General features: G+C 39.5%; 52 protein-coding genes and 1 riboswitch (1 of these 53 running past the window's edge). Of the genes, 30 read left to right on the plus strand and 22 right to left on the minus strand.

The window, feature by feature from the left end; all coding sequences use genetic code 11:
* The 12 genes from QL995_RS02635 to QL995_RS02690 form a co-directional block, all read left to right on the plus strand.
* The coding region (locus tag QL995_RS02635) for an N-acetylneuraminate synthase family protein (protein WP_290292477.1) at positions 1-454 on the plus strand (454 nt) is incomplete at its 5' end.
* Between the two features lies 1 nt (position 455).
* Positions 456-1,652 (plus strand): hypothetical protein, encoded by a 1,197-nt coding sequence (locus QL995_RS02640; RefSeq protein ID WP_101162800.1) that lies wholly within the window; start codon positions 456-458, stop codon positions 1,650-1,652.
* A gap of 369 nt (positions 1,653-2,021) precedes the next feature.
* On the plus strand, positions 2,022-3,722 hold the full coding sequence (locus QL995_RS02645; protein WP_290292485.1) for a hypothetical protein: 1,701 nt from the start codon (positions 2,022-2,024) through the stop codon (positions 3,720-3,722).
* On the plus strand, positions 3,712-4,839 hold the full coding sequence (locus QL995_RS02650) for a hypothetical protein (RefSeq protein ID WP_290292487.1): 1,128 nt from the start codon (positions 3,712-3,714) through the stop codon (positions 4,837-4,839). Before QL995_RS02645 ends, QL995_RS02650 begins: the two co-directional genes overlap by 11 nt.
* Positions 4,840-4,933: 94 nt before the next feature.
* Positions 4,934-6,649 (plus strand): alginate lyase family protein, encoded by a 1,716-nt coding sequence (locus tag QL995_RS02655; RefSeq protein WP_290292489.1) that lies wholly within the window; start codon positions 4,934-4,936, stop codon positions 6,647-6,649.
* 2 nt (positions 6,650-6,651) lie between these two features.
* Positions 6,652-7,869, plus strand: a complete 1,218-nt coding sequence (locus QL995_RS02660; RefSeq protein ID WP_290292491.1) for a glycosyltransferase family 4 protein — start codon at positions 6,652-6,654, stop codon at positions 7,867-7,869.
* Positions 7,866-8,462, plus strand: coding sequence for a sugar transferase (locus tag QL995_RS02665; RefSeq protein ID WP_290292494.1), 597 nt, complete (start codon positions 7,866-7,868; stop codon positions 8,460-8,462). Before QL995_RS02660 ends, QL995_RS02665 begins: the two co-directional genes overlap by 4 nt.
* Complete coding sequence (locus tag QL995_RS02670) at positions 8,455-9,084, plus strand: acetyltransferase (RefSeq protein WP_290292496.1); 630 nt, start codon at positions 8,455-8,457, stop codon at positions 9,082-9,084. Before QL995_RS02665 ends, QL995_RS02670 begins: the two co-directional genes overlap by 8 nt.
* A gap of 33 nt (positions 9,085-9,117) precedes the next feature.
* The gene (locus QL995_RS02675; protein ID WP_290292497.1) at positions 9,118-10,296 is read left to right on the plus strand and encodes a DegT/DnrJ/EryC1/StrS aminotransferase family protein; all 1,179 of its coding nucleotides are present in this window, start codon (positions 9,118-9,120) and stop codon (positions 10,294-10,296) included.
* Between the two features lie 488 nt (positions 10,297-10,784).
* Entirely contained in the window at positions 10,785-12,731 is a 1,947-nt protein-coding gene (locus QL995_RS02680) for a nucleoside-diphosphate sugar epimerase/dehydratase (RefSeq protein ID WP_290292500.1), read from the plus strand.
* Positions 12,732-12,911: 180 nt separating this feature from the next.
* Positions 12,912-14,267, plus strand: a complete 1,356-nt coding sequence (gene glmM, locus QL995_RS02685; protein WP_290292503.1) for a phosphoglucosamine mutase — start codon at positions 12,912-12,914, stop codon at positions 14,265-14,267.
* A gap of 61 nt (positions 14,268-14,328) precedes the next feature.
* On the plus strand, positions 14,329-14,745 hold the full coding sequence (locus tag QL995_RS02690) for a hypothetical protein (protein ID WP_290292505.1): 417 nt from the start codon (positions 14,329-14,331) through the stop codon (positions 14,743-14,745).
* A 341-nt stretch (positions 14,746-15,086) separates the two neighbouring features.
* On the opposite strand, the gene QL995_RS02695 is transcribed toward QL995_RS02690, so the two are convergent.
* The 8 genes from QL995_RS02695 to lptD all read right to left on the minus strand — a co-directional run bounded on the left by QL995_RS02695 (position 15,087) and on the right by lptD (position 25,990).
* On the minus strand, positions 15,087-16,529 hold the full coding sequence (locus QL995_RS02695; protein ID WP_290292507.1) for a capsule assembly Wzi family protein: 1,443 nt from the start codon (positions 16,527-16,529) through the stop codon (positions 15,087-15,089).
* Positions 16,530-17,252: 723 nt separating this feature from the next.
* Positions 17,253-19,268 carry a methyl-accepting chemotaxis protein gene (locus QL995_RS02700; RefSeq protein WP_290292511.1) on the minus strand — a complete coding sequence of 672 codons (2,016 nt, stop codon included), beginning with the start codon at positions 19,266-19,268 and terminating at the stop codon, positions 17,253-17,255.
* A gap of 136 nt (positions 19,269-19,404) precedes the next feature.
* Positions 19,405-20,223, minus strand: coding sequence for a symmetrical bis(5'-nucleosyl)-tetraphosphatase (locus QL995_RS02705; RefSeq protein ID WP_290292513.1), 819 nt, complete (start codon positions 20,221-20,223; stop codon positions 19,405-19,407).
* Between the two features lie 8 nt (positions 20,224-20,231).
* The gene (gene apaG, locus QL995_RS02710; protein ID WP_002960839.1) at positions 20,232-20,621 is read right to left on the minus strand and encodes a Co2+/Mg2+ efflux protein ApaG; all 390 of its coding nucleotides are present in this window, start codon (positions 20,619-20,621) and stop codon (positions 20,232-20,234) included.
* On the minus strand, positions 20,605-21,411 hold the full coding sequence (rsmA, locus tag QL995_RS02715; protein ID WP_002960838.1) for a 16S rRNA (adenine(1518)-N(6)/adenine(1519)-N(6))-dimethyltransferase RsmA: 807 nt from the start codon (positions 21,409-21,411) through the stop codon (positions 20,605-20,607). The genes apaG and rsmA overlap by 17 nt, the downstream gene beginning before the upstream one ends.
* Entirely contained in the window at positions 21,408-22,400 is a 993-nt protein-coding gene (gene pdxA / locus QL995_RS02720; protein WP_290292517.1) for a 4-hydroxythreonine-4-phosphate dehydrogenase PdxA, read from the minus strand. Before pdxA ends, rsmA begins: the two co-directional genes overlap by 4 nt.
* 2 nt (positions 22,401-22,402) lie before the next feature.
* Entirely contained in the window at positions 22,403-23,698 is a 1,296-nt protein-coding gene (gene surA, locus QL995_RS02725) for a peptidylprolyl isomerase SurA (RefSeq protein WP_290292519.1), read from the minus strand.
* A gap of 39 nt (positions 23,699-23,737) precedes the next feature.
* Complete coding sequence (lptD, locus tag QL995_RS02730; protein ID WP_101163646.1) at positions 23,738-25,990, minus strand: LPS assembly protein LptD; 2,253 nt, start codon at positions 25,988-25,990, stop codon at positions 23,738-23,740.
* A 111-nt stretch (positions 25,991-26,101) separates the two neighbouring features.
* On the opposite strand from lptD, the gene QL995_RS02735 reads away from it, so the two are divergent.
* Genes QL995_RS02735 through djlA form a run of 3 tightly spaced genes read left to right on the plus strand, consistent with a single transcriptional unit; the run spans position 26,102 to position 28,654 of the window.
* Complete coding sequence (locus QL995_RS02735; protein WP_290292524.1) at positions 26,102-27,103, plus strand: phosphotransferase; 1,002 nt, start codon at positions 26,102-26,104, stop codon at positions 27,101-27,103.
* Entirely contained in the window at positions 27,100-27,756 is a 657-nt protein-coding gene (gene murU, locus QL995_RS02740) for an N-acetylmuramate alpha-1-phosphate uridylyltransferase MurU (protein WP_290292527.1), read from the plus strand. The genes QL995_RS02735 and murU overlap by 4 nt, the downstream gene beginning before the upstream one ends.
* Positions 27,757-27,787: 31 nt before the next feature.
* Complete coding sequence (gene djlA, locus QL995_RS02745) at positions 27,788-28,654, plus strand: co-chaperone DjlA (RefSeq protein ID WP_169044123.1); 867 nt, start codon at positions 27,788-27,790, stop codon at positions 28,652-28,654.
* On the opposite strand, the gene QL995_RS02750 is transcribed toward djlA, so the two are convergent.
* From QL995_RS02750 to rsuA, 3 genes are all read right to left on the minus strand, one after another.
* Positions 28,637-29,587: a DUF3530 family protein gene (locus tag QL995_RS02750; RefSeq protein WP_290292531.1), complete on the minus strand. Its 951-nt coding sequence runs from the start codon at positions 29,585-29,587 to the stop codon at positions 28,637-28,639. The genes djlA and QL995_RS02750 overlap by 18 nt on opposite strands.
* An 81-nt stretch (positions 29,588-29,668) precedes the next feature.
* On the minus strand, positions 29,669-30,322 hold the full coding sequence (rluA, locus tag QL995_RS02755; protein WP_290292534.1) for a bifunctional tRNA pseudouridine(32) synthase/23S rRNA pseudouridine(746) synthase RluA: 654 nt from the start codon (positions 30,320-30,322) through the stop codon (positions 29,669-29,671).
* A 387-nt stretch (positions 30,323-30,709) separates the two neighbouring features.
* Entirely contained in the window at positions 30,710-31,408 is a 699-nt protein-coding gene (gene rsuA / locus QL995_RS02760) for a 16S rRNA pseudouridine(516) synthase RsuA (protein WP_290292536.1), read from the minus strand.
* A 59-nt stretch (positions 31,409-31,467) separates the two neighbouring features.
* Between rsuA and zapE the strand changes: the two genes are divergently transcribed.
* A complete protein-coding gene (zapE, locus tag QL995_RS02765; RefSeq protein WP_290292540.1) occupies positions 31,468-32,577 on the plus strand; it encodes a cell division protein ZapE in 1,110 nt (369 codons plus the stop codon).
* A 320-nt stretch (positions 32,578-32,897) separates the two neighbouring features.
* Here zapE and QL995_RS02770 read toward each other — a convergent pair whose 3' ends face one another.
* From QL995_RS02770 to QL995_RS02795, 6 genes are read right to left on the minus strand one after another with little or no spacing between them, the layout of a single operon-like run.
* Positions 32,898-34,325 carry a tetratricopeptide repeat protein gene (locus tag QL995_RS02770; protein ID WP_290293412.1) on the minus strand — a complete coding sequence of 476 codons (1,428 nt, stop codon included), beginning with the start codon at positions 34,323-34,325 and terminating at the stop codon, positions 32,898-32,900.
* Positions 34,326-34,344: 19 nt separating this feature from the next.
* On the minus strand, positions 34,345-35,001 hold the full coding sequence (locus QL995_RS02775) for an energy transducer TonB (RefSeq protein ID WP_290292541.1): 657 nt from the start codon (positions 34,999-35,001) through the stop codon (positions 34,345-34,347).
* Position 35,002: 1 nt separating this feature from the next.
* Positions 35,003-35,407, minus strand: coding sequence for a biopolymer transporter ExbD (locus QL995_RS02780; RefSeq protein ID WP_010555259.1), 405 nt, complete (start codon positions 35,405-35,407; stop codon positions 35,003-35,005).
* Between the two features lie 4 nt (positions 35,408-35,411).
* On the minus strand, positions 35,412-35,792 hold the full coding sequence (locus QL995_RS02785) for a MotA/TolQ/ExbB proton channel family protein (RefSeq protein WP_002960812.1): 381 nt from the start codon (positions 35,790-35,792) through the stop codon (positions 35,412-35,414).
* Entirely contained in the window at positions 35,785-37,110 is a 1,326-nt protein-coding gene (locus tag QL995_RS02790) for a MotA/TolQ/ExbB proton channel family protein (RefSeq protein WP_290292544.1), read from the minus strand. Before QL995_RS02790 ends, QL995_RS02785 begins: the two co-directional genes overlap by 8 nt.
* Entirely contained in the window at positions 37,110-37,883 is a 774-nt protein-coding gene (locus QL995_RS02795) for a DUF3450 family protein (RefSeq protein ID WP_290292547.1), read from the minus strand. Before QL995_RS02795 ends, QL995_RS02790 begins: the two co-directional genes overlap by 1 nt.
* Before the next feature lie 217 nt (positions 37,884-38,100).
* Here QL995_RS02795 and QL995_RS02800 point away from each other — a divergent pair, with 217 nt between their 5' ends.
* Both QL995_RS02800 and QL995_RS02805 read left to right on the plus strand, forming a co-directional pair.
* Positions 38,101-40,281 (plus strand): TonB-dependent siderophore receptor, encoded by a 2,181-nt coding sequence (locus tag QL995_RS02800; protein ID WP_290292550.1) that lies wholly within the window; start codon positions 38,101-38,103, stop codon positions 40,279-40,281.
* Positions 40,282-40,358: 77 nt separating this feature from the next.
* Positions 40,359-41,039: a Fe2+-dependent dioxygenase gene (locus QL995_RS02805; protein ID WP_170071664.1), complete on the plus strand. Its 681-nt coding sequence runs from the start codon at positions 40,359-40,361 to the stop codon at positions 41,037-41,039.
* A 182-nt stretch (positions 41,040-41,221) separates the two neighbouring features.
* Here QL995_RS02805 and galE read toward each other — a convergent pair whose 3' ends face one another.
* Positions 41,222-42,238 (minus strand): UDP-glucose 4-epimerase GalE, encoded by a 1,017-nt coding sequence (gene galE, locus QL995_RS02810; RefSeq protein ID WP_024600327.1) that lies wholly within the window; start codon positions 42,236-42,238, stop codon positions 41,222-41,224.
* 281 nt (positions 42,239-42,519) lie between these two features.
* On the opposite strand from galE, the gene QL995_RS02815 reads away from it, so the two are divergent.
* Positions 42,520-43,011 (plus strand): DUF3016 domain-containing protein, encoded by a 492-nt coding sequence (locus tag QL995_RS02815; protein ID WP_290292553.1) that lies wholly within the window; start codon positions 42,520-42,522, stop codon positions 43,009-43,011.
* Positions 43,012-43,064: 53 nt separating this feature from the next.
* Here the strand turns inward: QL995_RS02815 and QL995_RS02820 are convergent, their stop codons facing one another.
* Complete coding sequence (locus tag QL995_RS02820) at positions 43,065-43,355, minus strand: prephenate dehydrogenase (RefSeq protein WP_290292556.1); 291 nt, start codon at positions 43,353-43,355, stop codon at positions 43,065-43,067.
* Between the two features lie 82 nt (positions 43,356-43,437).
* Between QL995_RS02820 and QL995_RS02825 the strand changes: the two genes are divergently transcribed.
* Positions 43,438-43,647, plus strand: a complete 210-nt coding sequence (locus QL995_RS02825; protein ID WP_024600329.1) for a hypothetical protein — start codon at positions 43,438-43,440, stop codon at positions 43,645-43,647.
* Positions 43,648-43,655: 8 nt separating this feature from the next.
* Here the strand turns inward: QL995_RS02825 and epmB are convergent, their stop codons facing one another.
* Entirely contained in the window at positions 43,656-44,669 is a 1,014-nt protein-coding gene (epmB, locus tag QL995_RS02830) for an EF-P beta-lysylation protein EpmB (RefSeq protein ID WP_290293415.1), read from the minus strand.
* Between the two features lie 41 nt (positions 44,670-44,710).
* Here epmB and efp point away from each other — a divergent pair, with 41 nt between their 5' ends.
* A complete protein-coding gene (gene efp, locus QL995_RS02835) occupies positions 44,711-45,277 on the plus strand; it encodes an elongation factor P (protein WP_010555265.1) in 567 nt (188 codons plus the stop codon).
* 56 nt (positions 45,278-45,333) lie between these two features.
* Positions 45,334-46,308, plus strand: a complete 975-nt coding sequence (gene epmA, locus QL995_RS02840; protein ID WP_290292562.1) for an elongation factor P--(R)-beta-lysine ligase — start codon at positions 45,334-45,336, stop codon at positions 46,306-46,308.
* 501 nt (positions 46,309-46,809) lie between these two features.
* On the opposite strand, the gene QL995_RS02845 is transcribed toward epmA, so the two are convergent.
* Positions 46,810-48,927, minus strand: coding sequence for a TonB-dependent receptor (locus tag QL995_RS02845; RefSeq protein ID WP_290292565.1), 2,118 nt, complete (start codon positions 48,925-48,927; stop codon positions 46,810-46,812).
* An 84-nt stretch (positions 48,928-49,011) separates the two neighbouring features.
* On the opposite strand from QL995_RS02845, the gene QL995_RS02850 reads away from it, so the two are divergent.
* From QL995_RS02850 to QL995_RS02885, 8 genes are all read left to right on the plus strand, one after another.
* Entirely contained in the window at positions 49,012-49,410 is a 399-nt protein-coding gene (locus QL995_RS02850; protein ID WP_290292567.1) for an acyl-CoA thioesterase, read from the plus strand.
* 126 nt (positions 49,411-49,536) lie between these two features.
* Positions 49,537-49,935, plus strand: coding sequence for an META domain-containing protein (locus QL995_RS02855; RefSeq protein ID WP_010555269.1), 399 nt, complete (start codon positions 49,537-49,539; stop codon positions 49,933-49,935).
* A 107-nt stretch (positions 49,936-50,042) separates the two neighbouring features.
* Positions 50,043-50,157, plus strand: a riboswitch (TPP riboswitch).
* 143 nt (positions 50,158-50,300) lie between these two features.
* Positions 50,301-52,253, plus strand: coding sequence for a phosphomethylpyrimidine synthase ThiC (thiC, locus tag QL995_RS02860; protein WP_290292570.1), 1,953 nt, complete (start codon positions 50,301-50,303; stop codon positions 52,251-52,253).
* 118 nt (positions 52,254-52,371) lie between these two features.
* The gene (locus QL995_RS02865) at positions 52,372-53,382 is read left to right on the plus strand and encodes an FAD-dependent oxidoreductase (protein WP_197187837.1); all 1,011 of its coding nucleotides are present in this window, start codon (positions 52,372-52,374) and stop codon (positions 53,380-53,382) included.
* 7 nt (positions 53,383-53,389) lie between these two features.
* Positions 53,390-53,584 carry a sulfur carrier protein ThiS gene (thiS, locus tag QL995_RS02870; protein WP_002960781.1) on the plus strand — a complete coding sequence of 65 codons (195 nt, stop codon included), beginning with the start codon at positions 53,390-53,392 and terminating at the stop codon, positions 53,582-53,584.
* A gap of 5 nt (positions 53,585-53,589) precedes the next feature.
* Positions 53,590-54,381: a thiazole synthase gene (locus QL995_RS02875; protein ID WP_197112149.1), complete on the plus strand. Its 792-nt coding sequence runs from the start codon at positions 53,590-53,592 to the stop codon at positions 54,379-54,381.
* Positions 54,382-54,391: 10 nt separating this feature from the next.
* Positions 54,392-55,927 carry a thiamine phosphate synthase gene (thiE, locus tag QL995_RS02880; protein ID WP_282114519.1) on the plus strand — a complete coding sequence of 512 codons (1,536 nt, stop codon included), beginning with the start codon at positions 54,392-54,394 and terminating at the stop codon, positions 55,925-55,927.
* 35 nt (positions 55,928-55,962) lie between these two features.
* A complete protein-coding gene (locus QL995_RS02885) occupies positions 55,963-56,712 on the plus strand; it encodes a HesA/MoeB/ThiF family protein (RefSeq protein WP_290292590.1) in 750 nt (249 codons plus the stop codon).
* Between the two features lie 393 nt (positions 56,713-57,105).
* On the opposite strand, the gene asd is transcribed toward QL995_RS02885, so the two are convergent.
* A protein-coding gene (asd, locus tag QL995_RS02890) for an archaetidylserine decarboxylase (protein ID WP_010554252.1) crosses the window boundary here: on the minus strand, positions 57,106-57,671 show its 3' portion. 301 nt of this gene lie beyond the right edge of the window; only the last 566 of its 867 coding nucleotides appear in the window; its start codon lies beyond the right edge, outside the window; its stop codon occupies positions 57,106-57,108.

Raw genomic sequence — 57,671 nt, forward strand, 5'->3', positions numbered from 1 at the left:
TGCAGATATGGCCACACGTTTTGATGTATTAACGGGTCTATCAGACCATACTATTGATAATACGACGGCTATTACATCAGTGGCGTTAGGCGCATGCTTAATAGAAAAGCATGTAACGCTTAATAGAAATGGTGGTGGGCCGGATGATAGTTTCTCACTAGAAAAGCCAGAGTTATTACAGTTATGTAGAGACTCTAAAATAGCATGGGAAGCGGTTGGTAAAGTAAATTACGAGCGAAAAGAGAGTGAGAAAGGAAATGCTATATTCAGACGCTCACTCTATGTGGTAAAAGATGTTGCTGAAGGCGAGTTATTTACACATGAAAATGTAAAAAGTATTAGACCTGGTTATGGTTTAGCTCCCAAGTACTTACATGAGGTACTTGGTAGTGTTGCTGCAGAAAGCATAAAAGCAGGAACGGCTATAAAGAATACTTTAATAAAAAAGGATTAACTTGAAAGCTGTAATATATTCTTTATTTAAATATTTAGAGATTGGCAGCTTAGCTTTGGTTAACTTGATCCTAGCTGAGAAGGTCGGCCCTACTCAGCTAGGATTGTTAATGCCTATATTAATTTTTATTACATACTCAAATTATAGTACTTTTGGAGCACCACAACTCATACTCAAGTACTTGCCAAGAAAGTATACTCTGACTTCTAAAGAGTTGTTAATTGATTCATCAAGTAAATTATTGAGTATAGGTTTTTTAATAACACTTATAGCGGGATTTATTTTCCTGGAGCTTAAGCATGTTGGTTTAGTTTTTTATATATGCGCTGCAACTTTTACTTCAAGTTTTATTGCTTCGAAACTGCGAGTTGATGTCCGCTTTCTTCCAATAAATATCGCTAATTTTCTTTCCTCTGTAGGGTTATTAGTACTAACATTTTATTATGTTCAGGATGTTTATAGTTATCTGAGTGCATTAGTCTTTGCTAAGTCTTGTATGTTGTTGGTTTATGTTCTGGCTGATTTTAAGTTTTTCTCGAATAGTTTTAAATCTCTTTTGCGTAGGATAAAACTTAAAGTTTTTTATTTTTATGGACGTGCGGCCTTATCGATGGCATTAAGCGGTATCGCCTTTACTATCTTAATGTCCATCGATAGGCTTATTATACAAAGCTGGCAATTAGATTCTGTCTTATTAGGCGTCTATCAGCTCGCTGATACAATCGGTATGGCATTTTATTTAGGTGTTACAACATTTTTATTTTATTTTTACCCTGTTTTTTTAAAAAAAATAAATGAAGATAAAGTGTTTAGAAATAACTATTTAAGGATTTTATTGGGTATAAGTTTAGTCCCATTTATTATGTATTACCCAGCAAAAATGACTTTTGAACTATTTGAAGGAGTCTTGTTTGAAAGTTACCCTGGCGTTTGGAGTATTGTTCCTAAAATTATTTTTTTGAAAATGGCTTTAGTAATATACTCATCATTATTGACTTACTATATATCGAGGTCTAAAGATATGATAGGGGTGTGTATAACTGTAGCTCTTACTTTTAGTATAGTGCTAATAAACTTTTTATTTATTTCTCCTGATCAAAATGGTTTATTATTGCTACCGATAGCGTGCTCGTTAGCTATTTTTATCTTTATTTTTGGAATCGTTTTTAGTGAATATAAAAATAATAAAGTCTATTAATTAACTTACATCTTAATATAAAAATAGGAAATATTACCTCTTGCTATGATGAAATGGATATTACGCGCAACATCGTAAGCCATCGGGGGCGGATGTTTTATTTCGACAAAGGTAAGTGCTAAAAGTTACCAATAAATGTTATTGCGCTAAGGTATAAAGAAGTAGGCCTCCTTATCAGGTATCGCAACTACAAAAAGCTGAAAATGATATTAGCAATTACTTGATGAATAATTATAGTTGGCACAGTTAGTGCCGTTACAATCATATGGCAGCTCTAGTTGTGGCAGAGTAAAAACTTAATTTACTGTCCAGAATTAACTGGTTTCAAACACATCTATTATATTTGTATCTTTTAGGAAATTACTGATTATGACTATTAGAGGTAGTGAAGTTTTATATTTGGATTTTACTGGTAAATATCGGAAATCCACAAATTTTGTTGTTTCTGACTATGACCGCATTAACTCTATAAATATTCATTCTAAAAAAATAGAAGAGATAAATATATTTGATTATGAAGAAGGGTTAGCTGCTTTGATAGATGATTTATCAATTAACGATAGATTTACTTTAAAAGCGGCGCAGGCGCATTTTTTTAGAAATGTAATTGAAGTATTACTTCAATGGCAGGTTGGGATAGAAGAAGGAATAAAAAAAAATCATCCTGATCAAGTTGACTTCGGAGATATGTATAGTACTACTACTATTTTTACGTATGAAGCAGAGGGTGAGGTTAATAATAAATGGCTATATATTAGTAATTATTTTATACCGCATTTACTTCTATCTTACTTCAAAGAAAAATACCCAAGTATTAAGTTCATTTATAAAAAAAGAATGAACTATAAAGTGTTATTTCATTTTTATCTTAGGAATGTAATCTACCTTAATATGACTTTTTTAGTTGCTTTTACAAGGTGGTTATGCAGCTTTTTTTATGCTAAGCCTAAAATTAATACCTCAGGTAAAATCGGTTTGTTAGTGAGAAACTCTATTCAAAGTGATTTCGCTCTTAAATTATATGATTCAATGCCTGAAAGTTTTTATTTAATATCATATGAGCAAGTATTTAGTGTCAATAAAAATAGCAGTTATTTGAAGAGTAAAGGTACTGTTTTTTTTGATGCATCTAAAAATTTGAATTTTCATCAGCTAATAAGGGCTTATATTGGAGGTTGGAAAAATGTATTTAGAAAGAGGAAAGTAAAAGAGTTGCTGCTCGTTCACTCGAAGTTGAGAATTCCGATGGAATATGCATTGAAGGATCTTACTGTGAGAGGAGTTGATTTTTATAATTATTATCAAACATTGATTGCCTTTAGAAATAAGAAAGTTATTAGCTTTGATATGTTTACGCCACACTCTCACTATGCTGGTAAAGCTGTAGGGGAGGGGAATATAACTCAGGTACAAACTACGCTAATCTCACCAAAGTATGCAACCTCCTTTATTGCAGGGGATTTTTTTATTTTTACCGACTCTATTTCATATAACGGCTTTACTAATATAAATATTAGATTTAAAAATAAACTTTTGTTAATAGATAATCCCAAATTTATAAGCACAAAACAAAAAAGTGCAAAGACTGGTACTATTAAAAATATTATTTATTTTTCACAGCCGTACGAGCTAGAAAGTGAAAAAAATATATTGACTAAACTTAAGATGATTTTAGACAAAGAAAATATCGCGCTATCATTAAAATGCCATCCAAGGCAAAATGGCTCATCTTATTCTTTTTTAATGGGTGTGGAAATAATATCCGACGTAACAGATTTTGATTATTATGATCTTGCTATTACTCGCTCATCTTCGATTGGTATGGATTGTTGGGCTGAAAATTTACCTATAGTTTTTATTAGAGATACTATTAGAACAAAAAGTATCTCAGCGTCATATATACCAGATGAGTATAATGGTGATTTGTCTTGTATTGATGACATCAATAAAATACTAGCAGATTATCCTGCTTTTGTTAGATACTTTCATACTGCTCGAAGAAATGGTGGATTTGAGTCTGATATTAATCATACACTTGAAACCATAAAAGGTAGTCTTGATGAAAGATAAGTATGTTAATTTCTATTTATATATGGTTCCTCTTATGTCTTGTATGGGAATCTTATTAAGTGCTTTCAGAATTTCCGATGGTATTTCCTTTATTTTAGTGTATTTACTTTTTTCATTAGTATTAGACCTTATTTTGGTAATGTTTTATGCTAAATCCTTTTGGAATAAAGATGTTGCCATTTGTTTGTTTTTGCTGATTCCGCCTCTATTAGTTGGTTTGGTTAATAATGAATTTTCTCGGCGTCATTTGACAGACCTATTAGTGCCTATACTTTTTTTTATCAAGGTTTCTTTTTTTTCAAAATATTGGCTAAATAAAGATATCTCTGAATATATTAAAATTTATTCAAAAATAACACTGCTATTAAGTTTCTTTTTGTTGATTATTGTTTACTCTCTATTTTCATCATCTGGTGCAACAAGGCTTTCAATATTTCCACCTCTAGAGCTAAGTGCTTCATATTATTTATTCTCTAACCCTATCCTATTTGTACTATCTTTTTTTCTTATAATAGCGTACGGGAAAAGGGCTCAATTAATTTCAGCAATAATTGTATTTTGTGTTTCGTACAGGTTTGTCAATTATAAAATGAAGCTTGTTTTTATAATGATAGCTTGTTTTATTATTGCTGGCGTAACTTTTTTTATAAGTAATGATCCAAATAATATATCGGTTAGGCGCTTCGTGTATTCAATTGGACTATTATTTAATGGTGACTTTGAGTCAATTAATAAGTTAAGTGCAGGTCGGTTCGATGAAGTATTTGCGATTTTTTCTGAAATGGAAATTAGTGATTTTTTATTTGGTATGGGTAATGGTTATACATATGAACTAATGCTTAGCTCTGGGGAGATGAAAGATGTTACAAATGCCCACTTCACTCCTGTAGGTTTATTATCTAAATACGGAATATTTTATACATTATTTGTATATTACTTTTTTTTAAAACTACTATTTACTTCTAAGATTAAAGGCAGAGCTGATACTGACAAGGTGGTTTACCTTGCTGTGTTATTTCTTTTTTTAGAATCTTTTTTTTCTTATTCATTATTTGTTGTGTCGATAACTCCAATTTTAATTGGCTCGTTACTATCTTTCAAAGACATTAAGGAATAATAATTTGTTAATTGCTACATTATTTAAATTAGGTTTAACGAACCTCGCTCGACTTTTTATATATAAACTTAGTATAAAAATAGGCCTTAATAAATTGCAAAGGGTCACTAGTGAAATTAAGCAGGGTGACTTATTTACTCAGTATACAGGTTCTATATCATATACCCCGCTTAATGCTCAGTGGAACGGTAAACATGCTTACTGTGGAGTTGAAAAAGAAGATTTAGCGATTCCTAACTGGCATCAAAGCTGTTTAAATAGTGAATTAGCACCTTCTGATAAGCCTTGGTACTTAATTGGTGATTTTAATGACCAATTAGGTGACATCAAAGGAGTTTGGGAAGCATCGCGCTTTGATTGGGCTATCTGTTTCGCTCAGCAAGTAGAAACTGGTGATGAAAGCGCGTTAAAAAAAATAAACGCATGGTTAGTTGATTGGATTGAAAGTAACCCTACTTATTATGGGGTTAATTGGAAGTGTGGACAAGAGGCGTCAATAAGAGTGATGCATTTGGCTTTGGCTTCGCTGTTGCTTAAACAAACTAAAAACACGACCCCTGCATTATTGAGTTTAGTTAAAGCACATTTAAAACGCATTTCACCAACTATCATGTATGCAATTGCTCAAGACAACAACCATGGGACTTCTGAAGCAGCAGCACTTTATATTGGTGGTTCGTGGCTTGTATTAAATGGTGATAATGACGGTGTTAAATGGCAAAAACAAGGTTTAAAGTGGCTTGAAAACAGAGCTAATAAACTAATTGAAACAGACGGAAGTTTTAGTCAGTACTCAGTAAATTACCATAGAGTGATGCTCGATACTTATAGCTTGGCAGAAGCGTGGCGTCTAAAACACAACTTGACTCATTTTTCGAAGCTTTTATATGTAAAATTAGAAGCTGCTACCAAATGGTTATTTTATTTTACAGACTCTAAAACGGGAGACACTCCAAATCTTGGTGCTAACGATGGGGCGCGCTTAATTCCGTTAACAAATACTGATTATAGAGACTTTAGGCCGAGTGTTCAGCTTGCCAGCACATTGTTTGCTAATAAACTAACGTATAATTTTAGCGGTGATTTTAATGCTCCACTTGAATGGCTAGAATTAAAAATACCTAGTCAATGTGTAGCAAGCAAAGTTGCAAAAGACTTTACGCATGGTGGCTATGCTTATTTAAATACGACTAATGCCGCACTTTACTTTAACTATCCTATGTTTAAGTTTAGACCCAGCCAGTGTGACGCATTGCACATTGATTTTTGGTTGAATGGCCAAAATGTATTTCGAGATGGTGGTACATTTAGCTACAATGCTGGGCAAAAATACATTGATTATTATGGTGGAGTAAAAAGCCACAATACAATTGAATTTGATTCGCACGATCAAATGCCACGCTTGAGCCGCTTTTTATTAGGTAATTGGTTAAAAACCACTCTTAAAAAGGAGCTCGCAGTTTCAGGTAGTGAGCAGCAGATTAGTGCAGGCTATGAGGATAGATTTGATTGCAAACATACACGTGCAATTATCTTAAAGCCAAATTTGCTTATTATAGAAGATATTGTAAGTGGGTTTAAGCAAAAGGCAGTACTGCGTTTTAGGCTTATCCCAGTTGGTTGGAAGTTAGTTGGAAGTAGCCTTGTTAGTGAGTTTTGCACAATTAATATTTCAGCAAATATTAGTATAATGCGCATTGAACTAACGACCGGTTTTGAATCCCGTTATTACCACCAAGAATCTGAAATACCAGTACTCGAAATAGAAGTTGCCGAGCCTGGAATACTGACTACGGAAGTAAAATTTTAATTATGAATGCTTTATATTTTCACCAACACTTTTCTACACCTAGCGGCTCTACAGGTATTCGTTCATATGAAATGGCGCAGCGATTATTAAAACATGGACACCAAGTGACTATGGTTTGCGGCAGCTATGGAGGGGGAGAAACAGGCTTAACCCCAAATTTTATAAAAGGTCGCAGAGAAGGCGTGGTAGATGGAATTCATATAATTGAATTTGATTTAGCTTATTCTAATACAGATGGCTTAATGAAACGTGCCTGTACATTTTTAAAGTTTGCAGTTAAGAGTATCGGTATTGCGCTAACGTATAAATATGACGTGCTTTTTGCAACTACAACCCCTTTAACTGCTGGAATACCTGGCATATTTGCGCGCTGGTTACGAGGCAAACCTTTCGTATTTGAGGTTCGGGACTTGTGGCCTGAATTACCAAAAGAGATGGGCGTAATAAAAAACCCTTTAGTATTAGCTGCAATGTCTATGCTTGAGTGGTGTTCGTATCGATCTGCTCATCGCTGTATAGGATTGTCTCCTGGTATTGTTGAAGGTATTAAAAAACGCGGTGTGAAAGCAAGTAAAATTGAAATTGTCCCAAATGGATGTGATTTAACTATATTTGCTGATGATGTTACTCCTTGGCGGCCTGAAGGAGTAGAGGATAAAGATTTAATGGCTGTATTTACTGGCACCCATGGGCAGGCTAATGGCTTAGACGCAGCATTAGATGCAGCAGCTGAACTAAAAAAACGTGATCGTAATGATATTAAATTAGTTTTTGTTGGCCAAGGCAAGTTGAAAGAGAGCCTACAGGCTAGGGCTAAGCTAGAGGGTTTGGATAACGTTATATTTCACCCTCCTGTTAATAAAAGCAAACTGGCCGAGCTAATGAAAGGAGCTGATATAGGCTTACAGTTATTAGCGAATATCCCTGCTTTTTATTACGGGACATCGCCAAACAAGTTTTTTGATTATATTTCAGCGGGCTTACCTGTCCTTAATAATTACCCAGGTTGGTTAGCCGGTATGATTAAAGATAATAATTGCGGTTATGTAATTGAACCAGATAACGCAATAGCATTTGCTGACGCGTTAGAAAATGCAGCAAATAATAAAGAATTATTACCTGAAATGGGTGAAAGAGCTCAAGCTTTGGCTAAGCGTGATTTTAATCGTCATAACTTAGCCGATAAATGGATAACTTGGGTTACTGGGGTTAAAAAATGAAACGCTTTTTTGATTTTATAGTGGCTATGGGCGCATTACTTACTTTGTTACCAGTAATAATTGTAGTTGCTGTATTAATTCGTTTTAAATTAGGTTCGCCTATTTTATTTACTCAAGACCGCCCAGGCTTAAACGGCAAAGTATTTAAAATGATGAAGTTTAGAACCATGCTCGATGGCAAAGATAAACACGGTAACTTGTTGCCTGATAATGAGCGTATGACTAAGTTTGGTGCTTTTTTACGCTCTACCAGTTTGGATGAACTACCTGGTTTATTTAATGTATTAAAAGGCGATATGAGCTTAGTTGGGCCAAGGCCACTACTTGTGCAATATTTGCCTCTTTATAGCAGCGATCAAGCACGCCGACATAATGTGCGCCCAGGTATTACTGGTTGGGCACAGGTGAACGGACGTAACGCTATTAGTTGGGAGCAAAAGTTTAAATTTGATGTGTGGTATGTCGATAATCAAAGCTTTTTTCTCGACTTAAAAATTTTATTACTTACCGTAAAAAAAGTATTTGTACGCGAAGGCATAAGCGCTGACGGGCACGTGACTATTGAGCCATTTAAAGGTTCTAATAATGAGTAATAAGCTGACTATAGTTGGCGCCAGTGGGCATGGTAAAGTAATTGCCGATATTGCCGAACAGCTTGGTTTTATTGTTAACTTTTATGATGATGCCTACCCAAGTAAAACCTACATTGAACATTGGCCTATACATGGTACTTGTGCCGACTTGATAGCGTTAAACAATACAAGCACAACCTCTAGTGACGTTGTTGTTGCTATCGGTAATAACAATATTCGCCAGCAAAAAATACAGTTGTTACAACAAAATAATTTTAATTTAATAACATTAATTCACCCCACGGCTGTTATAAGCCAATACGCTACAATAGGGCAGGGAAGTGTCATTTTTGCTGGTGCTATTATTAATGCGTTTGCCAATATAGGCATTGGCTGCATAGTTAACACCTCAGCTATTATTGAGCACGACTGTGCTATTGGTGACTTTACCCATATTTGCCCTAATACTGCTTTGGCGGGCGGGGTTATTATTGGTAGTAAAAGTTGGGTTGGTATTGGTAGCCAAATTAAACAATTAATAGTAATTGGTGACAATTGTATGATTGGTGCGGGTAGTACCGTTATAAAAAATATACCGGATAACGTTACTGCATTTGGCTCTCCTGCAGTACCGAACAAATAAGACCTCATTTCTATATAAATTAATAGGAACATCATGTTAAATACCCCATTTTCTCCTTGGCCTAGTTTTACTCAGCAAGAGGCCGATGCCGTTAGTCGTGTAATTTTATCGAATAAAGTTAATTATTGGACTGGCACTGAAGGCCGTGAATTTGAAAAAGAGTTTGCTACTTGGGCTGATAGTGAATATGCCATAGCGCTTGGTAATGGCACTTTAGCACTTGATTTAGCACTTAAAGTCTTAGACGTAGGCGCTGACGATGAAGTTATAACTACGCCTCGTACATTTTTAGCATCTGCCTCCAGTATTGTTACTGCGGGTGCTGCACCGGTGTTTGCTGATGTTGATTTAAATAGCCAAGCAATTACGGCTGCAAGTATTAAAGCGGTACTTACACCGAAAACAAAAGCGGTTATTGTTGTACATTTAGCGGGGATGCCTGCTGAAATGGATGAGATAATGGCATTGAGTAAAGAGCATGGTTTTTATGTGATAGAAGACTGCGCCCAAGCACATGGTGCTAAATATAAAGGTAAGTCCGTTGGTAGTATTGGGCATGTTGGTGCATGGAGTTTTTGCCAAGATAAAATAATGACCACTGGCGGCGAAGGCGGTATGGTAACCACAAACTCAAAAGAGTTATGGTCAGCAATGTGGAGCTATAAAGACCACGGTAAAAGCTTTGATGCTATTTATAACCGTGAACACCCGCCAGGATTTAGATGGTTACACGAAAGCTTTGGTACCAATTGGCGTATGACCGAAATGCAAGCCGTACTTGGCCGTATTCAATTAATGCGTATGACTGATTGGACCGCTAAACGCCAAGCATACGGTGCTCAGCTAGACGAAGCCGCAAGTGGCTTTAGTAGTATTCGCTTAGTGTCAGTGCCAGAGCATAGCGAGCACGCAGAGTATAAACATTATATGTTTGTTAAGCCTGAGCAGTTAGCTGATGGCTGGGGTCGCGATCGTATAGTGAATGAAGTAGTTAAGCGTGGTGTACCATGTTTTCAGGGAAGCTGCTCAGAAGTATATTTAGAAAAAGCATTTGATAATACCGCGTGGCGCCCAGAAAAGCGTTTACCAAATGCAGTTGAGCTAGGCGAAACGTCAATAATGTTTTTAGTACACCCTACATTGACTGAAGCAGAAATAGCTGAAACAACACAAGTGATGAAAGAAGTATTCGCGTTGGCGTCTAAACCTTAAAGGTGCGATAAACTCTCAGCTTATAATTGTGAGTAAAGAACGATAGTTATAAGCTGTGATCACTGTTTAGGATTTATGCATAAGTAGCTGCTTATGCTGTGTGGATTTGGGATAAAAAAGAGATACTGGGCTCTTACTTATTAAAGAGTTTTTTAGCACCGAAGTGCAGTTCCCGATAGTATATTATATTGGGAGTACTTTTTCTGTTTTTTTAACTAGTTAATTCGAAAGAATTTATTTTAAAATGTGTCTCAGACTGAGACATTTCTGAGACACATTTTACTATCATTTATTACACCAATAGTGAGATATCTGAAATTCTCAACAGCCCCTATCGGGCTCTAATATCGTAATTCATTACTATTTACTCAACAATAAACTTCATTAAAGCTAATTACACTGGCCTGTTATTTGTTATAGTTGCCATATTGTTAATTTTAAATGCGATACAGGGTTGGCCCTGTATTTACATCACAAAGGAACGTGTCTTGGATAGTTTCATTCGCTCTATTTTAAACGCATCGCGTGCCAAAAAACGTATTATTACACTTTGTATTGATTCGTTATTTATTATGTTGGCTTTTTGGCTGGCGCTTATTGTAAGGCTTGATAGCTTTGAGTCGCTGCAGCGTTTAGATAATTGGCTTTTATTGGCAGTGTTAATACCGGTTAGCTTATATACATTTATAAGTTTAGGTCTGTATCGTGCAGTACTTCGGTACATGAACTCTCAAGCCATATGGGCAATAGTATTAGGGACCGTTATAACTACAGTTAGTTTGGTTTTAATTGCCTTTTTTATAGGTATAGATATACCGCGCACGATGCCATTTATATTTGCTTGGTTGTGTTTATTAACTGTTGGTGGTTCTCGCGTATTGGTTCGCGCGATGATTGGCAGAATGACGACAAGTAAAAAAGAGTCTGTGATTATCTATGGTGCAGGCTCTGCCGGTCGACAATTAGCGACTGCATTAGGGGCTGGGCCAGAGTATTTTGTTAGGGCGTTCATTGACGATGATGTAACAAAGCACGGTTCAATTATTCAGGGTATACCTGTCGTATGTTTTAAAGGTATTTACGAGTTAATTAATAAGCGTAGAGCTAGCAAAGTATTATTAGCACTTCCAAGCGAAACCCGTGCCCGCCGTAAAGAAATACTCGCCCAATTAGAACCTTTAGCTATTAATGTGCTTTCAATGCCCGGTATGGCTGATGTAGTAGAGGGCAAAGCGAAGCTTGCTGAAATAGCAGAAGTAGGTGTAGAAGATTTACTAGGGCGTGACCCTGTTGAACCGAATGCTGACTTAATGACTGCTAACATTGCTAATAAAGTGGTTATGGTCACCGGAGCCGGTGGTTCTATCGGTTCTGAACTGTGTAGACAAATAGTTAAACAAAAACCAACAAAACTCGTTCTATTTGAACAAAGCGAATTTGCTTTATATTCAATAGAAAAGGAGCTTTGTGAATTCATTACCAATAACAGTCTAGATATAGAGCTGGTGCCCATAATGGGCTCGGTGCAGCGAATTAATCGAATCGAAACCGTAATGACAGCATTTGGTGTGCAAACTGTTTATCATGCCGCAGCTTATAAGCATGTGCCGTTGGTTGAGCATAACGTAGTAGAAGGTGTGCGTAATAATGTGTTTGGTACTTACTACTGTGCTAAAGCAGCAGTTAATGCTGGCGTTGAAAATTTTGTACTTATCTCAACAGATAAAGCGGTACGCCCGACTAATGTTATGGGGGCGACTAAGCGTATGGCGGAACTATCGCTGCAAGGTTTAGCGCAAGAGCAAGGTGTAAAACATACAACACGCTTTTGTATGGTGCGCTTTGGTAATGTATTGGGGTCGAGTGGCTCTGTAGTGCCATTATTTCGCAGGCAAATAAAAGAAGGTGGCCCGATAACGCTCACACACCCTGATATAACACGGTTTTTTATGACGATCCCTGAAGCTGCGCAATTAGTAGTACAAGCAGGGGCGATGGGCAAAGGTGGCGACGTATTTGTACTCGATATGGGCGATCCAGTTAAAATTAAAGATCTTGCAACTAAAATGGTTCGTCTTTCTGGTTTTGAAGTTAAAAGCGATACTAATCCACATGGCGATATTGAAATACTGTGTACGGGCTTACGCCCTGGTGAAAAGCTCTACGAAGAGTTATTAATAGGCGATAACGTGGGTGAAACAACACATGAACGAATAATGACAGCTAATGAGGTGATGTTGCCTTTGGCCGAGCTTAATGTGTTTATAGAAGCGCTTGATATTGCGTGTCATAACTTTGATCACGAAACAATACGTCAGCTGCTGTTAGACGCTCCAACAGGCTTTAATCCAACCGATGGCATATGCGATTTGGTATGGAATGCTAAAATAGGACAGTCAAGCGCGGATAAACAAAAGGTTGTGAATATAAATTAAGAAATTTTTTCGCACTTTGTTGATGTAAAGGTATGTATTTAGCCTTATAAATTAAATTTAAAGCGTGAGTTTAACTCGCGCTTTTTGTGCTTTGTAGTAAAGCTTTATTTTTAGAATAATAGAGTTAACTAAGATTAATGACGCGTATGGCGCGTTTGTAACATTCATAAAGGAATAATCATGCCACGTAAGTATTTTGGTACCGACGGAGTAAGAGGTAAAGTAGGGACTTTTCCAATTACGCCTGATTTTGCAATGAAGTTAGGCTGGGCCGCGGGTACAGTCTTAGCCTCAAGCGGTACGAAAGAGATTTTAATAGGTAAAGATACACGTAATAGCGGTTATATGTTTGAGTCAGCTATTGAAGCAGGCCTTTCGGCTGCGGGTGTTAATGTGGCATTTGTTGGCCCAATGCCTACGCCTGCGGTTGCTTATTTAGCATCAACGTTTAGAGCCGATGCCGGCGTAGTAATTAGTGCCTCACACAACCCTTATTACGATAATGGCATTAAGTTTTTTAATAATTCTGGTACGAAGTTAAACGATGAGCAAGAGCTTGAAATTGAAGCCTTACTTGAGCAAGCATTAAATAATAACGCTATGCAGTGTGTAAGCTCAGAGCGCTTAGGAAAAGCACGACGCATTAACGATGCTGCAGGACGATATATTGAGTTTTGCAAAGGCATATTTGCTAAAGATTTAACACTTGAAGGGTTAAAAATTGTTATCGACAGTGCGAATGGGGCTGCGTATCACATAGCACCAAATGTTTATGCAGAGCTGGGTGCTGATGTTATTAGCATTAACGATAAACCGAACGGTTTAAACATAAATGAGCAATGTGGTGCTACACATCTTGATAGCCTTCAAGCAGCTGTACTTGAACATAAAGCAGACTTAGGTATTGCGCTTGATGGTGATGCTGACAGGCTAATGCTTGTTGATGACAGTGGTGCTGTGATTGACGGTGACCAAATTCTTTATATTTTAGCTAAAGCCGCAAAGCTGCAAGGCAAAATTCAAGGTGGTGTTGTTGGTACACTGATGTCTAACCTGGGGTTAGAGCTAGCGCTTAAGGAAATGGATATACCGTTCAAGCGCGCTAAAGTAGGTGATCGCTATGTTGTTGAGCAGCTTAAAAATACGGGTTGGAAACTTGGTGGTGAAGGCTCAGGCCATATTCTACACTTAGATTATGCAACCACAGGTGATGGTATTGTTGCTTCTTTACTGGTATTAACAGCGCTAATTCAGCAAAAGCAATCATTAAAAGACTACGCAGCCGGTATGCAAAAACTACCTCAGGTACTTCTTAATGTGCGTTTAACAAAAAATAATGCGAATGAAATTCTAAATACTGATTCGGTAAAACAAGCAGTAGCAGAAGCTGAAATAGTATTGGCAGATACAGGTCGTGTTTTACTACGTAAATCAGGCACTGAGCCATTGATCCGTGTCATGGTCGAGTCAACTGATTCTGTAGCATCACAAGAGCAAGCCGAGCATATAGCTAGTTCAATAAAAGCGTTATTGTAGAAGTATGTTTTTTGTCGGTGATGAATCACATTAGCGCGAAATAAATTCGCATCGATAGGGTGTGTGTATTGTAGGTGAGGTTTTATATCTCGCTTTTTGTAGAGTTAAGTTACATAAGCGCGAAATAAATTCGCACCTACAGGGTGTATATATTGTAGGTGAGGTTTTACACCTCGCTTTTGGTAACGTTAGGTTAGATGAGCGCGAAGTAAATTCGCACCTACAAGGTGCATATATCGTAGGTGAGGTTTTATACCTCGCTTTTGGTGAAGTTGTATTGGATGAGCGCGAAGTAAATTTGCACCTACAGGATCCATATATTGTAGGTGAGGTTTTATACCTCGCTTTTGGTGAAGTTAGGCTGCATGAGCGCGAAGTAAATTCGCACCTACAAGGTGCATATATTGTAGGTAAGGTTTTATACTTCGCTTTTGGTAACGTTAGGTTAGATGAGCGCGAAGTGAATTCGCATCGATAGGGTGTGTGTATTGTAGGTGAGGTTTTATACCTCGCTTTTTGTGAAGTTAAGTTAGGTGAGCGCGAAATAAATTCGCATCGATAGGGTGTGTGTATGTTGTTGGTGAGGTTTATGCCTTGCTTTTGGTGAAGTTGTATTGGATGAGCACACATTAAATTCGCATCGGTAGGGTGTGTGTATTGTAGGTGAGGTTTTATACTTCGCTTTTGGTAACGTTAAGTTACATTAGCGCGAAATAAATTCGCACCTACAGGGCGGCATATATTGTAGGTGAGGTTTTACACCTCGCTTTGGTAAAGTTAAGTTAAATAAGCGCGAAGTAAATTCGCACCTATAGGGTATTAAAAATTAGCAAATACACCTAACCTAGCAAATGTTTCCCCGTATACATCCTTTCCTTGATACAGCTCAGCTCCCCAACTTTTAGCACCCATTATTGGTTTACTCAACTTACGAGTGTATGCTGTCTGCAGTTCGTAACTTGTTTTATAGCCTTCGTTTTTATTTTCAAGCATACGAATAGTGGTATTTAAGCTTTCTATTTTACTTAATTGCCAATGCCAGTTTACGCTCATTGATTTAGCCGGAGTGTAGTCGGTGTAGTCGTGTTCATCACCCGCCCAGTGGCCAATTACGTTGCCTGAGTTACGGTTGCCATCTTGATATATACTATTTGCATACCAACTAGTTTGCCAGTTACTGTGCTCAAAACGTAAGCTGTGATTGTTAGCAACAAAAGGTAAATAAACACCAAAACTATAAGCGTTATTTCTACCACCACCTAATGTATCTTCAAGTGCTACCTCACCATAAAACTCGAACGGTAGCGCATAAATACTATTATTATAGGCGAATGTAATTGAACCTAGTTGATCGCCAAGCTCAAAGTCAGCATCAACTTCCTCTGCATCTGATCTGGTTATATTATCTTTAGTACCGGGTTTGAAAAAGCCTTCTGCAAAGTCTTTTAGCGTAACACTACGCGGACCACCACCAAACTGCATTAAGCGGCTTAAGCCTATTGTTAAATTATCGGTAGCAGCAAAGCTGGTATGCAAACCAAATAGATAAGGTTTGCCTGGTTCAAATCTCCGGTCAACACCATCAATACGGCCTGTTTTTAATATCCCACGTTGCTCTGTCATTTTACTAATAAACATATCGTAACGAATATTAAAGCTGGTTATTGGCTCTACATTACTAAGCGTTATAGAAGGCGTTGTTTTAGCTTGTGTGCTTAATAGCATGGCACTGTCGTTAAAAGGTGAGTACCAATGCTCTCGGTAACCTACATCTAACTGCGCGTATTTATTACCAAGGTAAAAAAAGCTTTGTGTAGGTAATATTTCATCTTCGTTGGCAATACCAGCAACACTTACACCAAAGTAACGCCCGAAGTTAGCATAAGCACCACCTTCAACAATTAAGTTGGTTTTAGTGGTTTGGCCGCGTTGGTTTGGCAATGTTTTATCTTTTGTGCCAGCAGCAAGCGTGACTTTTGCAAATGTACCCGCATCGCTTTGAATATAAGGGCTAAGTTGGTACGAAAGTGTTTGATATAGTTCTGGGTAAGTATGCCTAACCGTTTGCAGCACTCTATAAATATCGTGCGCTTTATAAGGCTTGCTCATAATATGTGTGTTTTTACTTACGGCTAAAAGTCGTTGTACTTGGTGCTCAAGTTCTGGGGCTTGATTTAAAGGTAAATAAGGTGACACGCCACCTTTAGCAACAGCATTTGCACTGATTGCCATCCCGATAAACATTGATATTTTTTTGAGCATAATTATTCCGTTAGCAAAAATTTGTTTAAGTAAAAACGTTAACGCGAGGTTAGCAATAAACGCCTAAGTAAGGAAGAAAAAAGCGATATATTAGTGGTTAGTAATTGGCGTATATATATCGTAGGTGAGGTTTTATACCTCGCTTTTGGTAACGTTAGGTTAGATGATCGCGAAGTAAATTCGCACCTACATGGTGTGTATATTGTAGGTGAGGTTTTATACCTCGCTTTGGTAAAGTTAAGTTAGATGAGCGCGAAGTAAATTCGCATCGATAGGGTGGGCATATATTGTAGGTGAGGTTTTATACCTCGCTTTGGTAAAGTTAAGTTAGATGAGCGCGAAGTAAATTCGCACCTACATGGTGTGTATATTGTAGGTGAGGTTTTATACCTCGCTTTTGATAAAGTTAGATTAGATGAGCGCGAAGTAAATTCGCACCTATAGGGTGCATATATTGTAGGTGAGGTTTTATACCTCGCTTTGGTAAAGTTAAGTTAGATGAGCGTGAAGTAAATTCGCACCTACAGGTGGCATATATTGTAGGTGAGGTTTTATTACCTCGCTTTTGGTAAGGTTAAATTGGATTAGCGCGTAGTAAATTCGCATCGATAGGGTGTGTGTATGTTGTAGGCAAAGTTTTACATTTCACTTTTAAAGTCCTGATAAACAAAAAACCCCGATGCTACATAGTACCATCGGGGTTTTTTAATCGTTTTAGTAAACCTAAACTTTAAATTCGTCTACCGATAAGCGAAGCTCTTCGGCTAGTTTTGCTACTTCTGAGCTTGAAATATTAGTTTGGTTAGCGCCTTCGGCTGTTTGCTCTGCGATGGCTACAATCGACTCAAGGCGTTCGCTAATTTCTTGCGCTACTTGTTGTTGCTCAAGTGCGGCAGTCGAAATTTCTTCACTTACGTCGTGGGCCTGCGAAACCGCAAATGTAATTGAATCAAGTGCGCTACTTGCTAGGTCTGTTTGCTCAACACACGATACCGCACGTTGCTTACCTTTACTCATAGCTGTTACTGCAGCTTCTGCGCCTGTTTGTAGCGATTCAATCATTGATTGTATCTCTTGGGTCGACTCTTGAGTTTTACTCGCTAGAGAGCGTACTTCGTCTGCTACAACAGCAAAGCCTCGGCCATATTCACCAGCACGTGCAGCTTCAATTGCAGCATTTAGTGCAAGTAGGTTAGTTTGATCCGCTATTCCGCGTATTACATCTAAAATGCTGCCGATTGAGGCGCTATCTTGATGCAGTTTATTAATTACTTGTGAGGCGTCGTCCACTTCACGTGCTAATTGCTCAATCGTTGCTTTGTTGTTATTTGAAATACCTTTAACGCGTTCAGCTTCTTTATCCGCATTTTTAATTTCGCTAAGTGCTTGTTGAGCGCTGTTGCTAACCGTTTGCGATGTACTGCTCATTTCGGTTGTTGCAGTGGCGGCTTGTTCAACTTGTGCTTGCTGGTTACGAATTGCTTGGCTTGATTCAGCTGTAATTGCAGATGTTTGCTCTGATGCTGCTGCAAGCTGAGTAGAGCGCGAAATAATACCCTTAATTAGGCTACGTAAGTTATCAATTAAGGTGTTACAGCTTTTAGATAGTTCGCCAAATTCGTCTTTAGCGCTGTCGTCTAAACGTTGTGTCATGTCGCCACTGGCAACAATGTCTAAAATTCTGTTAACTTCAGCAAGTGGTTTAGTAATACGGCTAACAGTAATAATTGCAATCGCTACAGCTAAAAGGGTGGCTATAATCATACCAACCCACGTCCATAAATTTGCTGAATCTACATCGCTGCGCACGCCTTGCTGTAATTTAAACGCAACGTCACTTGCTTGATTAACTAACTCATCAATTTGGCTAAGTGCCATTTTGGTGGCTAGCTCTGATTGTGCAAGTTTTGATTCTGTTAGCGTAATAGAGTCAATTAATCGTTTCTTGTTTGCAGCTAAACCGCTGCTACCTTTTATATTGTTTTCTAAAGTATCAACATACTCTTTTAAGCTTGAATATAAATCGCTGTGAGTTTGCTCAATCGCAGGTTTAATTAATGCAATGGTACGTGTTACTTCTTCTAGGTAATAGGTTTGTTCGTTTTTAACAATATCGAGAGTATTAAGCGTTTTAACAGTGAGCATATCAGCGCTGTTACTTACCACTGACATAAAGTTATTTTCTAAATTGTTTGCAGCTTGATAAGCGCGAGGGTGGTTTTGCTCAAACCCATCAATGTCGATAATATCAAGTACAACAGAATTGGCATCTTCTGCACTTAGCTCTATATTTTCTAGTTGTGCTTTTAATGTTTTGTTTAATGCAAGCTGTTTGCTTTTATCTTCTAACAAGCTTTCAACTGTGCTTAAAAAACTTAAGTAGGTTTTTTCTACATTTTGGCTACTTTGATTAAGTGCAGCATCGTTTTTTACTACGTCTTGAAGTTCACGGTGCAGCGTGTTGAACAATTGTTTTTGCTCAAGGACCTGTGCTTTTATTGGCGCAAGCTCATTGGCTGATGTAGTGTAAAAGCTCGCTTGAGCGGCTTTACTCATTAAAATAAATTCGGCTTGTAGCTCAGAGCTTTTATTTAATGCTGGAAGTGATAGTTGGTTCACTTTTTGAGTGGAACGGTCAATATTTGCAATTTTTATTAAGGAGTTACCACCGATTATTAATAATAATAGTGTGATAAATATAAAACCACCCCAAATACGTTGGCTTACTGTCAGGTTCATAAGGTTTCCACTCAAAAGTACTTCAATTAAGACTTATCGGCGTTTGTACCAATAAGTTAAGTAATTAAAATCAATTACTTTAATTAATTTTAACTATTAATTTATAAATCTAACAGATGTATTGTTTTTTTTCAGTTTATTTAGACGAAAGGTGGGACTTTTCTACAATAACTTTTTTTGTACTTAGTTCCATTAGGGTCATGGTGTTACCCCATACACAGCCTGTATCTAAGGCGTGAACTCGCAGATTACCTGTTCTACCTTCAAGCGCGGCCCAGTGGCCAAAAATAATATTGTGTTTAGTTTTTGCAATATTAGAATGGTTAAACCAAGGGGTTAAGGTTTGGCTATCGGTTATTGCGCCCTTTGCATTAAGCTCAAGTTTGTTGTCACTCGTTAAAAAACGCATGCGGGTAAAATAGTTAACTATGTATCTAAATTTTTCAAAGTCATCAAGATTGCTTGACCACTCTGCAGGGTGAGGTTGATACATGTGTTCAAAAAATGCTTTAGCGTTATTTGATTGATAACAGCTTTGTGCAAATTGCGCGTGCTTTAGTGCATTTTCAATAGACCAATCGGGGTTTAATCCTGCATGAGATATAAAACAGTTATGTTTTATAAGCTCTAGAGCCAATGGCTGGGTTTGTAAAAAAGCGATGTAATGCGCTAATTTTGGGCTTTCAAATATCGGGTTTAGTTTATCTTTTGGGTTGGTAGGTTTATTAAGAAAGTAGCAGGCAACCATGTGGAGGTCGTGATTGCCTAAAGTGATGGTCATGCTATTTTGATGTTGGTAAATATAGTCTAAGCAGGCTAGGGAGTCTGGCCCGCGGGCAACGATGTCGCCAACTAAATAAAGGTGATCTTTGCTTGGGTTAAAATCAACCCGTTGTAAAAGGGTGTTAAATTCACTAAAACACCCTTGTAAATCACCTATCGCATAATCTGCCATCTTAATGCTTAATGCAAAATGTTAGGGCAAGCCAAACGAAACACATTAATAGGCGCCTGAAACTCAGAGCCAAATTCGTTGCGTAACGTATAGTGGCCTTGCATTGTGCCTACAGGTGTATCTAAAATTGCACCACTGGTGTATTTGTAACTTTCACCTGGGCCAATATCTGGCATTTCGCCAACAACGCCTTCGCCTTCAACTTCAACTTGTTTGCCATTTGCATCGGTAATTAACCAGTAACGGCTTAGTAATTTTGCACTACATAAACTATGGTTTTTAATCGTTACTGAGTAAGCAAATACGTATTTTTCAAGCTCAGGTTGAGATTGACCTTCTACGTAGAAGGTTTCTACAGACACCTTTACAGGCGATCCAATATTACTGCTTGTTGTCATAAATCCAGTTAGCTATATCAATAAATTGTTGTAAAGATAAGCGCTCAGCACGCAGCGTTATATCAATGCCAATGCTAGTAAGCTCTTCTGCAGTTAGTAAATTACCTAAACTGTTACGCAGTGTTTTACGGCGTTGATTAAAGGCTTCTAAACACACTGTGTTTAATATTTTAACGCTTTTTGCTGTACGTTGCTCTGGCTTTTTAGGTATTAAACGTATAACCGCAGAGTCAACTTTTGGCGCTGGTTTAAAGCACTCAGGTGGTACTTCAACAACCGGCATTGCATTACAGTAGTATTGGGTCATTACGCTTAAGCGGCCAAATGTTTTACTACCTGGCCCTGCTACCATGCGTTTTACTACTTCTTTTTGAAGCATAAAGTGCATGTGCTCAATATGATCTGAAAATTCAAAAAGATGAAACAATAACGGCGTCGAAATATTGTAAGGTAAGTTACCAAACACTTTTAATTTTTTGTCATCGCGTACCAAGCTTGCAAAGTCAAAGGTCATTGCATCGCCTTGGTTAACGGTTAATTTAGGACCCAAAAATGGGTGTTCAATTAATCGTTGCGCTAAATCTTTATCTAATTCAACAACCGTTAAATGGCCACTTAAATCAGCTACTGGCTCAGTAATTGCGCCAAGGCCGGGGCCAATTTCTACTAAGTTGTCTTCTGGTTTAGGATCGATCGCAGAGACTATTTTATCGATGATAGACTCATCAAATAAAAAGTTTTGCCCAAAACGCTTACGAGCGCGGTGTCCTAAATGTACTTTATCGGTCATTGATTTTGTGCTTTTTCTTGGGCGAGCTTAATTGCTTCGCGGATCGCTAATTCAAAACTGCCAACGTCAGCTGTACCAGCCCCTGCTAAATCGAGTGCAGTACCGTGGTCAACTGATGTGCGGATAAATGGTAAGCCAAGGGTAATATTTACCGATTTACCAAATCCCTTGTATTTTAGCACAGGTAATCCCTGATCGTGATACATAGCAAGCACTGCATCTGCTTCAGATAGGTATTTATCTTGAAATAAGGTATCGGCCGGTAGTGGGCCAATTAAATTCATACCTTCGCCTTTAAGTATCTCAAGCGTTGGTGTGATTGTTTCTATTTCTTCACGGCCTAAATGGCCATCTTCACCAGCATGCGGATTTAAGCCACACACTAAAATACGTGGTTTTTCTATACCAAACTTAGTTTGTAAGTCGTGATTTAAAATACCCGCTACTTTAGTTAAGCGCTCTGGTGTAATTGCACGCGATACATATGCAAGTGGGATATGAGTAGTTACAAGTGCAACGCGTAAGCCCTCTGTTGCAAGCATCATAACTACATCAGCAGTATTTGACTGCTGCGCAAAATACTCAGTATGCCCGCTAAATGAAATACCTGCTTTGTTAATTATACCTTTGTGAACCGGGCCCGTAACGACTGCATCGAAGGTGCCATCCATGTTTTTTTCGCTTGCTATACGCAAGGTATCTAACACGTATTGTCCGTTACCGTCGTTTAGTACGCCTAGTTCTACATCAACCCCTAAATCAACCTGATGAATATACAAGCTGCCAGCAGGTGCTGCGATGGCGGGGGCATTATCATCAAATTTAATTAAGTTTATTGTTAAGCCTAAATGTTTTGCACGCTCTTTTAATAGTTTGCCATCGGCAATCGCTATAAGTTGAACATCCCACGCTTGCTGAGCAAGCGTGAGTAGCAAATCTGGGCCAATACCAGCGGGTTCACCCGGTGTAATAGCAATTCTTAAGGTCATATTTATTGGTCTATAGGGAAAATTTCAACGTGAGCTTGCTCGCGCATTTCTTGCTGCCAGTTAAAACTTTCTTCCTTAAATTTACGGTTAAACAACATACCGTGAGCACGGTTACGTTTGGCTAGCTCAGTTTTATCAGCTACACGTTTACCAAGTAACTGCACAATATGCCAACCAAACTGTGTTCTAAACGGTTCGCTTATTTCGTCTTGCTTAAGAGAAAGCAATGTATCTTTAAACGCAGGTACGTAGGTAGTTGGATCTGTCCAATCGTACTCGCCACCTTTAAGTGCAGAACCAGGATCTTCTGAGTACTCTTTAGCTAACTTTCCAAAGTCGGCAGTTCCTGCACGTAAGTCTTTTGCAAAGCCAGCAAGCATAGAGCGTGCTTTTTCTTCACTTAAAATAATTGAAGGTTTAATTAGTATATGACGTGAACGCACTTCAGTTGTTTCTACAACTTGTAGGCCACGAACATCTTGTACTTTAATGATATGAAAACCAGCACCAGAGCGAAGAGGGCCAACAATAGCGCCTTTCTTTTGGCTTTTTACTGCTTCAGCAAAAAGCGATGGCATTTCGTTAATACCCATGTAACCAAGCTGTCCACCTTCAAGTGCTTTAGAGCCGCTTGATGATGAAATAGCAATACGCTTAAATTCTTGGCCATCGTTTAATAACTCAATAACTTTATCTGCGCGTGTTTTTGCGCCAGCAATTTCGTCAGCGTTCGCATCGTTAGGGATATCTATTAAAATATGACCAATGTCGTACTCTTCAGCACTTTGACCTTGGGTTTCCATAATTTTTAAAAGGTTATCAACTTCTTGTTCGCTAATATAAATACGGCGATCGACACTTGCACGTGTTACTTGTTGCGTTGTAATTTCTTTACGAATTTCTTCACGGTAAGCTTGAAAGCTTTCGCCCGAATCTTCAATAGTACGGCGTAAATCTGCAATTGTGCCGCCTTGCTCTTGTGCCATGCCAGCAAGAGTTTGATCGAGTTGGCTGTCTGAGATTTGTAATCCCATACGTTCAGCCATTTGTATCATAAGGGCTTGATTAACTAAACGCTCAACAGCTTGTACACGAAGAGTTTCATCTTTTGGTAATTGCTGGTTTTGTTCTTCGGCTTGCTTTTTAACACGATTAATAATGGTGTCTACTTCGCTTTTTAAAATTACGCCTTGGTTTACAACGCCAATAACTTTATCTATTTCTACTGGTGCGGCCATTGCACTTTGACAAAGGCTGGCACTTAAAACTGCTGATGTTAATAATTTTTTTAAATTCATATTCTTTTTACTACTCTTGCTGATAGTACTGTTGTGATACTAGTTACTAAGAAAATACGGTCTACGATAGCCAAAAATACCTTGTTGTAATAATTTTTGTGCATCATAACGGCTTTTACTGCCAAGTCCTTTTAATACAAAATTCAAACTAATACCTGAATCAAAAGTTGCTTGTTCTTGGCCTATTGATTGATTTAAATCTGTTTCAATTTGGCGGTGCCCAGTAATTTGGATAGCCCAACAGCATGATTCATACTGTAATCCGCTCAATACTTCGATACTTCTGTTGTTTTCAAGATCTCGATGATAGCTTGCAATAAATTGCCATTCGTCGCTAATAGGAATACTTGTAAATACACCTGCTTGCTCGATTGTATTTCCTGAGACATCATTTGCATAGCGATGGTTCAATTGTACTAGCTGATTATTATCACCTTTATAATCAAGTGTTACATTTGACTGTACCATTTGCTTGCCATCTGTATCGTATTGAATACCTCCAGCGAGGTACCAACGGCGGTGCCAATGTAACATGGTTTGAGCTGCAAATAGTGCATTATAATTAGTGTCTGAGTTCAAGCCTTGCTCTGTTGGCTTGGCATCGTCACTTAAATAAAATATTTGGCCGGCACTAAAATTAAATACTTCTTCTTGTTTTTTATCAAATAGGCGCGTTGTCGCACCTAAAGTAAACTGATTCGCTGCTGCTATGCGATCAACACCCGAAAAGCGCACATCTCTAAATAAACCATAATAATCGTCTTGTAACTTGGTTGTATCAAACAAGCCAATGTCTGACTGGTCTTTATTAGGTGTATATAAATATTGAATTTGCGGCTCTAGCGTTTGTATAGCATCTTCAAAAAAGTAAGATGCGTCACGCTCAAAATTAAGCTGAGAATACAAACGTACTTTAGGAATAGTACGCGATACGGTATCGCTGTATTGCGTGCCTGTTAAGTTTCCGCTTTGCTTATAATTAGTTTGCAATAAGCTCACTTCAGATAAAAATGACCACGCATGCGTTGCGTAGTTGTAGCGGGCTTTTGGCTCTACGTGTACACGAGTTGCGTTGTCTATGGCCACTTCTGATGAGTCATTAGTAAAATGGCTAATCTCCCCAGACACACTAAAATCAAAATTATCAAAACGCCAAGGCGCAGTTTGCGTAAAATTAACTTGTGGTATTGCAGTGTATGACTCTAAGTGATCGCCCAGTACTTCAAAGTTTTGTACTTTAATATCGGTGCGCCATGTATCACCCAAATGAGTTAGTGAACCAGTACGATAAAGCTGTGTATCGGTTTTACTGGCATAATTTGAGCTTAAATCGGTGATGTAGTTATCATCGCTTACATTGGTTACATCAACGTTTGCGCGCCAGTTTTCACCCAGATAACTTTGCTGTTGCCAATGAAACATATAGCGTTCATTCAAGTCTGGCTCAGAATCATCACTATCTAAATACTCAATCCCTACTAAGCCTTCATGTTGCTCTGTTAGGTATCTAAATTCGGTTTGTAATTGCAGCCCTTTGTTAGACATATAACGAGGCGTAATAGTGGCATCAAAATTAGGTGCAATATTTAAATAGTACGGCGTAATTGTTTCAAGGCCGTATTTATCAGAGCTTGAAATAGTCGGGGTAAGTAAACCCGATTTACGGCGCTCATCTAGCGGGAATGTAAAATAAGGTAAATATAAAACCGGTGTATCGAGAATGCGTAATACGGCGTTATATGTTTCGCCCCAACCTTCTTCGCGCGAAAGGTTTATTTCGTCAGCTTCAATTTCCCATACTGGGGTGTCACTCGGGCAAGTAGTAAAGCTTGCATTCATGAGTAATAGGCCAGACTGATTAACAGTAAGCTTTTCAGCGCCGCCTTTACCTTGTTGTTCGGTTAGGCTGTAATCGGCGCCTAACAAACTGACTTCTGAATTATTTAAATCGGCATTTAATCCGGTGCTGTTTACTTTACTTACGTAATCTTGATAAGTAATTGGCCCCGTTGCATTTAATAAACCACGCTGTTTGTCTATCAACGCAGTTTGTGCGGACAAACTCATCTTAAGGGTGTTAATATCAACATTGCCGGTAAATTCAGCGCTTTGAGTGCCAAGTAGCTCAACATCATCAGCTTGAATATCAACTTCACCAAGGTTAAGGCCTTCAAGTGGTTGCCAAGCTCTGGTTTGCATTGAAATGCCACAAAGGTTGTGTGCCAGTTCAGTTTCGGCAAGCGATGGTGCGCTAACTACGCTTAGCATCAATATGCCCCAGGTTTTGCTCATTTATCGACCTTAATACTGTGTGTTTAATATAATATACACATAATAAAGGAAAATAATGGCAATTACAGTAATTGACCTAATTAACTTAGTGAAAAATAGATATCTTATAAAATGACACGCTTTGAGAATTTACAACAATTTATAAACACACAGCTTAATGCCAAGTCGCATACTTTAAACGCGATCACGGGTGATGCTAGCTTTCGTCGCTATTACCGTTTAAATCACGATAATAAGCATTTAATAGTGATGGACTCAGATCCCAAAAAAGTGAATAACGAACCTTACATTTCGCTAAACCAGGTGTTTGTTGAGCAAGGTTTTTTACTTCCCACTATTATTGCAAGTGATGAAAAGCAGGGCTTTTTTATTCTTAGTGATTTAGGGAGTACGCACCTAGCTGACATGCTTGATGATGCAAACCGCACCGAGCACTATCAAGCATTAATTAGTTTAAGCGCTCAATGGGCTAAAACGCCGGCAGCTTCTGCTATGCAAGCGTACAACGAAGATTTTATAACACTAGAACTTGATATATTTAGCCAGTGGTTAGTGAATGACTTTATTAATGAGCCACTAAGCGCAGAGCAAAAAGTAATGTGGCAAACAAGTTCAGAGCTATTAATAAAGGCCATGCTTGAGCAGCCAACTGTTACCGTTCATCGCGATTACCATAGCCGTAATATTATGAACAGTAACGGCCAGTGGGCAATTATAGATTATCAAGATGCTGTACGCGGGCCGCTTTGCTACGATTTAGTCTCGCTACTACGCGATTGCTACTTTAAACTGCCTCAAAAAGAGTTAACAAGCTTGCTTGATTTTGCTTATCAGGAATTTACGGCTCAAAATTTACTGGCTAATACTTCATTTGGTGAGTTTAAATATTGGTTTGATTTAACTGGATTACAGCGCCACTTAAAAGCTGCGGGTATATTTTGTCGATTGTATTTACGCGATGGTAAAACAGGTTATTTAGATAATATTCTACCGACTCTTGATTACATTATTGAAGTAGCGGCAAATTACCCAGAGCTTAAAGCATTGAGTGAGTGGACAAAAAATACCATAGTGCCAAAAGTGACTGAAAAGTTGGCAAAGGAGCGCTCATGAAAGCGATGATTTTAGCTGCAGGGCGCGGACAACGTATGATGCCGCTTACGCAAAATATGCCAAAGCCAATGTTAAAAGTGGCCGAAAAGCCACTTATTGAGCACCATATAAATAATCTTAAAGCTGCCGGTATTACCGATATTGTAATAAACCTTGCGTGGCAAGGTGATAAAATAAAAGGCTACTTTAAAGATGGCAGCCAATTTGGCGTAAATATACTTTATAGCCAAGAAGTTGAAGGTGGCCTTGAAACTGCCGGCGGTATTATTGAAGCGTTACCGCTGTTGGGTGACTCGTTCATTGTAGTAAATGGCGATGTATACACCGACTACGATGTAAGTGCGCTAATGCAACTTCATTTACAACCCAGTGAGGCGCACATAGTGCTTATAGAAAACCCGCCACACAACCCAGATGGCGACTTTGCATTAAGCCATTTGTCGGCCGAGAGTCAAAAATATACATTTTCAGGGATTGGCCGGTATCAGGCTGATTTTTTTAAAGGATTAACGCAAGGTATTCGCCCTTTAGGGCCTATTTTACGTGAAAAGCTAAATGAACATTTAGTCTCTACTGAGCTCTATATAGGGCAGTGGGATGATATTGGTACACCAGAGCGTTTAAACCAATTAAACACGCGCCTTGAGGCGTAACAACTCAATTTTTAAGAAGGCAGTATTATAGATGTGGGGAAAAATTCTCGGTTTTTGTTTTGGCTTTATGTTTGGCAAAATATTTGGTGCCATTTTAGGTTTATACCTAGGTCATTTATTTGATAAAAGCTTAAAAAATAACTTTGATAAAGCAGGCGGCTTTTCTAGTTTATTTAGTGGTGACGATGTTCACGAGCGCCAAGCTTTATTCTTTTCAAGCTGCTTTGCTGTCATGGGGCACATTGCCAAGTCGAACGGTCGAGTCAGCGAAGTACATATAAAAGCGGCTAACTTGTTTATGGATGAAATGGGCTTAAAGGGCGAAGAACGCCGTGAAGCACAACATGCATTTCAGTCAGGTAAAGAGAGCGACTTTTCACTTAAAGAAACAGTACACGATTTTAAAGAACGCTTTGCTAAACGAAACGATCTAATACAGTTGTTTTTAGAAATACAAATTCAAATGGCGTTTTCTGATGGAGTGCTAGCCGAACAAGAAAAGCAATTATTAGCAGAAGTAAGTAAACAGCTAGGCATTTCTAAAACACACTTTGCATTTGTATTAAAGCGCTACCAAGCAGAGTTTAACTTTAGAAAGCAACAACAGCGCTTTAATCAACAGCAACAAAACCAAGGTCAAAGTAGTAGCTATCGTGAGGGTTCTGGCCACCATGTACCGCCAAATAATAATATGAACCGTGCGCAAGCATTGGCGTTATTAGGCTTAAATAGCGATGCAACGCAACGTGATATAAAAGTAGCGTACCGTAAACTTATGTCGCAACACCACCCTGATAAGTTAGTGTCGCAAGGCCTACCAAAGCACATGATGGAATTGGCTGTTAAAAAGAGCCAAGATATTCAAGCCGCTTATGAGTATTTAAAAAAGTCGGCGTAAAAAACCGTCTATTTCTTTTGTTAGGCGTGCGTGTTGATCGGGTTGATCGCGCAGGCCAAACAACTGGCGTTGGCGGTAATCAAATTTTGCATTTCGGTCAACCCAGCGCTGACGATTTTTAAGGCTCATTAAAATGTCTGTGCTGTCATTTGCATAGTAAATATCAAGTAAGGCGGGTGTAACAAGTGATGCTGTTTGGCTCAAGCTTTCGTTACGCTTTGTATTAGGTAAGTAACTACTTAAACTGATAAATGCCTCAACTCTCTCGTCCGGAAAATCTGCATAGTACTCCAATAACACACCTGCACTCGTGCCTTGTGCTATAACTACTATATTACTCGAATCTTCCATAGCGGTTTGATACAGCGCATTAAATCGAGAAATGAGATTTATTTTATAGTTATCAAGTATGTCGTCAGTTACTTTTTCAATTGCATTAACGTAATGAGGTGCTTCTTTTATTTTTGCAGGCTGCGATTGGGCGTTTTTTGCTGTGTCGGGTGATGCAAGTTCCTCGGCTTTACTAGAAGCAGCTTCGGTTTCGCTGGGCATTGCTTCGGCCATTTTACTTGCTTGCCAATCAATGTCGGGTACTGTCATTGCGTAGGTGCTGTAACCTAAATTATTAAGCTCTTTGCGCAAGTAGCTCATACCTGAATTATTGGTAGGTGAAGAATGCCAATCGGGTATAAGTATTACGATACCTCTAAAATTACTACTCATATACTCGCTGTAAAGGCTTAAAAATTCTGTTTCACCTGCCAATATAGGCTTTATTTCATCGCTTGGAAGTAGTCGCTCAATGTCGCTATTTTCAATGCTTGATAGATTAGGTGGGGCAATATGTTCAGCCGCGCTTATGGGGTTAGCTAAAAGTAGGGCACAGCTGAGCTGTATATAAAAAGCCCTTTTTAAAAACCGTGGAAATAGCATAACGCACCTAACTAATGACAATTAGTTAGGTATCGGCAAAGTTATCTAAAAGTTTAATAATTTACGAAGTATTTGAGCCAGTTAAAATTCAGGCTCGGCTTCAAAAGTAAGTACTTGCTCAGTGGTTGGGTGCTTCAACTGCAGCATTTGTGCATGTAATTGTAAGCGAGGAGCGGCAGCAAGTGCCTCTTTATGGGCGTAAAGTCTATCACCTAAAATAGGATGATCCAGACTTAACATATGCACACGTAGTTGATGCGAGCGACCAGTGATAGGGGTTAGCTCTACACGGGTTGCATTTTCTTCACGCTCAAGTATTTTAAAATGCGTAAGCGAAGGTTTACCTCTGTCGTGATCAACCATTTGCTTAGGGCGATTAGGCCAATCACAAATAAGGGGTAAATCTACTGATCCTGTTTCAGCTTCAAGTTGTCCGTATACACGTGCTATGTAACGTTTAGCTGTTTCGCGCTCTTGAAACTGCATACTTAAATGTCTGTGCGCGGCTTTATTCATGGCAAGGCACAGTATGCCAGAGGTGGCCATATCTAAGCGGTGTACTATTCGTGCTGTTGGAAAAACACGATTAACGCGATTAATTAAGCTGTCGGCATGTTTAGGATCTTTACCTGGAACAGTTAATAACTCACTTGGCTTATTAACGATAAGTAAGTCGTCATCTTGGAAAAGTATTGTTAAATACGGATTCATAGGGGGATTGTAGTTAACTAACACGGCCGACCTTAGTGATTTTGAAGAGCGCTATTTTAGTAGGGCAAGCCAACAGGCTCAAGTAAAAGTTTTGCTATATTGTTTTAGTTAGGGCGTGTTGAACGTTGGTGGTTGAATTTGCAGTAGTATGTTTGGTTTTTAGGCAAGGCAGAGCCTATGTAGTGTGGTTATTCCCCATAATTAGGCGATAACGCAGCATAAATGCCAAACATGCTCTGCCCTTTGGGTTCTTTCTAGGGGCGATTAACTCTTTGTTGCTCGATTTTTACTTAGCCCACTAGGTTACAAACCTCGCGCCGCGATTAAATCGCCCCTAGATTGAACAAATTTCAATCCACAAAGTTCAACACGCCCTAGTATATCCAAGCCTTAGGCTCCTTTAAAGCGCTTTTATAGCTTAATTTCTTGAGTTGTTAATAGTCGATATTCACCGCTAGCCAAGTTTTCATCTAGGGTAATTCCCGCAATCTGCTCGCGATGTAACTCAACTACTTTGTTGTCTACCGCGTAAAGCATACGCTTAACCTGATGATATTTACCTTCACTTATTGATAAACGCAGTCCGTAATTAGCAAGTCTCTCAGCTATAGCGGGGCGGGTTAAATCTTTTTCGTTATGCAGCATGACACCTGTTCGTAATTGCTCAAGTGCTTCATCGGTAATAGGCTCTTGAGTTTCGACTAGGTAGGTTTTAAATTTATTGCTTTTAGGTGACGTGATTTTATGTGACCAATCGCCATCATTAGTAATAATAACTAACCCTGTAGTATCTATATCAAGGCGACCTGCCACGTGAAAGTCGCTCATATTTGGCTCATCAAGTAAGTCAAAAACAGTTTTATGTAGCTCGTCACTGTTAGCACATACATAGCCAACAGGTTTATTTAGCATGTAATAGCGCTTACCTAAAAATACCAAAGGTGTACCTTGGTGCAGTACTTCATTTTGCTGGGCTAGCTGAAAATTATGTGATGTGATTACTTCGCCATTAACGCTTACTTCTTTTCGCTTTATACTAGCGCGGGCTTGCGTGCGCGGTATTTCAGCTAAGTGGCTAATAAATTTATCTAGGCGGCAAGGGAATTTCATTTTGGTTCACATTTTTAGTCGGCTACAATGGGCGCGATTATAGCCGATAGTGAAATACCATGACAGTGCACAGCACACAAATTTTAAGCCTTTACCAAGCAAAAATAGACACAGGTGAACTGTGTTTTGATGCTGCGCAGCAAAATGCAGTGGAAGCTTTAAATACGCTAAGCGAGCAACTTCAAGCTCACCCATCATGGTGGCAAAAAGCGCCCTTAATAAAGGGGGTTTATTTATATGGACCCGTAGGGCGAGGTAAATCTATGTTGATGGATTTATTTTATAAAAACCTACCTATTGAGCAAAAGCAGCGGCTGCATTTTCATCATTTTATAGCGCAAGTGCATGCCCAACTTACGCAGCTACAAGGTCAAAAAAATCCATTAACTCTGATTGCAAAACAGTGGGCTAAAAATATTCGAGTACTGTGTTTTGACGAATTTTTTGTGAGCGACATTGGCGATGCTATGGTTATGGCGAGATTGTTCAATGCATTGTTTGATCAAGGTGTTGTGCTGGTGGCTACATCGAACGCAAAGCCAGAGCAGCTTTATTACAACGGCCTGCAACGAGCGCGATTTTTACCTACTATCGATTTAATTAATAGTCACTGCCATATAATTAACGTGGCAGGCGAGGACGATCACCGCTTTAGATACGGTAAAAATAGTCGTCACTATTTTATTAATTTATCAAATCACGATTTTGAAAATGAGTTTTTAGTTTCTTATGCAGAGGTAACATATAGAAATACAATTAGTGTACATGGCCGCAATTTACCTTATTTATTTAAAGCCGATAACGCCTTGATGATTGATTTTATGGCGCTATGCTCAGGCCCGCGCAGTGCTAACGACTATATGTTTTTAGCAACGCAATTTGATGTGTTATATGTATCGAACGTGCCGCAAATGGGTGTTAAAGCAACGGGTAAAGTTATTGTTCACGGTATAGAAGATAGCTACCAACGCGAAAAACAAACGCTTGATGAGCACATCTTTGACGACGAAGCACGGCGCTTTATTGCCTTAGTAGATGAGTTTTACGATTGCCATAAATTGCTGGTAATAAATGCGCAAACCGACATTGAACATTTGTATAAAGGTAAAAAACTGAGCTTTGAATATGCACGCACGCAATCACGCATAGTCGAAATGCAAAATTGGTAACGCTTTATATATATTGTAGACGAGCTTGCTCACGTGAGAAGCGCAGCTCCCTCTAAACCTCATTGTGAATAAATAACTTAAAATCTTATTGCACAAAGAGAAGCAAAAGAGGAGTAAATGAGAAAACATAAAACAATAGTAATTATGTATTTTTACTTCTCTAAAGCGCAGCGCCCTCTAAACCTCTTTGTGAATAAATCACTTAAGATCTTATTGCACAAAGAGGAGTAAATGAGAAAACATTTAAGCATAGAAATTACGAGCTTTGCCCATCACGCCAGCAAGCTGTGTCTACAAGAAAGTTTAACCACGGCTTAAACTTACCCCTCTTGGCGCACTATATTCTCAAGGGCGCGAATATTAGTAATTAAGTCTTGGCGTTGTGGGTTAGCTTGTAATGCTTTTCTAAGATGCTTTAGCGCGCTCGAGTAGTCTTTAGAATCAATCGCTATTTGCGATAACCCAAGCCATGCCGATAGTTGATAATCAGGTAGGGCTTGTGCACGAACATACATAAGTTTAGCTTGGGTAAGCTGATTTTTACTGCGATAAATACTCGCTAAACTAAGTAGGGCATCACCTAAATTCGGGCTTATTTTAAGTGCGTTATTTAAGCTTTTAAGAGCGCGCGTAGTATTACCTTGCTGCATAGCAAGTTGTGCACTGTATACAGAAAATTGAGCTTGTTCATCAAGGGGTAGCTGCTTAGTTAATCTTTTTGCGCTGCCTATTAGATCTTTAGCTAAATTCCATTTTTGCTCCGATACAAGCCAGCCTAGCGTTTGCATCGTGGTATTAATAACCTCAATTTGCTGTTTTTTATTTGCGTGTGTTAAACCTTGCTTTAATAAACTAACAGCGCGTTCAGTGCTGCCTTCACTTAAATGCAACTGGGCAGCTAAAAGCTGGTTGCTGGTATCTTTAGGATTGAGTTTTAAGGCCACTTCAATAGCAGCAAGCGCCTGCTTTTTGTGATCAAGCTGTAATGCTATTTGTGCACGTTGTAGCCAAAGTTCAGCTTTATCAGGGCTTTTATTAAGTAATTCTTTTAATAATGCATTTGCCTGATTTAAGTCACCCGATTCAATTAGCGCAAACAATAGCCCTTGTTGGTATTGGCTTGTTTCTGGCGCTAGCATAAGCGCTTGGCGGTACGCCGCTACTGCGCTCCAAGGTTGGCTATGCTGCACGTGTATATAAGCAAGTTGCGCATAACTTTGTGCATCAGCTTGGCCAAGTTCAATACTGTGAACTAGGTGCGTTTGCGCTTTGTCATACTTTGCTTGTTGCATGTATAAAAGGCTCAAACCTTGATGTGCTTTTACTAAATCAGGTGAGGCTTTTAAACACGCTAAGTAAGCTAGTTCAGCGTTATTAAAGTCTTTTGTTGAAAGCAGTACTTGTGCACGTAATAAGTTTAAAGCGGTGCTATCTTGATTTATATCGCGGCCTTTAAATAACGCCGCAACTTCACTGTAATTACCGGCTTGTAATAGTGGTTGTACTTGGCGAGCAAAACCGCGCTCGGTCGGCTCAATAAGAACTTCTGTAGGACCCAGTAATTTATTATTTATAGCTAACTGCCATGTTGGATCGCTAGGCGATAAAGTTACTTTTAGTGGCGCACTTTTTAATGGTGTACTCACGGCGCTTGCATGCACGCTACTTACACCTAATAAAGGGAGTGAGCACATTAAAGTAGTGATAACTGCGCGAGTTAATGGTTTTAGCGTTTTAATTACATTCATGTTTTTCATTTTAATAGGCTTAAGGTTTAAATTCGATTGGCCAAATAAAGCGAGCGCGTACGGTTTCACCCTCTTTTTTAGGTGCACTAAAGCGGCTTTGTTTAATAATTTTGTCGATAGCTGGTTTAAGTTCAGGGTATGGATTTTGTACTACCTCAATTAAACTTAACTTGCCACTTTCATCAATAAATACATCGAGTTTTACAGTAAATACATCAACACCTCGACGGGTTAAGCTTTTTGGTAAAACGGCCTTAACAGGAGTAAGCAAAGTTGGGAGACCATCGAGTTGATTTAGACTAAATGCATCCCAATTTACACTCATTGATTGCCATTGTGGCGCGTTTACTTTTACGTTGGGTGTATCGGGTTTTACAATACTTAAATTGCTGGTGATCTTAATTTTTACGGCTTGAATAGACGCGCCTGCACCTTCTACCGCTAAGCTCTGCATTGGCTCACTTGTTTGCTGTTGCGATATTGATGGTGGAGGAGGTGGTGGCAGTGCCACCATGGCAATTTCGCGCACAACTACTTTGTCTTTTATATGATGCTCTGCAAGTTGCCCAAGCCATAAAAGTAGTAATGCAGCACTAAGTACAATTAAGCTAAGGCCAAACGCAAAAAGTGGATGGCGATTGTTTTTTGTTTTTTGAAACGAGTCAATCGTGTGCATATTATTGCTTGGTCGCTAAGTTAACTTGCGCCGCGCCTGCCAGCTTTGCTTCGTCAATTACTTGAACAAGTAACTCAGTAGGTACTGTTTTATCAGCTTGAATAACTACAGGGCGTTGTTGCTGTTTTAACATTTGTTCGACACTACTACGTACACCAGCCACACCAATTTGGCTACCATCAAAGAATACTTGTTGAGAGTCGGTTATTGCTAAAAATATAACTTGCTGCTCAAGGCGGCTGGCCGATACGGCTTGTGGTTTATCAACTTCAACGCCGCTTTCGCGTACAAATACGGTTGTAACAATAAAAAATATTAGCAATATAAATACCACATCAAGTAGCGGCGACATATCAATATGTTGCCCCGCTTCTTGCTCTAGCTTGTGCTTTAAACGTGATTGCATAGTGTTACCCTAACTGCTTACTTAATGTATGTAATTTAGGATTACGCTGCGAATACGCTAAATACGCTTGCATTAACCACGCAGGAATAGCGCACACAAGGCCCAGTTGAGTTGTTAGTAATGCATCACCAATGGCGTCACTCATTAACTCGTTATGGCCCAGCGCCATTACTTTAAATGTATCAAGCAAACCAACAATGGTACCTAATAAACCAAGTAGCGGAAGCGCTGCTGTTAAAATAGAGCTAACCTCTTGCCAGTAACCTTTGCGCTGCGCTTGGTATTGTTTAAGGTGTAGTAAGTCATGAAAAATCAGCTGGTATACAAATAAAGCGAGTAAAAGAATACACCAGCAAATAGGGTTACTAACGATTTTCTCAAACATTGGTTTCTCCTTTTTCTAGTTGACTAAGCTGTAATGCAAAGCCTTCTAGTTGGCTGTAATACGCTTTTGCTTTACGCGATAGCAGTGCATTTAATACCAGAGCAGGGATGGCAACGACTAAACCCAATTCAGTTGTTATAAGGGCTTGTGCAATACCACCCGATACAACTTCTGGGTCGCCTGAGCCAAACAAGGTCATCATTTTAAATGTTTCGATCATGCCGCTAACAGTACCTAACAAGCCAAGTAGTGGAGCTACTGCAGCTGTAACGGCAATAGCGCCAATAAAGTTATCGAGTTTATGCTTATCGTGAATTAATTGATTAAATAATTGATCGTCTCGTATTTGGCCTTTTTCGCTTTGCAGCGTTAAGTTAAATAACTGCTGCTGCATGCCTGCAAATTCACTGCTATTTTCAGCTTTAAAAAATTGCTGTAATTGCATTTGAGAGTGCATTTTAATTTTACTTAAACGCAGTAGTTGTGCGGCTTTTAATAGCGCAATAGTTAGTGCAAAGCAGGCAAACAAAATAATAGGGATAGCCCATAAGCCGCCTTTTTCTAAGTGTTCAAGCGGACTTTCTTGTTGAGCTTGGCTCGTGACTAAGTGCGTTAAACTAGGATCAAAAGTAAGTAATGTTGAGCCTGCACCGTTTTGATTTAAAGTATTGTCGAGTGGGTTATCGTCACTTGTTGATTGCACTAACGCTACTTTTAGCGCATTAGATTCATCATCTAAATTTAATAAGCCCATAAGTTTAGGTGTTTGCGTACTAAACCATGCAACAGGGCCTACTTGAAGAGTACTAGCTTGGCTTAATTCGCCATTACTGAGCACAATCGATTGCTTATTAAAGTGTGGGTAAAGTGCCTGTTCTTGATTATTAATTTGCGATATAACGCGGTTTAATAACTCGTTTTGATTATTAGTCGATTCGTTACTGCTAGCACTGTTGCTGGTATTTTGGCGCACAAAACGGCTAAGTAAGTTTAATTGATATTGCTGCTGCTGTTGCCAAGTGTCTAATCGGGTTTGTAACTGATCGAGGCTTAACGTATTTTCGTCAGCTAGGCGGCGATTAACGGCTGCTTGCGCGCGTAATTTACTGAGCGATTGCTGCTTGGTAAAAATTTGCTTTGCAAGGGTAGCTTGCTCTTTTGAAATACTATTTTGAGTTTTATTTAGAGTACGTTGCGCTGTTTTAATATCACTTAAAATACTTTGTTTAGCATCATCACTGCTAGCTGCAAAAGAAATATTTGCACTAAAAAGTAACACTGTGGCGCTAAATGCTGCAATTATGCTGTTAGTAGCCATTATTTAGCCCCTTGCTGGTTTTTATTTACATAACTTAATATTGGGAGTGTTACCCAATCAGCAGCGCGTTTTTTTTGCTGTACAGCAATACCCAGTGCAACTTGCTCAGCATTAATACTTGGGTCAAATTCCCACTGCCAACCTAAGTCACTTGGAAAACCAATACCTACGTAACTTAAATCTTCACTTACAAACCATGCTTGAGCTGCACCTAAGTAAAGCTGCTTTACCCACACTTCTTGCCCGTCAGGGTGTTTAATAGCCATTTCGTGAATTGAAATACGTTGTTGAAAATCATTAAGTAGGGTCAGCATTTTTAGCGCTGTTTGTAATTTGTCAGTTGTACTGAGTTGTGAGTCGGTTAAATCACCAGTGTTTTTCCAACTACTTAAAAGTGGCGGGGGTAATTGCACTTGTAATGAAAGTAATTGCCCAGAAATACGTGCTAGTTGGTCGTTCAATTGCTGTTGATCATTTTCAAGTTCTGATTGCTGAGTAACAAGCTGTTCGCGTTTTTGGGCAAGCTCACTGGTGCTTTTTTTTCTTCGCTGATTAAGCTCGCTAAGTTGCTGCTGCTCAGCATTTAGAAGCGTTAAGGTTTGCTTCATGCTGCTTTTTTGTTCAAGCCAATGAGTGTTTAATTCTGTGTTTTGATTTTCTATTTGTAGCCATTTATTAACGAGTTGTTCTAGCTCACTAACAGTGTCGGCTTTTACTGCCATGGTGCTACAAAGCGCGATAACTACGCTAATTGGTTTAATTAAGCTTCGCATTACTTAACAACAATCCTGAAAGTTACGACAAGTAATTACAAGGACGTAATTACTGTTAATTTTTGAGTGTGTATACAATATAGGAATTTACATAGCAATGCAATTGATAACAGTTATCGTTTACATTGCGTTGTTTGGGTGGTAGGATTTCGCCGAAATTAAATATGTACCTTAAATTAACAATAGTTAAGTGCTTAATAAAAACTACGGAGTAACCATGAGTAAGCCATCGAATAAAGGAAATGCGTACGTGAAGCCAATTGCAGCGGTTGTTACAGCTACGCTTTCAACTTGGGCAAGTGCACAGGATGTTCAAGAACTATCGGTAACCAAAGCAGAAACTAAAACTGAGTCTAGCTATGTTGTAGAAAAATCAACGTCGCATAAATACACTCAACCGCTACTCGATACAGCTAAAACTGTAACGGTAATTAACCAAGCGGTAATGAAAGATAGAAACGTAGATAGCTTGCGTGATGCTTTGCGTAATGTTTCAGGTATTTCTTTAGCAGCAGGTGAGGGTGGTTCACCTACTGGCGATAGCATGTCGATTCGTGGTTTTAGTGCTACAAATGATATTTTTGTAGATGGTATTCGCGATGTTGCAGGTTATACACGTGATATTTACAACATTGAAGCCGTTGAAGTTGCAAAAGGCCCAGGCTCAGCAGTTTCTGGTCGTGGCGCAACAGGTGGTAGTGTTAATTTAGAAAGTAAAAAGGCGAGGTTAGACAACTTTAACGACGTTTCGCTACGTTTAGGCACAGAAAACGATTACCGTGGTCGTTTTGATACTAACATTCAAGTAAACGACACAAGCGCACTACGTATAAACCTTCTTACTGATAAAGGTGATGTTGCAGGTCGTGACCATATTGAAAACGAAACAAATGCTGTTGCGTTTGCATTTGCAACAGGGCTTGGTACAAACAGCCGTTTTGATTTAAACCTAGAGTATCAGCGCCAAGACAATTTACCAGATTACGGTATTCCTTGGGTTTACAGTGATACGCCAGTAGCTGAACTTGCAGATAGCGCGCGCTCACCTTCTCCTGTCGATTTTGATAACTTTTACGGTAATATTTACCGTGATTATGAAGATATTGAAGCCTACTCAACGACAGCTCGTTATGAGTATGATTTTTCTCAAAATACTACGTTACGTGTGCAAGGTCGTTTAGGTAAAGTTAAACGTGAATCAGTAACAACTGCACCGCGTTATTTCTCGGTTACAACAGATACTGACATTACCTTTGCAGATGAAAAAACACGTGATACAGAAAATTCACTTGCTGCACTTCAAGTTGATTTAATTGGTAACTATGAATTTGCTGGCTTTACTCACGATGTTGTAGTGGGTGTTGAACTTGCAAACGAAACGTTTACACGTCATAACTTTGTTGCAACTACACCTGATAACCTAATTGAAGATGGAATACGCAACGACTTATACAATCCTGATGCAACAATTGCATTTACGGGTGTGTATGGCCGTGACGGTACAAGCATTGAAGCTAAAGCTAAAAACCAAGCTATTTATGCATTTGATACAGTGACACTTAACAAGCAGTGGGAAGTTACAGGCGGAATTCGCTTTGATAGCTTCACTACGGATTATCACAACGATTACAATGACCCAAGCGCTTTAATTTCTACAAGTGACGACTTATTTAGCTGGAATGCAGCTGTAGTTTATAAACCTACAGAGAACGGCAGTGTATATTTAGGCGCAGGTAATTCATTCAATCCATCAGCGGAAAGCCTAACGGTATCTACGCGTTCAAATGCAGCTGATTTAGACGCAGAAGAAAGCCGCAGTTATGAATTAGGAACTAAATGGAGCCTAATGGATGGTCGCCTGCAAACTAATGCTGCACTTTTCCGTACTGAAAAAACCAATGCCCGTACTGATGACCCATTTGCAGATAGCTCAAGTGATGAAATACTCGGTGGTGAACAGCGCGTACAAGGCTTAGAGCTTTCAGCAACTGGCCTAATTACTAAAGAGTGGACTGTAATTGCTTCATACACTTACCAAGATAGCGAAGTAACTAAAGCATTAGGCGACGACGCAACTCAAATTGGTAACGAGCTTGCACGTACACCTAAAAATAGCGCAAGTGTTTGGACTACATACGATATGTCGGATAAGTTATCGTTTGGTTTAGGTGCGCAATATGTAGGTGAGCGTTACAACGGCACTACGTCAACACGCTCTCGTGCGCCAGGTTATACTATTTTTGACCTGATGGTTGCATATGACATATCAAAAGATTTGAGCCTGCAGTTTAATGGTGAAAACTTAGGTGATAAAGATTACGTTGATCAGTTAGGTGGTGGACACTTTGTACCGGGTGATGGTCGTAAGTTTAGCTTAACAGCGAGCTACTCTTTCTAAGAGTAAAATAAGTATGGCATAAAAGGGCAGAGTTAACTCTGCCCTTAATTATTTGATGAAAATGTGAGAGGGCGCACATGCTAGTTAAAATTCCAGAGCTATTAACGAAAGAAGAAGTGGCGTATTGCCATGAGGTTTTGCTTAAAGCCCAGTGGGCCGATGGCAGTATTACCGCAGGTCATCAATCAACCAAAGCAAAAAATAACTTACAGCTACCTGAAAATAGTCCTGAATGCCAAGAGCTTGGCGACATTATTATGGCAGCACTTGCGCGCAGTAACTTGTTTATGTCGGCTGCACTTCCTGCAAAAATTTTCCCTCCGCTTTTTAACTGTTATCAAGGTGGGCAATCGTTTGGTGTGCATGTAGATAATGCGATTAGACAAGTGCCGGGTACGCCAGTAAAAATTCGTACAGATGTATCAATGACGTTATTTATTAATGACCCCGAAGACTACGAGGGCGGTGAACTTGTTATTGAAGACACTTATGGCTCGCATAGCGTAAAGCTGCCAGCAGGCAGTATGGTGTTGTACCCTTCAACGAGTTTACATCGTGTAATGCCTGTAACGAGTGGGCGTAGATTAGCCTCATTTTTTTGGTTACAGAGCATGGTAAACAGCGACGAAAAACGTGGTTTACTCTTTGATTTAGATATGTCGATTCAAAGTTTGCGCAGCAAAGTAGAAGATAGCCAAGAGATTATTCAGTTGACGGGTGTGTACCATAACTTGCTAAGACAGTGGGCGCAGACATAACGAAGATGCTCTTTATTAAATATTGGATATAAGTAATTAAATAGAAGTAATTAAAAGCTGCGCTTTTCGCGTGAGCAAGCTCTACTCCTACGACGCAGCCACAAATTGAATTCGGTATTTAAGATACTCGGTATGCGCGGCTCGATACCGCGCACTTATTTTAAGGGCGAAGCTTGTTTTAATTAACCTTTATAACCATTTGGGTTATTTGACTGCCAACGCCACGTATCTTGCATCATTTCATCTATACCGCGTACTGCTTCCCAGCCAAGTTCATTAAGTGCTTTTTCTGGTGCGGCATAACACGCTGCAATATCACCAGGGCGGCGAGGTGAAACCTGATATGGCACAGCCTGATCGCTTGCTTTAATAAATGCATTAACCATTTGTAGTACAGAGTAACCATTACCAGTACCTAGGTTATAAACTAATGCACCCGTACTGCTGGCAATTTTATTAAGCGCTTTTAAATGCCCAATAGCTAAATCTACAACGTGAATGTAGTCGCGCACGCCTGTGCCATCAACTGTGTCGTAGTCATCACCAAATACAGCGAGTTGCTTTAATTTACCTACAGCTACTTGTGCGATAAACGGTAAAAGGTTATTTGGGATACCATTAGGATCTTCACCAATTAAGCCCGACTCATGTGCACCCACTGGGTTAAAGTAACGCAAAATAGCAAACGCAAAGCGCTCATCTGATTTAGCGATATCTTGCAGCATCATTTCAACCATTAATTTAGATGTGCCGTAAGGGTTAGTAGTACCACCTACAGGGAAGTCTTCTTTAATTGGTAAGCTTGCAGGGTCGCCGTATACCGTGGCTGACGAGCTAAACACTAACTTAAATACGCCTGCGTCGCGCATTGCATCAACAAGCGTAAGCGTACCTTGTACATTGTTTTGATAGTACTCAACAGGCTTTGCAACCGACTCGCCCACTGATTTTAAACCTGCAAAATGTATAACACTATCAACTGTGTGTTTTGCAAATACAGAGTCTAAAAAGGGTTTATCGAGAATATCGCCTTGGTAAAAAGTGGCTTCTTTGCCTGTAATATTCTTTACGCGCGCAAGTGATTCTTGTGATGAGTTACTTAAATTATCAATAACAACAACATCGTTACCTTGCTGTAAAAGTTCTAAAACAGTGTGCGAGCCAATATAGCCTGCGCCACCGGTTACTAAAATAGTCATGAAAGCTCCGTGGGTACCTTTTATCAATTAAGCTAATTTCACCATAAATTGAGATGGTTTACATGCTTTATCTGTGACTTTTATTATTTACAGTAAATCATGATATTTATATGAATTAATATTAATAATTTTGATTACATTTTGCTCGCTATAAGTAACACTTTATACGTAAGATTAAGTTATAGTTAATAAACAAGTGCTAAACTGGGTTTAGTAATAGCTAATGCTAGGTTTATTCCAATCTACACCTTTGTGATTGGTCTACCTCTTTGGAGAAAGATATGAATTTAGTTAAAAAAATAGCAGCAACAATGTTTATCGCATTGCCTGCACTTGCCCATGCGGGCGAGTCTGTTGTTAAATGGCATGACTTTAATGATTATCGTGATGTGCGAGCGTCAAATCAAACTAAGAGCTCATATCACAAAAGTGTGGCAGCAAGTTTCGAAAAGCATATGGCTAAACTAGCCGAACAATTGCCAAAAGATTATAAATTAAACGTAGAGTTTACTGATTTAGATTTAGCGGGTGATGTGCGTTATGGCGGTATGGATGAAATTCGTGTAGTGAAACCCATTTATTTTCCACGCATTAAGCTAGATTATTCGTTAACCGATAACGACGGTACGGTGCTAAGTAAAGATACTGATGTGGAGCTTAAAGATATGGGCTTTATGGATAAAATTAAAATGGGCCGCGACGAATCATTCTATTACGAAAAACGTTTACTAACAGAGTGGTTTGGTGAACAAATACTACCAAGTTTAGATTAACTTAAAATAGTAATGCCGCTAAATAGCGGCATTTTTTTAAGCTGATTTTTTTATTACTTAAAAGTAGCTAACAGCGTGAGTATTTGCTGTAACTTAATAACGGTTGTTTTAAGCTTTTCTTCATCAAAACCATCGTTAGATAAGCTTTCTACGTCAGCGGCTACATCAAGAACATAAGGCTTAAAACGTTTAGCTTCAAAGTTAAAACCGGCATCTTGTGCAAATAAGGCTTTAAATTTGCCATGGCCTTGTTGTTGTAATTCGTCTAATTTTTTATCGGCATCAAGTGCCTGACGATAAACAATTTTTAAGTTAGTGTTGAGTTGTTCAATAATAGAATCCATGGTTTTCCTAAAGCTTTGTGCTGCATGGCCGACATAATACGTGGATTACATTTAAAAGTCAGGTTGATTAAGGCTTATAATTATGAATATATCAGGTGGAAATTTACCAGCTATGTCTGGTTCAGGCCAAGGCAGTGAGCTTTACACTGCTGCTTTGTCTAAAAAACAGCAATTAGCTGATGGCGCTGCGGCGCTTGCACTTATTGAAGGTGCAGCGCAATCGTCAAGTGCGCAAACGCCGGCTAAATCGGCGACTGCATCACTGGGTAACAACGTGAATATATATGTTTAAATGCTGTTTTAAATTAGCTTAAGGTCGATAGGTGTTTTACTTTTTTGACCACCGATTTCTCTTACTAATTTAGGCACTAAAAATCCAGGCAGAGCTTTTAATAGCTCTGCCATTATTTCAATTGCTTGCGCTTCATTAATATCAAAGTGGCTGGCCCCTTCAACTTTATCTAGCAAATACAAATAATACGGTAATACGTCTGCGTCAAATAACGCTTCGCTTAAATTTATTTGTGCATCGAGCGTATCATTCACATCTTTTAAAATTACAGCTTGGTTTAGAAGCGTTACGTTTGCTTGTTTAAGCTTTTGCATAGCGGCTTTAAAATCAGCGTCTATTTCGTTTGCGTGGTTTATGTGATTAATAAAAATAATTTTTAATGGCGATTTTGCTAATCGTTCACATAACTCATCGGTCACTCGCGCAGGTATAACTACTGGTAAACGGCTATGAATTCGCATTCGTTTAATTTGTGGTAATTGCTCAAGTTCATCTAAAAACCAGCTTATTGCATCGTCTTTTGCCATGAGTGGATCGCCACCACTTAAAATCACTTCGTTTATATTGCTATCTGATTTTATATAGCTCAGTGTTTCTAGAAGGCTTTTTTTATTAAGCTGGTTTTCTTGATACGGAAAATGCCTTCTAAAGCAATAACGACAATTTACAGCACAACCTGTTTTAAACATCACTAAAACACGTGATTTATACTTATGTAAAAGGCCTGGTTGGTCGTTATCTTGCTCAATTAGGGGATCTTTATTAAAACCCGATTTAGTCAAAAACTCTTGGTGGCGTGGCATAACTTGTAGCAAAAGAGGATCGTTTGGATCGCCTTTGCGTATTTTTTTTATAAAAGGGATAGGCACGCGTACCGGAAATAAACTACGGGCTTTTAGGTCGTTTTCATGGACTTGGCTCGATAAACCGACCATTTCAAGCAAGGTTTTTGGGCAGGTAACTACATTTGCTAATTCTTTTTGCCAGTTTTTATGCAAATTTGCTTCATTTCTTTGTATCATTGGCATGTAGATTACTCGAAAAAATATAAATAGAGGAAACGATGGCGAATTATAGCACCAACGAGTTCAAGGGCGGCCTAAAAATTATGATGGACGGCGAGCCTTGCAGTATCTTAGAAAATGAAATGGTAAAACCTGGTAAAGGCCAGGCGTTTAACCGTGTTCGTATCCGTAAACTTATCTCTGGTAAGGTGCTTGAAAAAACCTTTAAATCGGGTGAATCAGTTGAAGGTGCTGATGTAATGGATACTGATTTAGCGTATCTATACACAGACGGCGAATTTTGGCATTTCATGAACAACGAAACATTTGAGCAAATTGCTGCTGACGAAAAAGCACTAGGCGATTCAGTAAAATGGTTAGTTGAAAATGATTTATGCACAATTACATTATGGAACGGCAGCCCTATTGCTGTTACACCACCTAACTTTGTTGAGCTTGAGATCACTGAAACTGATCCTGGCCTTAAAGGCGATACAGCGGGTACTGGTGGTAAACCAGCAACGCTTAGCACAGGCGCTGTGGTACGAGTTCCATTATTCGTACAAATTGGCGAAGTAATTAAAGTAGACACTCGTAACGGTGAATACGTAAGCCGTGTTAAGTAAGCTTTAACATTGTTTATAAAATCCCAGCTTACGCTGGGATTTTTTTTGGAGAAAATATGTCAGCAGATCTTTGGGCCCCAAGCGCAAGCATTGAAACACTAAAACAACGCGCAGCGATATTACGTAGCATCCGTGAATTTTTTTATGCACGTGATGTTTTAGAAGTAGAAACGCCAAGCTTAAGTGCTGCCAGTGTAACCGATGTGCACTTAGCTAGTTTTAATACCAAATTTGTAGGTCCAGGGCATGCTGGTGGGCTTCCTCTGTTTTTACAAACATCTCCAGAGTTTGCCATGAAACGCTTGTTAGCAGCAGGCTCAGGCGCTATTTTTCAGCTTTGTAAAGCATTTAGAAATGAAGAAGCGGGTAGCCATCATAATCCTGAATTTACTATGCTGGAATGGTATCGCCCAGGCTTTGATGAATTTACACTTATGGATGAAATGGATGAGTTAATGCAACTTGTTTTAGGTGTCGCGCCTGCAACTAGACTTACTTATCAGCAAGCGTTTGAACAAGCACTCGGCCTCGATCCTTTAACAGCAAGCATAGAGCAATTAAAGCAACTAGCGTTTAAGCAGGGGTTTGCTGATATAGCCCAAAATGAAACGCATAAAGATACCTTACTGCAATTATTATTTTGTATGAAAGTGGAGCCAACAATAGGACAAGAAAAACCGTGTTTTGTTTATCATTTTCCAGCTTCTCAAGCGGCACTTGCACAAATTTGTGAACATGATGCACGCGTAGCAGGGCGCTTTGAGCTTTATTACAAAAATATGGAATTGGCTAACGGCTTTAACGAACTCACAAATGCCAGTGAGCAAGCTAAACGTTTTAATGAAGATAACACATACCGCGCTAACAACGGTTTAAAGCAAGTACCAATGGATACACGTTTAATTAAAGCGCTAGAACATGGATTACCACAATGCGCAGGGGTGGCTCTGGGGATTGATAGGTTGGTAATGCTCGCAACAAATAAAGAAAAAATTAAAGACGTAATCGCGTTTGATGTGCAAAGAGCGTAATGCTTAGCCTGTAGGCGTAGGTGTAATATTTGTAGGTGCGAATTTATTTCGCGCTCGTGTAATTTAACTTTATAAAAAAGCGAGGTATAAAACCTCACCTACAATAAACATCAACCCCAACAACCTACGCCAAACCTGTAGGTGCGAATTTATTTCGCGCTCGTGTAATTTAACTTTATAAAAAAGCGAGGTATAAAACCTCACCTACAATAAACATCAACCCCAACAACATACGCTAAACCTGTAGGTGCGAATTTATTTCGCGCTCGTGTAATTTAACTTTATAAATAAGCGAGGTATAAAACCTCACCTACAATAAACATCAACCCCAACAACATACGCTAAATCTGTATGTGCGAATTTATTTCGCGCTCATGTAATTTAACTTTATAAAAAGCGAGGTATAAAACCTCACCTACAAATAAAAACACCGCGTTTAATTTAAACGCGGTGTTTTTATTTGCTTGCTGTAGCTTTCATTTGAAAGCCAACGGCTGTGCTTTACAGATTAAGTGTAAACGTAACACCTGCAACACGAGGCTCACCTAATTGTGTGTAGGTATGCGTTGCGTAACCATCTTGTGGATCGTTACCAAACTCAAAACCACGTGTAGGGACTGTCTCGTCAAACACGTTACGAGCCCATGCGCGAACTGCCCACATGTCTGCTTCGTAGCCAAAGCTTAAATTAACTAAGTTGCTGCTTGGTGCTTGTGAGTTATGACTATCTGAGAAGTAGTAGTCGTCCTTACCTTCAACACCAATCATACCGTAAAGCTCACTTGTAAAGTTATAGCGAGCAGTAAACGCATACTGGTATTTAGGTGACTGTGCTTGCTCACGACCGTCTTGGTTTAAGCCAGACTGCGTTACAAAGTCATCTATTTCAGTGTTTAAGTAACCAGCACTACCCGTTAAAAATAGATTATCAGTTAGTTGGTAACTACCCTCAACTTCTAATCCGTAGTTGCTACCAGAACTTGCGTTATCAACATAACCGGTAAATTGCTGACCTTCTACTTGCCATGCTTTTAACTGAATATCGTCGCGGTGCATGTAAAATGCAGCTAAGCGAAGCGTAAATTTGTCATCAAGTGATGAACCTTTAACACCAAATTCGCCGCTCCATAAATATTCAGGGTCGAAACTGGTGTGTTGCTGGAAAAAATCAGCGCTTAGGTTTAAGCCTTCATCTTTGGCTTTAGCAAGCGCTTCTGAGTTAATACCGCCAGCTTTGTAGCCACGCGTAATACTGGTGTAGATCATAGTGCGATCAATTACTTGATATTCTAGCGCAATTTTACCGCCAACCATTACGTCGTCGGTGTCTTGTACAAAGCCATTGCTATCGGTGTAGTCGCCTTGGTATTGCTCTACACGTAAACCTGTAATTAATGTTGTTTTAGGGCCAATTGGAGTCGCTACTTGACCATATACTGCAACGTTACTCGTTTCGTAAGTTGAAGAAAACGGGCTTGCTAACCATGTGTATTGGCGCTCTAAATCAACGTCACGGTTTTGGTAATAAATACCCGCAACCCAGTTACCCGTTTTAGAATTAAACTGTAAATCTACAGACTGATCGTCGCGATCGCGGCTGTAAAGATCGGTTGAGCTGTATCCATCTGGATGTAAGCCAGCAGCACATAACTTTGGCTCACTTGTATCGTTACATACCCAGTCTTCGTCAAAGCTGTAAAGTAATTCGGTATCGATAGCCGATAGGTTTAGATTTACATCAAAAGCGTCAAAACCCGTGTAAGTATTCTTGACACCTATAGCGTAGCTTTCTTGATTATCTTGGCCTGGTTCATCGGCAACACTATTGCGGCTGTTATCAAGCGTAAACGCATCATAGCCATTGTTTATATCAATATAGTGAAGGTTTAGCTCAGTATTTAAATGCTCTGTAAGCTGGCTGTTTATTTTAAAACGCGCTACTTGTTCGTCTTGATTTTGTGTTTCGTCATTTAAGTACAAGTTATCTACGTAACCGTCTGACTTTCTACGAAAGTAGCTAACGCGTGCGCTAGTGTCATCTGTTAAGCCTGTGCTTGCTGCAATACCTGCTTCGCGGGTGTTGTACGTGCCAGCACCTACTTGTAATTTTAAACTTGGATCGCTCGTGGCTTTAGCTGAACCCATTTGGATCATACCGGCCATACCGTCTGCGCCAAAGCGTGTTCCTTGTGGGCCACGATAAATTTCTACTTGGTCTATATCAAATAATAATGAGCTGCCACCAAGACCAGAATAGTTAATACCATCAATAACTAAGCCTACAGATGGATTAATAGGATCTACAAATTGTGAACGAAGTCCCACGCCACGAATTTGGATGTAACGACCACGCGATGCACCAGATGCAAAATTTACATTGGCGGTACTGCCTAACATTTCGTCTAAGTAACTTGCACCACGTTGATTAATTTCATCTTCGCTGAATAAGCTCGCACTCGCGCTTAAAGTTTGAATGCTTTCGCGCTGAAAATCGCCGGTTACAACAATTCTTTCTAGGTCGCTATCATCAGCGTTAGCTGCAATTGGTGCACCAAGCAGCGGTAAAAGTGCGGCAGTAATTAAAGACAAACGTAAGTTCATTGGGTTACTTAACTCCATTTTAGGGACTCGTATGGTAGCAATTATTTAAACACATGTGCTATAAACGCGGCAATTATACGTTAAATAATCAGGATTACTAATATGACCTTTAAAGTTGACTTCAAAGTACGTGATTACGAATGTGACTTACAAGGTATCGTAAATAACAGTGTTTATTTTAATTATTTAGAGCATGCTCGCCATGAATTTTTGTACGCACACGGTATTGATTTTGCTCAATTAGCGAAAGATAAAATTAATCTAGTCGTGATGCGCAGCGAAATGGACTATAAACATTCACTATTACCAGGTGATGAATTTTATGTGGCTGTGGAGCCGCAGCGTATTAGTCGTTTAAAATTTGCGTTTAAGCAAACGGTCATACGCAAAAGCGATGAAAAAGTAATACTCAATGCACTGGTTATAGGAACGTCTGTTAATGAAAAAGGTAGACCGTTTTTACCAGAGCAAATAGATAACGTGTTCAAAACTACAACTTAGTACTTAATCGCATAACTTTTGAACTATCATAGAACAAAAATTTACATTTAAAACATGCATTTTTAACGGATAAAGGGCATAAATATTGTTACAATTACATTAATTAGACAATTAGTTAGTAGTAACATGAAATTAGCAGCAATACCGATGCTTATAGTCGGTTTATGTGTTGGTTGCGCATCAACAGGGACGGTTACCAGTGAGCAGCTTAAATACACCCAATGGCAATTATCACGTGTTGATGGTTTAGCAATTCCACCTTCGTTTAATGCATCAATGAGCTTTATTGAAGCACTGCAAGTAAACGGTTTTGCTGGCTGTAACAAATTTTTTGGTGAAGGCTCGCTTGAAGAAAGTAACCTTACCGTAAGTAAATTAGGAATGACGCGCAAGTCGTGCGGCGAAGACCTTGATGAGTTTGAGCAGCAGTTATTACAAGCCTTAAAGCAAGGTGCAGAGCTTAAAATGCAAGACCAGCAATTAGTCATGCAAGGCGAGCAAACATTTGTGTTTATCCCTAAATAATTTTAAGTTTTTGAAAAACAGCCCCTTGCGGGCAGTTTTTAACTGACGTACACTCAGCGCAGATTTGATGGATAACACCTTCAAATTAACGAACAGAATTTATATATCAATACTTGTCGGAGTGCCAAAGCTAAGTAATTAGTTTTTGGCTGAGATCGCGAAAGCGGGATCCGTGAACCTGATCAGGTTAATACCTGCGTAGGGAACAAGCTGCCTAAAATGGGACGCTTGTGCGTCTTTTTTTATGCGCACAATAAAGTGATTTTGTTTATTTTAGGCTGCAAAGTAGCATGTACGCTACTTTACGATCTTTCTCTATTCCTCGGAATATCTGACAAGACAACCCTTAAGCAATGAGGCAAGTCATGTCAAATACTACAAATAAAGCGTCACGCCGAGAAACTCGTGCTGCCGCGTCTGAATATATTTATAACTTAACGGGTCAACCGTTTCCAAATTCTCATAAAGTATACGTTGAAGGCACTCAACCTGGTGTGCGCGTTGGTATGCGTGAAATCACATTAAGTGATACGTTTATTGGTGGCACAGATGAAAACCCTGTTTATGAGTCAAATGATCCGCTACGTGTTTACGATACGTCGGGCCCGTATACCGATCCTAATTTTGAACTTGATGTACGCAAAGGCTTACCAAAATTTCGTGAACAATGGATTGAAAGCCGTGATGACACTGAGGTTTTAGAGTCAGTGACGTCGCAGTTCTCGCAGCAGCGCATGGCAGATGAAGGGCTGGATCATATTCGCTTTGATCACCTTCCAAAAATTCGCCGTGGTGTCGCTGGTAAAAACGTAACGCAAATGCACTACGCACGCCAAGGGATTATTACTCCTGAAATGGAATACGTAGCCGTTCGCGAAAATATGGGACGTGCAGAAATTCGTAAAGAATTATTAGCAGCGCAGCATAAAGGCGAGTCGTTTGGCGCGAGTATTCCTGAATTTATTACCCCAGAATTTGTACGAGACGAAATCGCCCGTGGTCGCGCTATTTTACCAAATAATATAAACCATCCAGAAACAGAACCTATGATTGTAGGGCGTAACTTTTTAGTTAAAGTTAACGCCAACATTGGTAACTCATCGGTCAGCTCATCGATTGAAGAAGAAGTAGAAAAAATGGTGTGGTCTACCCGCTGGGGTGCAGACACCGTGATGGACTTATCAACGGGTCGTTACATTCACGAAACGCGCGAATGGGTTGTACGTAACTCGCCTGTACCTATTGGCACAGTACCGATTTATCAAGCTCTTGAAAAAGTAAATGGTGTGGCTGAGGATTTAACGTGGGAAATTTTCCGCGATACGCTTATTGAACAAGCCGAGCAGGGTGTTGATTACTTTACTATTCATGCGGGTGTACTGCTTCGTTATGTACCAATGACCGCTAAACGTGTAACCGGTATTGTGTCGCGCGGTGGCTCAATTATGGCTAAGTGGTGTTTAGCGCATCATAAAGAAAACTTTTTATACACGCACTTTGAAGATATTTGCGAAATTTTAAAACAATACGATGTGTGTTTTTCACTCGGTGATGGACTTCGACCTGGTTCGATTGCTGATGCCAACGATGAAGCACAGTTTAGTGAGCTGCGCACATTAGGTGAACTGACTAAAATTGCGTGGAAGCACGACGTGCAGGTATTTATTGAAGGTCCAGGACATGTGCCAATGCACATGATTAAAGCCAATATGGACGAGCAATTAAAACATTGTGACGAAGCGCCATTTTATACATTAGGTCCGCTAACGACCGATATTGCACCAGGGTACGACCATATTACTTCTGGTATTGGTGCCGCTCAAATAGCATGGTACGGCTGTGCAATGCTTTGCTATGTAACACCTAAAGAGCATTTAGGTCTGCCAAATAAAGAAGATGTTAAAGAAGGCTTAATTACCTACAAAATAGCTGCACATGCCGCCGATTTAGCAAAAGGGCATCCTGGCGCGCAAGAGCGCGATAACGCCTTATCAAAAGCACGCTTTGAGTTTAGATGGCATGACCAATTTAATATTGGTTTAGATCCAGACCGAGCTCGCGAGTATCACGACGAAACCCTGCCGCAAGAATCAGGCAAAGTGGCTCACTTTTGCTCTATGTGTGGTCCTAAATTTTGCTCTATGAAAATTAGCCAAGAAGTACGCGATTACGCTAAAGATTTAGAAACACGTGGTATTGATCCTAATAACGCTGGCGACGCTATTGAAATAAAAATGGTTGATGTAGAAGCCGAAATGAAAGCTAAGTCAGCTGAGTTTAAGCAAACAGGCTCAGAGATTTACCATAAAGCGGTATAAAGTAATTATCGCTAGAAGTTAGATGCAGACGTAGGTGAGGTTTTATACCTCGCTTCTTTAAAAGTTGAAGAAGTGCGAAGTAAATTCGCACCTACTAATAACTGCTTTGGAGGTTTTCGTGTCTTATAACATTGCGGTGGTTGGGTTTGGTTTAGCGGGCAGGTTAGCTGCGCTTACGCTGAGTAAACAGCACCATGTCACTGTTTTTGAAGCAGATGACGAGCATACTCAAAATAGCGCAGGTAAAGTGGCAGCAGCAATGCTTGCCCCGCTTGCTGAGTCGGTGTTATGTGAGGCTGATTTAGCTTTAATGGGTCTTGATTCAATGAAGCGCTGGCCCAGCATTATTGCCGAGCTTGAAAGTGACGTTTTTTTTCAGCAGCAAGGCACTTTGGTCATTGCGCACCAGCAGGACAAAGGCGATTTACAAAGCTTTGCACAGCGTATAAAACCGCTAGCTGATCACACTGCCGAGCATATAAATGCTCAACAAATTACAATGCTTGAACCTGAACTGGCAGGGCGCTTTAATCAAGGCTTATTTTTACCCTGCGAGGGGCAAATTGATAACCAAGCATTTTATAAAGCCAGCTTTGCACAGCTCAACAAACGCAAAGTAAAATTTGTATTTAATCAGCGCGTAACCATTAGCGACAACAAAATAAACAATCGACCATTCGATTATATTATTGATTGCCGTGGGCTTGGTGCTAAAAATACTCAAGATGATAAACCGCTTAGAGGTGTGCGCGGCGAAGTAGCAAGGTTATACGCACCAGAGGTAAGTTTAATCAGGCCCGTGCGTTTAATGCACCCGCGTTATCCAATTTATATAGCGCCTAAACCTAATCATGAATATGTAATTGGTGCAACTGAAATAGAGTCACAAGACAATGGTGCCGCAACAGTGCGCTCAACTCTTGAGTTACTTTCAGCGGCTTATACCGTACACAGCGGGTTTGCCGAAGCACGACTACTTAGTATTCAAACCGGATTACGCCCTGCATTTAGCGATAACCGCCCAGAAGTATCACAAGTTGGTAATGTAATTAGCATTAACGGTTTGTATCGACATGGTTATATGTTGGCGCCGGCATTAGTGGCGCAAGCAGTTTCACGAATAGAGTGAGAGTAGAATGAATATTACAATTAATGGCGAGCTACTTAATGTTAATAGCAAAGCACTCGTTGAGGTACTTCAAAGTTTTGGTGCAGTCGCGCCTTTTGCTGTGGCTGTTAATGGCGAATTTATTCCACAAAGTCGGCACAGTAACTATGTACTTAATGAAGGCGACAGTGTTGAGTTGCTGTCACCCATTCAAGGCGGATAAAGCTCATGCAAACTAAAGACTGTTTAACTATTTATGGAGAGCAAATAAAGAGTCGTTTATTAATAGGCTCTGCACTTTATCCGTCGCCCGACATTATGACCCAATCGATAGTCGCCTCTGGCGCTGAAATTGTAACTGTGTCGCTTAGGCGCCAACAAAGTGCAGCAGCGGGTGATGACTTTTGGCAGTTAATAAAAAATACAGGTTTAAAAATACTCCCTAATACCGCAGGGTGCCACAGCGTTAAAGAAGCTATAACGCTTGCAAAAATGTGCCGAGAGGTATTTTCTACCGATTGGATAAAGTTAGAACTGATTGGCGATGATTACAATTTACAGCCAGACCCTTTTGCGCTACTTGAAGCCACAAAAATATTAATTAATGATGGCTTTAAAGTATTGCCTTATTGCACCGATGACTTAGTACTTTGCCAGCGCTTAAATGAACTTGGGTGTGAGGTACTTATGCCATGGGGGGCACCAATAGGCACCGGTAAGGGATTGTTAAATAGCTATAATTTAAAAACTATTCGAGAGCGCTTACCCGATACCACATTAATAGTAGATGCCGGTTTAGGTTTGCCATCGCATGCCTGCCAAGCACTCGAAATGGGGTATGATGCGGTATTATTAAATTCAGCCATTGCAGGGGCGGGTTGCCCAATTACTATGAGCCGCGCATTTAAAGCCGCAGTTGAAGCGGGGCGCTTTGCATACAAAGCAAAAGCGATGCCGGAAAAAGACGTTGCAGCCCCATCAACCCCAACAATGGGTATGCCATTTTGGCATCAGCAGTGAAGGAAAGAATATGAATAACGTAGTATGGACAATTGCCGGTTCTGATTCTGGCGGCGGTGCCGGTATTCAAGCTGATATAAAAGCAATGCAAAGTTTTGGTGTACATGGCTGCACAGCAATTACGGCGCTTACTGCACAAAATAGTTTAGGCGTAGAGGCTATTAATGCAGTGTCTACCGATATTATTGAATCGCAGTTACTAGCGCTTGAAAAAGACATGAAAGCCAAAGTGATAAAAATTGGCATGTTAGCCAATGTGCAGCAAATTCAGTTGATCAGCGAACATATAAGTCATTATAAAGCTAAATGGCCGGTGCCTCCCGTTATTGTATATGACCCTGTCGCTATTGCCTCAAGCGGTGACTTACTAACAGAAGAAGACACGGTAAGCGCAATAAAAGAATGTTTACTGCCGCTGGTGGATGTAATAACCCCAAACACCCACGAAACACAGTTATTAACCGGTGTGTATTTAATTGGCCCGGCGGCAATAAAAGAAGCGGCTAATAAGCTATTAAGCTGGGGTGCAAAAGCCGTTGTTATTAAAGGCGGACATTGGGATTACCCAAGTGGCTACTGCATTGATTATTGTATTGATAGTAATACGCAAAGTGGTGAAGAATATTGGTTAGGCAATCAAAAAATACAAACACCGCATAACCACGGCACCGGGTGTAGCATGGCTTCGGTAATTGCTGCGTGTTTAGCTAAAGACTACCCATTAAAAGACGCCTTTATTTTAGCTAAAGCGTATATAAACCAAGGATTAAAGCAGTCGGTACGCTACGGTGAGGGGATTGGACCGGTTGCTCATACATCGTTCCCTACTAATTTAGCTGACTACCCACAAGTTATTGAGCCAGGTAGCTGGCTGGGTGATGAACTAGATTTTGATGTGCCGCTTGATTTTAATATGGCGGCAGATTTTGCGCCTTGTGAAAGTAAATCGCTGGGCTTATATGCGGTTGTTGATAGCACCGATTGGTTAGAAAAATGCTTACAACAAGGCATTAAAACAGCGCAGTTACGCGTTAAAAATAAAACGCAAGACGAGCTTGATGCGCTCATTAAGCACGCTGTTGAGCTGGGCAAGCAATACAACGCACAGATATTTATAAACGATTACTGGCAGCTAGCTATTAAGCATGGTGCGTATGGTGTGCATTTAGGGCAAGAGGATTTAGAAATTGCTAATTTAGCGGCAATTAAAGACGCTGGGTTAAGGCTTGGGCTTTCTACTCATGGTTTTTATGAAATGCTGCGTGCGCATAATTATCGCCCTAGTTATATGGCATTTGGTGCTATTTACCCAACCACAACAAAAGACATGACAGGGCAAATACAAGGTCTTGAAAAGCTGATCAAATTTGTACCGCTTATGCAAAGCTATCCAACGGTAGCAATAGGCGGTATTGATTTAAGCCGTGCAAAGCAGGTAGCGAAAACTGGCGTGGGTAGTGTTGCCGTAGTGCGTGCGATTACCGAGGCTGATAATTACGTAGAGGCTATAAGTGCTCTGCAAGTGGCCATAAGAAGTGCACATTAATATTAACAAGGGCAATACTAACAAGGCCGGTAAACGTGAATGAGCTAAGCGAAAAAGAAACCCTTCGTTATAGCCGCCATTTGTTGCTTGAAGAAGTTGGGCTTGAAGGGCAGTTAGCACTTAAATCCTCAACGGTTGCAGTAGTGGGGGCTGGTGGTTTAGGTAGCCCAGCACTTTTGTATTTAGCTGCGGCGGGCATTGGAACGCTTATTTTAATTGACGATGATGAGGTTGAGCTTTCAAATTTACAGCGCCAAGTGCTTTATAAAATAAATCACTTAGGGCAAAACAAGGTCGCTGCAGCAGGTAAAGTATTAGCGAGCCTGAATAATCAAATAGACATAGTAACGCATTGCCAAAAGTTAGATGAGAGTAATGCAGTTAACATTTTAAAAGGTGCTGACATCGTACTTGATTGCTCTGATAACTTTAGCACTCGCTATTGCGTTAATCGTTATTGTATTAGCAACAAAACACCGTTAATTTCGGGTGCTGCATTGGCAACTAAAGGGCAGTTAATGGGCTTTGATTTTAGGCAAAGTGATAGCCCGTGCTATGGCTGTGTTTTTCCACAAAGTGAAGCTACACCAATTATAAATTGCAGTAACGCAGGAGTAATTAGCCCGCTACTTGGTGTAATAGGCTCTATGCAGGCGCAACTTACGCTCAACTTATTATTAGGTCATTTAAGTGGCAGTGTATTTATAACGTTTGATGCGCTCACTTTAAAGCAGCAGCACTTTAAAGTGATTAAAGATTTAGAGTGTAAAGAGTGTGGAAAATAGGTTTTGAAGGGGGCTGTGCCTTTTATTACATGTGGCGTTAAAAAACTAAAAGCTGCGCTTTTCGCGTGAGCAAGCTTCACGCCTACAACATATCAAACTTCTGCACCAAGCTTGTTGATGCACAGCTTGCTGGCGTGACGAGAAAAGCTCGTAATTTCTATGCCAGATGTCTTCTCATTTACATCTCTTTTGCTTCTCTTAGTGCAATAAGATTTTAAGTGATTTATTCACAAAGAGGTTTAGAGGGCGCTTCGCTTTAGAGAAGCCAATTAATAGTTATCAGTTATAAATATTAAAAGCGGCGCTTTACGCGTGTGCAGGCTTTACCCCTTCAAAAATAAAAAAACGCGTTAATTAAACGCGGTTTTTTTAATTTCGAATTAACGATTTATTTTAGTCGTTAATTTTTGCAAACGCAGTACCTAAGCGAGTAACCACTTCTGGTAGTTGGTCATCCAGTATTTCAGCTTTATCAGCACCCCATGCTAGTACCACAGTAGAGCCTAATTTAAAGCGACCCATCTCTTCACCCTTTTTAAGCGTGATAGCGTTATCGCCAGTGGTTGGATATTTCCAACTAAATACATCGCTACCTGCTGGTGGCGTTACAGTACCTGCCCAAATAGTTTCTATGCTGGCTACAATTGTTGCACCAACAAGTACCATAGCAAGCGGACCAATCTCAGTTTCAAAAATTGCGACTACCCGTTCGTTACGTGCAAACAAGTTAGGCACGTTTTGCGCTGTAAGTGGGTTTACTGAAAATAAATCACCTGGCACATAAATCATTTTGCTTAGTGTGCCATCAACTGGCATATGAATACGGTGGTAATCTTTAGGTGCTAAATAAATCGTTGCAAACTTACCGCCTAAAAATGGTGTTGTATCATCTTGTGAGCCGCCTAGTAGCGCTTGTAAGCTGTAATCGTGGCCTTTAGCTTGTATTAGCTGTCCGTCAA

Origin of the sequence: Pseudoalteromonas sp. APC 3358, assembly GCF_030408075.1 — a bacterium.
Taxonomy (GTDB): Bacteria; Pseudomonadota; Gammaproteobacteria; order Enterobacterales; family Alteromonadaceae; genus Pseudoalteromonas; species Pseudoalteromonas arctica.

Coding starts and splice junctions, on each gene's coding strand:
- QL995_RS02645 (WP_290292485.1), top strand. CDS start 2,022: ATGACTATTAGAGGTAGTGAAGTTTTATATTTGGATTTTACTGGTAAA.
- QL995_RS02650 (WP_290292487.1), top strand. CDS start 3,712: ATGAAAGATAAGTATGTTAATTTCTATTTATATATGGTTCCTCTTATG.
- QL995_RS02660 (WP_290292491.1), top strand. CDS start 6,652: ATGAATGCTTTATATTTTCACCAACACTTTTCTACACCTAGCGGCTCT.
- QL995_RS02665 (WP_290292494.1), top strand. CDS start 7,866: ATGAAACGCTTTTTTGATTTTATAGTGGCTATGGGCGCATTACTTACT.
- QL995_RS02670 (WP_290292496.1), top strand. CDS start 8,455: ATGAGTAATAAGCTGACTATAGTTGGCGCCAGTGGGCATGGTAAAGTA.
- QL995_RS02675 (WP_290292497.1), top strand. CDS start 9,118: ATGTTAAATACCCCATTTTCTCCTTGGCCTAGTTTTACTCAGCAAGAG.
- glmM (WP_290292503.1), top strand. CDS start 12,912: ATGCCACGTAAGTATTTTGGTACCGACGGAGTAAGAGGTAAAGTAGGG.
- QL995_RS02695 (WP_290292507.1), bottom strand. CDS start 16,529: ATGCTCAAAAAAATATCAATGTTTATCGGGATGGCAATCAGTGCAAAT.
- QL995_RS02700 (WP_290292511.1), bottom strand. CDS start 19,268: ATGAACCTGACAGTAAGCCAACGTATTTGGGGTGGTTTTATATTTATC.
- QL995_RS02705 (WP_290292513.1), bottom strand. CDS start 20,223: ATGGCAGATTATGCGATAGGTGATTTACAAGGGTGTTTTAGTGAATTT.
- apaG (WP_002960839.1), bottom strand. CDS start 20,621: ATGACAACAAGCAGTAATATTGGATCGCCTGTAAAGGTGTCTGTAGAA.
- rsmA (WP_002960838.1), bottom strand. CDS start 21,411: ATGACCGATAAAGTACATTTAGGACACCGCGCTCGTAAGCGTTTTGGG.
- pdxA (WP_290292517.1), bottom strand. CDS start 22,400: ATGACCTTAAGAATTGCTATTACACCGGGTGAACCCGCTGGTATTGGC.
- surA (WP_290292519.1), bottom strand. CDS start 23,698: ATGAATTTAAAAAAATTATTAACATCAGCAGTTTTAAGTGCCAGCCTT.
- lptD (WP_101163646.1), bottom strand. CDS start 25,990: ATGAGCAAAACCTGGGGCATATTGATGCTAAGCGTAGTTAGCGCACCA.
- QL995_RS02735 (WP_290292524.1), top strand. CDS start 26,102: ATGACACGCTTTGAGAATTTACAACAATTTATAAACACACAGCTTAAT.
- murU (WP_290292527.1), top strand. CDS start 27,100: ATGAAAGCGATGATTTTAGCTGCAGGGCGCGGACAACGTATGATGCCG.
- djlA (WP_169044123.1), top strand. CDS start 27,788: ATGTGGGGAAAAATTCTCGGTTTTTGTTTTGGCTTTATGTTTGGCAAA.
- QL995_RS02750 (WP_290292531.1), bottom strand. CDS start 29,587: ATGCTATTTCCACGGTTTTTAAAAAGGGCTTTTTATATACAGCTCAGC.
- rsuA (WP_290292536.1), bottom strand. CDS start 31,408: ATGAAATTCCCTTGCCGCCTAGATAAATTTATTAGCCACTTAGCTGAA.
- zapE (WP_290292540.1), top strand. CDS start 31,468: ATGACAGTGCACAGCACACAAATTTTAAGCCTTTACCAAGCAAAAATA.
- QL995_RS02770 (WP_290293412.1), bottom strand. CDS start 34,325: ATGAATGTAATTAAAACGCTAAAACCATTAACTCGCGCAGTTATCACT.
- QL995_RS02775 (WP_290292541.1), bottom strand. CDS start 35,001: ATGCACACGATTGACTCGTTTCAAAAAACAAAAAACAATCGCCATCCA.
- QL995_RS02780 (WP_010555259.1), bottom strand. CDS start 35,407: ATGCAATCACGTTTAAAGCACAAGCTAGAGCAAGAAGCGGGGCAACAT.
- QL995_RS02785 (WP_002960812.1), bottom strand. CDS start 35,792: ATGTTTGAGAAAATCGTTAGTAACCCTATTTGCTGGTGTATTCTTTTA.
- QL995_RS02790 (WP_290292544.1), bottom strand. CDS start 37,110: ATGGCTACTAACAGCATAATTGCAGCATTTAGCGCCACAGTGTTACTT.
- QL995_RS02795 (WP_290292547.1), bottom strand. CDS start 37,883: ATGCGAAGCTTAATTAAACCAATTAGCGTAGTTATCGCGCTTTGTAGC.
- QL995_RS02800 (WP_290292550.1), top strand. CDS start 38,101: ATGAGTAAGCCATCGAATAAAGGAAATGCGTACGTGAAGCCAATTGCA.
- QL995_RS02805 (WP_170071664.1), top strand. CDS start 40,359: ATGCTAGTTAAAATTCCAGAGCTATTAACGAAAGAAGAAGTGGCGTAT.
- galE (WP_024600327.1), bottom strand. CDS start 42,238: ATGACTATTTTAGTAACCGGTGGCGCAGGCTATATTGGCTCGCACACT.
- QL995_RS02815 (WP_290292553.1), top strand. CDS start 42,520: ATGAATTTAGTTAAAAAAATAGCAGCAACAATGTTTATCGCATTGCCT.
- QL995_RS02820 (WP_290292556.1), bottom strand. CDS start 43,355: ATGGATTCTATTATTGAACAACTCAACACTAACTTAAAAATTGTTTAT.
- QL995_RS02825 (WP_024600329.1), top strand. CDS start 43,438: ATGAATATATCAGGTGGAAATTTACCAGCTATGTCTGGTTCAGGCCAA.
- epmB (WP_290293415.1), bottom strand. CDS start 44,669: ATGATACAAAGAAATGAAGCAAATTTGCATAAAAACTGGCAAAAAGAA.
- efp (WP_010555265.1), top strand. CDS start 44,711: ATGGCGAATTATAGCACCAACGAGTTCAAGGGCGGCCTAAAAATTATG.
- epmA (WP_290292562.1), top strand. CDS start 45,334: ATGTCAGCAGATCTTTGGGCCCCAAGCGCAAGCATTGAAACACTAAAA.
- QL995_RS02845 (WP_290292565.1), bottom strand. CDS start 48,927: ATGGAGTTAAGTAACCCAATGAACTTACGTTTGTCTTTAATTACTGCC.
- QL995_RS02850 (WP_290292567.1), top strand. CDS start 49,012: ATGACCTTTAAAGTTGACTTCAAAGTACGTGATTACGAATGTGACTTA.
- QL995_RS02855 (WP_010555269.1), top strand. CDS start 49,537: ATGAAATTAGCAGCAATACCGATGCTTATAGTCGGTTTATGTGTTGGT.
- thiC (WP_290292570.1), top strand. CDS start 50,301: ATGTCAAATACTACAAATAAAGCGTCACGCCGAGAAACTCGTGCTGCC.
- thiS (WP_002960781.1), top strand. CDS start 53,390: ATGAATATTACAATTAATGGCGAGCTACTTAATGTTAATAGCAAAGCA.
- QL995_RS02875 (WP_197112149.1), top strand. CDS start 53,590: ATGCAAACTAAAGACTGTTTAACTATTTATGGAGAGCAAATAAAGAGT.
- thiE (WP_282114519.1), top strand. CDS start 54,392: ATGAATAACGTAGTATGGACAATTGCCGGTTCTGATTCTGGCGGCGGT.